General features: G+C 71.7%; 56 protein-coding genes (1 of these 56 running past the window's edge). 10 read left to right on the top strand and 46 right to left on the bottom strand.

The window, feature by feature from the left end; translation table 11 throughout:
• The 5 genes from ACGFYY_RS27180 to rpsB all read right to left on the bottom strand — a co-directional run.
• On the bottom strand, positions 1–23 hold the 5' end (the start) of the coding sequence (locus ACGFYY_RS27180) for a phosphatidate cytidylyltransferase (protein ID WP_033222938.1). Its footprint begins 1054 nt before the window's first position; only the first 23 of its 1077 coding nucleotides appear in the window; the start codon lies at positions 21–23; its stop codon lies off the left edge, out of view.
• The gene (gene frr / locus ACGFYY_RS27175) at positions 23–580 is read right to left on the bottom strand and encodes a ribosome recycling factor (RefSeq protein WP_030016386.1); all 558 of its coding nucleotides are present in this window, start codon (positions 578–580) and stop codon (positions 23–25) included. The genes ACGFYY_RS27180 and frr overlap by 1 nt, the downstream gene beginning before the upstream one ends.
• Positions 581–668: 88 nt before the next feature.
• Positions 669–1448, bottom strand: a complete 780-nt coding sequence (pyrH, locus tag ACGFYY_RS27170) for a UMP kinase (protein ID WP_229876761.1) — start codon at positions 1446–1448, stop codon at positions 669–671.
• A gap of 162 nt (positions 1449–1610) precedes the next feature.
• Positions 1611–2447, bottom strand: coding sequence for a translation elongation factor Ts (gene tsf, locus ACGFYY_RS27165; protein WP_030767128.1), 837 nt, complete (start codon positions 2445–2447; stop codon positions 1611–1613).
• Positions 2448–2582: 135 nt separating this feature from the next.
• Positions 2583–3464 carry a 30S ribosomal protein S2 gene (gene rpsB, locus ACGFYY_RS27160; protein ID WP_202199507.1) on the bottom strand — a complete coding sequence of 294 codons (882 nt, stop codon included), beginning with the start codon at positions 3462–3464 and terminating at the stop codon, positions 2583–2585.
• Positions 3465–3712: 248 nt separating this feature from the next.
• Between rpsB and ACGFYY_RS27155 the strand changes: the two genes are divergently transcribed.
• Entirely contained in the window at positions 3713–4177 is a 465-nt protein-coding gene (locus ACGFYY_RS27155; RefSeq protein ID WP_393713213.1) for a M23 family metallopeptidase, read from the top strand.
• Positions 4178–4258: 81 nt separating this feature from the next.
• On the opposite strand, the gene ACGFYY_RS27150 is transcribed toward ACGFYY_RS27155, so the two are convergent.
• From ACGFYY_RS27150 to proS, 18 genes are all read right to left on the bottom strand, one after another.
• Positions 4259–4816, bottom strand: coding sequence for a TetR/AcrR family transcriptional regulator (locus ACGFYY_RS27150; protein ID WP_393713330.1), 558 nt, complete (start codon positions 4814–4816; stop codon positions 4259–4261).
• A 52-nt stretch (positions 4817–4868) separates the two neighbouring features.
• Entirely contained in the window at positions 4869–5705 is an 837-nt protein-coding gene (whiG, locus tag ACGFYY_RS27145) for an RNA polymerase sigma factor WhiG (RefSeq protein WP_030718525.1), read from the bottom strand.
• Positions 5706–5914: 209 nt separating this feature from the next.
• The gene (gene dprA, locus ACGFYY_RS27140) at positions 5915–7090 is read right to left on the bottom strand and encodes a DNA-processing protein DprA (protein ID WP_393713210.1); all 1176 of its coding nucleotides are present in this window, start codon (positions 7088–7090) and stop codon (positions 5915–5917) included.
• Complete coding sequence (locus tag ACGFYY_RS27135) at positions 7087–8721, bottom strand: YifB family Mg chelatase-like AAA ATPase (RefSeq protein WP_393713208.1); 1635 nt, start codon at positions 8719–8721, stop codon at positions 7087–7089. Before ACGFYY_RS27135 ends, dprA begins: the two co-directional genes overlap by 4 nt.
• Entirely contained in the window at positions 8721–9092 is a 372-nt protein-coding gene (locus ACGFYY_RS27130; RefSeq protein WP_365264648.1) for a YraN family protein, read from the bottom strand. Before ACGFYY_RS27130 ends, ACGFYY_RS27135 begins: the two co-directional genes overlap by 1 nt.
• A 123-nt stretch (positions 9093–9215) precedes the next feature.
• Entirely contained in the window at positions 9216–9524 is a 309-nt protein-coding gene (locus tag ACGFYY_RS27125) for a DUF2469 domain-containing protein (protein ID WP_005311352.1), read from the bottom strand.
• Between the two features lie 55 nt (positions 9525–9579).
• Complete coding sequence (locus ACGFYY_RS27120; protein WP_365264646.1) at positions 9580–10086, bottom strand: NUDIX hydrolase; 507 nt, start codon at positions 10084–10086, stop codon at positions 9580–9582.
• A complete protein-coding gene (gene lepB / locus ACGFYY_RS27115; RefSeq protein WP_393713205.1) occupies positions 10076–10858 on the bottom strand; it encodes a signal peptidase I in 783 nt (260 codons plus the stop codon). The genes ACGFYY_RS27120 and lepB (ACGFYY_RS27115) overlap by 11 nt, the downstream gene beginning before the upstream one ends.
• A gap of 45 nt (positions 10859–10903) precedes the next feature.
• Complete coding sequence (gene lepB, locus ACGFYY_RS27110; RefSeq protein ID WP_393713203.1) at positions 10904–11800, bottom strand: signal peptidase I; 897 nt, start codon at positions 11798–11800, stop codon at positions 10904–10906.
• Positions 11801–11913: 113 nt separating this feature from the next.
• Positions 11914–12789, bottom strand: coding sequence for a signal peptidase I (lepB, locus tag ACGFYY_RS27105; RefSeq protein ID WP_393713328.1), 876 nt, complete (start codon positions 12787–12789; stop codon positions 11914–11916).
• On the bottom strand, positions 12782–13519 hold the full coding sequence (lepB, locus tag ACGFYY_RS27100) for a signal peptidase I (RefSeq protein WP_393713202.1): 738 nt from the start codon (positions 13517–13519) through the stop codon (positions 12782–12784). The genes lepB (ACGFYY_RS27105) and lepB (ACGFYY_RS27100) overlap by 8 nt, the downstream gene beginning before the upstream one ends.
• Before the next feature lie 44 nt (positions 13520–13563).
• The gene (gene rplS, locus ACGFYY_RS27095; RefSeq protein ID WP_030011886.1) at positions 13564–13914 is read right to left on the bottom strand and encodes a 50S ribosomal protein L19; all 351 of its coding nucleotides are present in this window, start codon (positions 13912–13914) and stop codon (positions 13564–13566) included.
• A gap of 133 nt (positions 13915–14047) precedes the next feature.
• Positions 14048–14869: a tRNA (guanosine(37)-N1)-methyltransferase TrmD gene (gene trmD, locus ACGFYY_RS27090; protein ID WP_393713201.1), complete on the bottom strand. Its 822-nt coding sequence runs from the start codon at positions 14867–14869 to the stop codon at positions 14048–14050.
• Complete coding sequence (gene rimM / locus ACGFYY_RS27085; protein ID WP_393713199.1) at positions 14869–15456, bottom strand: ribosome maturation factor RimM; 588 nt, start codon at positions 15454–15456, stop codon at positions 14869–14871. Before rimM ends, trmD begins: the two co-directional genes overlap by 1 nt.
• Before the next feature lie 126 nt (positions 15457–15582).
• A complete protein-coding gene (locus tag ACGFYY_RS27080; RefSeq protein WP_030011889.1) occupies positions 15583–15822 on the bottom strand; it encodes an RNA-binding protein in 240 nt (79 codons plus the stop codon).
• Positions 15823–15824: 2 nt separating this feature from the next.
• Entirely contained in the window at positions 15825–16265 is a 441-nt protein-coding gene (gene rpsP / locus ACGFYY_RS27075; protein WP_030718491.1) for a 30S ribosomal protein S16, read from the bottom strand.
• A 304-nt stretch (positions 16266–16569) separates the two neighbouring features.
• Positions 16570–17166, bottom strand: a complete 597-nt coding sequence (locus ACGFYY_RS27070; protein WP_030012572.1) for a hypothetical protein — start codon at positions 17164–17166, stop codon at positions 16570–16572.
• Positions 17167–17401: 235 nt separating this feature from the next.
• On the bottom strand, positions 17402–18814 hold the full coding sequence (gene proS, locus ACGFYY_RS27065) for a proline--tRNA ligase (RefSeq protein WP_030718486.1): 1413 nt from the start codon (positions 18812–18814) through the stop codon (positions 17402–17404).
• A 131-nt stretch (positions 18815–18945) separates the two neighbouring features.
• Between proS and ACGFYY_RS27060 the strand changes: the two genes are divergently transcribed.
• Complete coding sequence (locus ACGFYY_RS27060; protein WP_393713195.1) at positions 18946–19668, top strand: SAM-dependent methyltransferase; 723 nt, start codon at positions 18946–18948, stop codon at positions 19666–19668.
• A gap of 16 nt (positions 19669–19684) precedes the next feature.
• Here ACGFYY_RS27060 and ftsH read toward each other — a convergent pair whose 3' ends face one another.
• The 6 genes from ftsH to ACGFYY_RS27030 form a co-directional block, all read right to left on the bottom strand.
• On the bottom strand, positions 19685–21622 hold the full coding sequence (ftsH, locus tag ACGFYY_RS27055) for an ATP-dependent zinc metalloprotease FtsH (protein WP_393713193.1): 1938 nt from the start codon (positions 21620–21622) through the stop codon (positions 19685–19687).
• Between the two features lie 129 nt (positions 21623–21751).
• Entirely contained in the window at positions 21752–23323 is a 1572-nt protein-coding gene (ffh, locus tag ACGFYY_RS27050) for a signal recognition particle protein (RefSeq protein WP_033222910.1), read from the bottom strand.
• 168 nt (positions 23324–23491) lie between these two features.
• A complete protein-coding gene (locus ACGFYY_RS27045) occupies positions 23492–25918 on the bottom strand; it encodes a [protein-PII] uridylyltransferase (RefSeq protein WP_393713190.1) in 2427 nt (808 codons plus the stop codon).
• Positions 25919–25935: 17 nt separating this feature from the next.
• Positions 25936–26274 (bottom strand): P-II family nitrogen regulator, encoded by a 339-nt coding sequence (locus ACGFYY_RS27040; protein WP_030009357.1) that lies wholly within the window; start codon positions 26272–26274, stop codon positions 25936–25938.
• Positions 26271–27614, bottom strand: a complete 1344-nt coding sequence (locus ACGFYY_RS27035; protein WP_393713187.1) for an ammonium transporter — start codon at positions 27612–27614, stop codon at positions 26271–26273. The genes ACGFYY_RS27040 and ACGFYY_RS27035 overlap by 4 nt, the downstream gene beginning before the upstream one ends.
• A 310-nt stretch (positions 27615–27924) precedes the next feature.
• Positions 27925–29415, bottom strand: coding sequence for a hypothetical protein (locus tag ACGFYY_RS27030; RefSeq protein WP_393713185.1), 1491 nt, complete (start codon positions 29413–29415; stop codon positions 27925–27927).
• 419 nt (positions 29416–29834) lie between these two features.
• Here ACGFYY_RS27030 and ACGFYY_RS27025 point away from each other — a divergent pair, with 419 nt between their 5' ends.
• Positions 29835–30503 carry a bifunctional DNA primase/polymerase gene (locus ACGFYY_RS27025; RefSeq protein WP_365264621.1) on the top strand — a complete coding sequence of 223 codons (669 nt, stop codon included), beginning with the start codon at positions 29835–29837 and terminating at the stop codon, positions 30501–30503.
• Between the two features lie 80 nt (positions 30504–30583).
• On the opposite strand, the gene ftsY is transcribed toward ACGFYY_RS27025, so the two are convergent.
• Positions 30584–31795: a signal recognition particle-docking protein FtsY gene (gene ftsY / locus ACGFYY_RS27020; protein WP_365264619.1), complete on the bottom strand. Its 1212-nt coding sequence runs from the start codon at positions 31793–31795 to the stop codon at positions 30584–30586.
• A 142-nt stretch (positions 31796–31937) separates the two neighbouring features.
• Between ftsY and ACGFYY_RS27015 the strand changes: the two genes are divergently transcribed.
• Both ACGFYY_RS27015 and ACGFYY_RS27010 read left to right on the top strand, forming a co-directional pair.
• On the top strand, positions 31938–33392 hold the full coding sequence (locus tag ACGFYY_RS27015) for a purine-cytosine permease family protein (protein ID WP_393713182.1): 1455 nt from the start codon (positions 31938–31940) through the stop codon (positions 33390–33392).
• A gap of 63 nt (positions 33393–33455) precedes the next feature.
• The gene (locus ACGFYY_RS27010) at positions 33456–34442 is read left to right on the top strand and encodes an LLM class flavin-dependent oxidoreductase (protein WP_393713180.1); all 987 of its coding nucleotides are present in this window, start codon (positions 33456–33458) and stop codon (positions 34440–34442) included.
• 41 nt (positions 34443–34483) lie between these two features.
• On the opposite strand, the gene ACGFYY_RS27005 is transcribed toward ACGFYY_RS27010, so the two are convergent.
• The 4 genes from ACGFYY_RS27005 to ACGFYY_RS26990 form a co-directional block, all read right to left on the bottom strand.
• The gene (locus tag ACGFYY_RS27005) at positions 34484–35914 is read right to left on the bottom strand and encodes a sugar porter family MFS transporter (protein WP_393713178.1); all 1431 of its coding nucleotides are present in this window, start codon (positions 35912–35914) and stop codon (positions 34484–34486) included.
• Between the two features lie 217 nt (positions 35915–36131).
• Positions 36132–39914 (bottom strand): AAA family ATPase, encoded by a 3783-nt coding sequence (locus ACGFYY_RS27000; RefSeq protein WP_393713176.1) that lies wholly within the window; start codon positions 39912–39914, stop codon positions 36132–36134.
• Between the two features lie 232 nt (positions 39915–40146).
• Positions 40147–40365, bottom strand: a complete 219-nt coding sequence (locus ACGFYY_RS26995) for a hypothetical protein (protein ID WP_030012524.1) — start codon at positions 40363–40365, stop codon at positions 40147–40149.
• A gap of 348 nt (positions 40366–40713) precedes the next feature.
• Complete coding sequence (locus ACGFYY_RS26990; protein ID WP_365277807.1) at positions 40714–40995, bottom strand: acylphosphatase; 282 nt, start codon at positions 40993–40995, stop codon at positions 40714–40716.
• Between the two features lie 136 nt (positions 40996–41131).
• Between ACGFYY_RS26990 and ACGFYY_RS26985 the strand changes: the two genes are divergently transcribed.
• A complete protein-coding gene (locus ACGFYY_RS26985) occupies positions 41132–42088 on the top strand; it encodes a CAP domain-containing protein (protein WP_393713173.1) in 957 nt (318 codons plus the stop codon).
• Positions 42089–42105: 17 nt separating this feature from the next.
• Here ACGFYY_RS26985 and ACGFYY_RS26980 read toward each other — a convergent pair whose 3' ends face one another.
• Positions 42106–42717, bottom strand: a complete 612-nt coding sequence (locus ACGFYY_RS26980) for a flavodoxin family protein (protein WP_030773542.1) — start codon at positions 42715–42717, stop codon at positions 42106–42108.
• 127 nt (positions 42718–42844) lie between these two features.
• Here ACGFYY_RS26980 and ACGFYY_RS26975 point away from each other — a divergent pair, with 127 nt between their 5' ends.
• The gene (locus tag ACGFYY_RS26975) at positions 42845–43249 is read left to right on the top strand and encodes a helix-turn-helix domain-containing protein (RefSeq protein ID WP_365277798.1); all 405 of its coding nucleotides are present in this window, start codon (positions 42845–42847) and stop codon (positions 43247–43249) included.
• Here the strand turns inward: ACGFYY_RS26975 and mutM are convergent.
• The 9 genes from mutM to ACGFYY_RS26930 all read right to left on the bottom strand — a co-directional run bounded on the left by mutM (position 43222) and on the right by ACGFYY_RS26930 (position 52230).
• A complete protein-coding gene (gene mutM, locus ACGFYY_RS26970) occupies positions 43222–44115 on the bottom strand; it encodes a bifunctional DNA-formamidopyrimidine glycosylase/DNA-(apurinic or apyrimidinic site) lyase (protein ID WP_365277795.1) in 894 nt (297 codons plus the stop codon). The two genes, ACGFYY_RS26975 and mutM, sit on opposite strands and share 28 nt — an antisense overlap.
• 113 nt (positions 44116–44228) lie before the next feature.
• Positions 44229–45077: a ribonuclease III gene (gene rnc / locus ACGFYY_RS26965; protein WP_365277792.1), complete on the bottom strand. Its 849-nt coding sequence runs from the start codon at positions 45075–45077 to the stop codon at positions 44229–44231.
• A gap of 19 nt (positions 45078–45096) precedes the next feature.
• Positions 45097–45270, bottom strand: a complete 174-nt coding sequence (rpmF, locus tag ACGFYY_RS26960) for a 50S ribosomal protein L32 (protein WP_003965982.1) — start codon at positions 45268–45270, stop codon at positions 45097–45099.
• Between the two features lie 2 nt (positions 45271–45272).
• Complete coding sequence (locus ACGFYY_RS26955) at positions 45273–45929, bottom strand: YceD family protein (protein ID WP_393713169.1); 657 nt, start codon at positions 45927–45929, stop codon at positions 45273–45275.
• Between the two features lie 123 nt (positions 45930–46052).
• Positions 46053–47090, bottom strand: coding sequence for a DivIVA domain-containing protein (locus tag ACGFYY_RS26950; protein ID WP_393713167.1), 1038 nt, complete (start codon positions 47088–47090; stop codon positions 46053–46055).
• Between the two features lie 103 nt (positions 47091–47193).
• Positions 47194–47673, bottom strand: coding sequence for a pantetheine-phosphate adenylyltransferase (gene coaD / locus ACGFYY_RS26945; RefSeq protein WP_365277816.1), 480 nt, complete (start codon positions 47671–47673; stop codon positions 47194–47196).
• 14 nt (positions 47674–47687) lie between these two features.
• Positions 47688–48266 carry a 16S rRNA (guanine(966)-N(2))-methyltransferase RsmD gene (rsmD, locus tag ACGFYY_RS26940; RefSeq protein WP_365277783.1) on the bottom strand — a complete coding sequence of 193 codons (579 nt, stop codon included), beginning with the start codon at positions 48264–48266 and terminating at the stop codon, positions 47688–47690.
• A 74-nt stretch (positions 48267–48340) separates the two neighbouring features.
• Positions 48341–50533 (bottom strand): ATP-dependent DNA helicase RecG, encoded by a 2193-nt coding sequence (gene recG, locus ACGFYY_RS26935; protein ID WP_393713164.1) that lies wholly within the window; start codon positions 50531–50533, stop codon positions 48341–48343.
• A gap of 26 nt (positions 50534–50559) precedes the next feature.
• Positions 50560–52230 carry a DAK2 domain-containing protein gene (locus tag ACGFYY_RS26930; RefSeq protein ID WP_393713162.1) on the bottom strand — a complete coding sequence of 557 codons (1671 nt, stop codon included), beginning with the start codon at positions 52228–52230 and terminating at the stop codon, positions 50560–50562.
• A 241-nt stretch (positions 52231–52471) separates the two neighbouring features.
• Here ACGFYY_RS26930 and rpmB point away from each other — a divergent pair, with 241 nt between their 5' ends.
• Positions 52472–52657, top strand: coding sequence for a 50S ribosomal protein L28 (rpmB, locus tag ACGFYY_RS26925; RefSeq protein WP_365277774.1), 186 nt, complete (start codon positions 52472–52474; stop codon positions 52655–52657).
• Positions 52658–52802: 145 nt separating this feature from the next.
• On the opposite strand, the gene thiD is transcribed toward rpmB, so the two are convergent.
• Together thiD and ACGFYY_RS26915 are read right to left on the bottom strand one after the other, a co-directional pair.
• On the bottom strand, positions 52803–53603 hold the full coding sequence (gene thiD / locus ACGFYY_RS26920) for a bifunctional hydroxymethylpyrimidine kinase/phosphomethylpyrimidine kinase (protein ID WP_365277771.1): 801 nt from the start codon (positions 53601–53603) through the stop codon (positions 52803–52805).
• On the bottom strand, positions 53600–54583 hold the full coding sequence (locus ACGFYY_RS26915) for a thiamine-phosphate kinase (protein ID WP_033222867.1): 984 nt from the start codon (positions 54581–54583) through the stop codon (positions 53600–53602). The genes thiD and ACGFYY_RS26915 overlap by 4 nt, the downstream gene beginning before the upstream one ends.
• Before the next feature lie 245 nt (positions 54584–54828).
• Here ACGFYY_RS26915 and ACGFYY_RS26910 point away from each other — a divergent pair, with 245 nt between their 5' ends.
• Positions 54829–55062 (top strand): Lrp/AsnC family transcriptional regulator, encoded by a 234-nt coding sequence (locus tag ACGFYY_RS26910; RefSeq protein ID WP_030011290.1) that lies wholly within the window; start codon positions 54829–54831, stop codon positions 55060–55062.
• 23 nt (positions 55063–55085) lie between these two features.
• Positions 55086–55595, top strand: coding sequence for a DUF3515 domain-containing protein (locus tag ACGFYY_RS26905; protein ID WP_365277813.1), 510 nt, complete (start codon positions 55086–55088; stop codon positions 55593–55595).
• Positions 55596–55748 lie beyond the last annotated feature (153 nt).

The following is a 55748-nucleotide window of genomic DNA, read 5'->3' as shown; positions in this document are numbered from 1 at the left end:
GGCTGCCAGGAAGAGTCGTTCATCAGACTTCGAGGAGCTCGGCTTCCTTGTGCTTCAGGAGCTCGTCCACCTGCGCGACGTACTTCGCGGTGGTGTCGTCGAGCTCCTTCTCCGCGCGGCGCACCTCGTCCTCGCCGGCCTCCTTGTCCTTGACCAGCTTGTCGAGGGCGTCCTTGGCCTTGCGACGGACGGCGCGGAGCGAGATCTTCGAGTCCTCGGCCTTGGTGCGCGCGACCTTGATGTACTCCTTGCGGCGGTCCTGCGTCAGCTCGGGGAAGGTCACCCGGATGATGCTGCCGTCGTTGCTCGGGTTGACACCGAGGTCGGAGTCGCGGATGGCCTGCTCGATGTTGCGCAGGGCGCTCTTGTCGAACGGGGTCACGATCGCCATGCGCGGCTCGGGCACCGAGAAGGAGGCGAGCTGGTTGATGGGCGTGATGGCGCCGTAGTACTCCGCCACGATCTTGTTGAACATCGCCGGGTGCGCACGGCCGGTGCGAATCGCGGCGAAGTCTTCCTTGGCGACGACGACGGCCTTTTCCATCTTCTCCTCGGCCTCGAGGAGGATCTCTTCGGTCACCACGTGCTCCTGCATGTCAGATTTGGATGGTTCAGGCGGGCGGGGCCGACGAGCCGGCCTACGGCTCGCTCGGTCCGGCAGCGGACTGCTAGGCCCGGGTTTCCTGGTCGCTCACGAGCGTGCCGATCTTCTCACCCTTGACGGCGCGGGCGATATTGCCCTCGGCGAGGAGTTCGAAAACGAGGATCGGCAGCTTGTTGTCGCGGCAGAGCGTGATCGCGGTGGCGTCGGCGACCTTGAGGTCGCGGGAGAGGACCTCGCTGTACTCCAGCGCGTCGAACTTCACCGCGTCCGGGTTCTTCTTCGGGTCGGAGTCGTAGACCCCGTCGACACCGTTCTTGCCCATGAGCAGGGCCTCGGCGTCGATCTCCAGGGCGCGCTGGGCGGCCGTGGTGTCGGTGGAGAAGTAGGGCATGCCCATGCCGGCGCCGAAGATGACGACGCGGCCCTTCTCCAGGTGCCGCACGGCACGCAGCGGGATGTACGGCTCCGCGACCTGGCCCATCGTGATGGCGGTCTGGACGCGGGAGTCGATGCCCTCCTTCTCCAGGAAGTCCTGGAGCGCGAGGCAGTTCATGACGGTACCGAGCATGCCCATGTAGTCGGACCGGGCCCGGTCCATGCCGCGCTGCTGGAGTTCGGCGCCGCGGAAGAAGTTGCCGCCGCCGATCACGACGGCGATCTCCGCGCCGTCGCGGACCACCGCGGCGATCTCACGCGCGATGGCGTGGACGACGTCGGGGTCGACGCCCAGTCCTCCGCCACCGGAGAAGGCCTCGCCCGACAGCTTCAGCATGAAGCGGCGGCCCTTCTCGTCCTGGTCGCTCTTGTCGTCGGATGCGGTGTGGGGGTCCACGCCCTGATTCATGGAGATCTCCTCGTGCACATACGAAGAAGGCCATTGCCGGTGGGTCCTTGCGGTTCCCTCTACGGCAATGGCCTCCTCGTCAGATCTGCGGTCGTCTCGCGCGAGCGCGGATGACTGCTTCAGACCCTACCGGGGTCCGGTGTCCGTCGCGTACGGACGGACTCAGATGCCGACCTTGATGCGCGAGAAGCGCACCAGGGTGACGCCGGCCTCGTCCAGAACCTTCTGGACCGACTTCTTGTTGTCCAGGGCGTACGCCTGGCCAAGGAGGGTGTTCTCCTTGAAGAAGCCGTTGACGCGACCTTCGACGATCTTCGCGATGGCAGCCTCGGGCTTGCCCTCGGCGCGGGTGACCTCTTCGGCCACGCGACGCTCGGACTCGACCTTCTCGGCCGGAACGTCCTCGGCGGACAGCCACTGCGGGGAGAACGCGGCGATGTGCTGCGCGATGCCGCGGGCGACCTCGGCGTTCTCCTTGTCCAGCTCGACCAGGACGCCGATCTGGAACGGCAGGTCGGGCATGGTGCGGTGCATGTACGCGGAGACGTAACCGCCGGTGAACTGCGCGAAGCGGTCCAGGACGATCTTCTCGCCGAGGTTGGCGTTGGCCTCGTCCACGAACGCCTGGACGGTCTTGCCGGGCTCGATCTCGGACGCGAGCAGCGCCTCGATGTCGGCCGGGGAGGTCGCGGCGATGTGCGCGGCGATCTCGTTGGTGACCGCCTGGAACTTGTCGCCCTTGGCGACGAAGTCCGTCTCGCACTTCAGCTCGACGAGGACACCGGAGGTGTTGTCGTCGGAGATGAGGGAGGCGACGGCACCGTTCTCGGCAGAACGGCCCTCGCGCTTGGCGACGCCCTTCTGACCCTTGATGCGGAGGGCCTCGATGGCCTTGTCGACGTCGCCGTCGGACTCGACCAGCGCGTTCTTGCAGTCCATCATGCCGACGCCGGTGAGCTCGCGGAGCTTCTTGACGTCAGCGGCGGTGTAGTTCGCCATGAGTCTGTGATTCTCTCTCGAAGTCGTAGATCTACGGGTGAACGGCGGAGGCGCCGCGCCCCAGGCGCGGCTCCCCCGCCGTCATCGTCCGTGCTGTGAGTGCCCGGCGCGTGAACGCCGGGCGCTCTCAGTGGGTCAGGCCTGCTCGGCGTCGGCGGCCGGGGCCTCGACAGCCTCGGCGGCCGGGGCCTCGACGACAGCCTCGGCAGCCGGGGCGGCCTCGGTCTCGTCGGCCTTCTTCTCGCCCTCGAGCAGGTCGCGCTCCCACTCGGCGAGCGGCTCGGCGGCGGCCTTCTCGCCCGGCTTCGAGTCGCCGGTCGCAGCGCCGGAGCGGGCGATGAGGCCCTCGGCGACGGCGTCGGCGATCACGCGGGTGAGCAGGGTGACGGAACGGATCGCGTCGTCGTTGCCCGGGATCTTGTAGTCGACCTCGTCGGGGTCACAGTTGGTGTCGAGGATCGCGACGACCGGGATGTGGAGCTTGCGCGCCTCACCGACGGCGATGTGCTCCTTCTTGGTGTCGACGATCCAGACGGCGCTGGGAACCTTCGACATCTCGCGGATACCACCGAGGGTCTTCTCCAGCTTGGTCTTCTCGCGGGAGAGGACCAGGAGCTCCTTCTTGGTGAGACCCGAGGCGGCGACGTCCTCGAAGTCGATCGCCTCAAGCTCCTTCAGACGCTGAAGGCGCTTGTAGACGGTGGAGAAGTTGGTGAGCATGCCACCCAGCCACCGCTGGTTGACGTACGGCATACCAACGCGCGTCGCCTGCTCGGCGATGGCCTCCTGGGCCTGCTTCTTGGTACCGACGAACATGATGGAGCCACCGTGCGCGACGGTCTCCTTCACGAACTCGTAGGCGCGGTCGATGTACGACAGCGACTGCAGCAGGTCGATGATGTAGATGCCGTTGCGCTCCGTGAAGATGAAGCGCTTCATCTTCGGGTTCCAACGGCGGGTCTGGTGACCGAAGTGGACGCCGCTTTCCAGCAGCTCCCGCATCGTGACGACGGCCATGGCCATCTCCTTGGTTTCTCGGTTTGGTTCCTGACGCCCCACCGCGTCCTGCCCCATGAGGGACCGAGAGACGCTGTCACCTGGCTGTTTCAGCCTGGCGCCGGGGCGTGCGAAGTCGACCCGGTGACCCGGATCGCCACAAGAAGTGTACGGGACCCGGCGGTATGCCGGGTGACGCCGTTGTCCACAGTGCCCCGGCCGTCCACAGGCCCGGACGCCCGTCCGGGCCCCGCGGGACCCTGGGGTCCATGACGACCTTGCTGCTCAGCCTGCTCCTCGCCCTGGCCCAGTCGGCCCTTCCCGGGGTCCGCCCGTTGCCCGCCCCCCTGTCGGTGGCCCGCTGGTGGGACCCACCGCCGACCCCCTACGCGGCCGGTCACCGCGGTGTGGACCTGTCGGCGCCGGTGGGCACGGAAGTCCGGGCGGTCGCGGCCGGCCGGGTCCACCACGCCGGGCCCGTCGCCGGGCGCGGCGTGCTCTCGCTGGCACTGCCGAACGGGTTGCGCACCACCTACGAGCCGGTCCGGCCCCTGGTCACGGAGGGCGAGGAGGTCACGGCCGGCCAGGTGGTGGCGGTTCTGACGGAGGGCTCGCACTGTCCGGCGCCCTGCCTGCACTGGGGCCTGCTGGCCGGCGAGGTGTACCTCGACCCGCTCACCCTGCTTCCCCGCCCGACCCCGAGGCTGCTCCCGGCGGATCCCACCGGCGGCTGATCCGTGGGGCGGGGGCGGGGCGGCGGTGTCGGGGCGCGGGGTTTCGGGGCGCCGGGTCCGAGACGCGGGCCCGCGTGGGCCTCAGCCCCGGACACCCCGCAGGGCCATGGCCACGGCGGCCTCCGTCACGACGGTGGGATCCTCCGCCGCACCGAGCTCGATCCGCCGCACGGCCGCGTCCACGACGCCTTGGAGCAGCATCGCGGCCAGCCTCGGCTCCGCGTGCCCCAAGGCGCTCAGGGCCTCGACGATCATCGCGATGAGCCCGCCGTGCGCCGCACGGATCTTCTCCCGCGCGCCCGCGTCCAGCTCGCTGGCCGAGATGGCCACCACCGCGCGGTGCCGCCGGTCGCCCACGAGCCCCAACTGGCTGCGCACGTAGGCCTCGATCTTCGCCTCCGGCGCCTGCGCCCGCTCCATCGCCGCTTCGATCTCGGCGGCCCACACGGGGAAGTCCACGGCGCACAGCTCTTCGACCACGGCGGCGCGGGAGCGGAAGTACTCGTACACGGAGGACCGGGCGAGCCCGGTCCGCTCCGCGAGGGCGGGGAAGGTCAGCGCCTCCGTCCCGCCTTCGGACAGCAGGGATCGCGCGGCGTCCAAGAGGGCGCCGCGCTGCATCGACCGGTGCTCGGCCACGGAGGCCGCTCGAATCCTGGGCACACGTCCACTCTACGGAGGTAGCGCAAGCTCACCTCCCCACATCTGCCAACTTCGCGCGCAGTTGCAGGACGGACTTGGTGTGGATCTGGCTGACCCGGCTCTCGGTGACGCCGAGGACGTTGCCGATCTCGGCCAGCGTGAGTCCCTCGTAGTAGTAGAGGGTCACCACGGTCTTCTCCCGCTCGGGCAGCGTGTTGATGGCCCGCGCCAGCAGGCGCCGCAGCTCACGGTCCTCGGCCACCGCCACCGGGTTGTCGGCGGCGGTGTCCTCCAGCGTGTCCATCAGTGAGAGGCGGTCGCCGCCCTCGCCGCCGACGTGCAGCAGCTCCTCCAGGGCGACCACGTTGGCCAGCGACAACTGGCTGAAGACGGTGTGGAGGTCCTCCACGCCGATCCCCATCTCCCCGGCGACCTCGCTCTCCGTCGGGGTGCGCCGTAGTTGGGCCTCCAGCGTGGCGTAGGCCCGTTCCACCGCGCGCGCCTTCTGCCGGACCGAGCGCGGGATCCAGTCCAGCGCCCGCAGCTCGTCGATCATCGCGCCCCGGATCCGGGTGATCGCGTACGTCTCGAACTTGATCGACCGCTCGATGTCGAACTTCTCGATGGCGTCGATCAGCCCGAAGACCCCGGAGGAGACGAAGTCGGCCTGCTCCACGTTGGGCGGCAGGCCCACGCTGACGCGGCCGGCCACGTACTTCACCAGGGGCGAGTAGTGCAGGATCAGCTGCTCCCGCAGCCGCTCGTCACCCGACTCCTTGTACGAGCGCCACAGCACCTCCAGGGACGAGGGCGCGGTGGACCGCACGCTGCCTCGGGCAGCGGGGGGCACCGCAGCGCGGTCGGACCCTGAGGTGTGCTGGGGCATGCTTCGCCTTTGCCGGAGCCGGATTCCTTGGGAGCGTAGCGTGACGGGATTGTCGCGGTGCGCGAAGAGTACGGGATGGCGCGGGGGCCGGGAGGCGCCCGGACTCGCGCGGGCGACCCGGGACCGGCGCCTGGCGCTCGGTCCCGGCGACCACCACCGGGAAGACCGCGTCTCTCATCGCTTTCACTCTTTCACCGGAACTCCCCAGGTCAACGACCGCCTCGCCGGGAGCCGCCGGTTTGTGTGCCTCCTCCAGCCGTTTGTCTGCTCAACTGCCAGCCGTCGCCCTGCCGTTCGACGAACCCCAGAGAGTGAAGTTCGTACAGTCTGCCGATGACTTCATCGGTGCCGGTGCCGGAGGCAAGTGCCAGCTCGGCCACGTCCGCCGGGCGGCCGGCGGGCAGCGCTTCGAGCACCCGGGCGGTGTCCGGGTCCAGCAGGTCCCGGGCGAGCACCGGGCCGCGCCGCTCGGGCGCCAGCTCGCCCATGGCTCCGACCAGCTCGATCACCTCGGCCGCGTCGGTGACGAGCGCGGCCTCGCCGCGCAGCAGTTCGTGCACCCCGGCGGAGAGACCGCTGGTGGCGGGCCCGGGGATGCCCATCGTGAACCGGCCCAGGCGCTGCGCGCGGCGGGCCGTGACCAGGGAGCCGCTGCGGTGCGCGGCCTCCACGACGACCGTGCCGCGGGTGAGGGCGGCGATGACCCGGTTGCGCAGGACGAACCGGCTGGGGGTCGGGTGGCTGCCCGGTGGCAGCTCCCCGAGGATCAGCCCCTGCCCGGCGATCCGGCCGAGCAGCCCGGCGTGTCCGCGCGGGTAGGCGACGTCCACCCCGCAGGCGAGCACCGCAGCGGTCGCGCCGCCCGAGGCGAGGGCCCCTCGGTGGGCCGCGCCGTCGATCCCGAACGCGGCGCCGGACACCACGACCCAGCCCCGCTCGGCGAGTCCGGCGGCCAGGGTCTGGGCCATGTGCGCGCCGTACGGGGTGCAGGCGCGGGCCCCGACCACGGAGACCGAACGCAGCGCCCAGGTACGGAGGTTCGGCCGGCCCCGTAGCCACAGGCCGACGGGCCTCTCGTCGCCCAGGTCGTCGAGCTGGGTCGGCCACTGCGCCGATCCCGGGAAGACGAACCGGCCTCCCGCCTCGGCGGCGTCCGCGAGGTCCCGCCCGGGGTCGGCCAGCGCGGCCCGTCGGCGGTACCCGGCGAGCCGCTCGGGCCCCACTCCTGACGGGGTGCCCGGCTCCGCCCCGGGGTCGGTCAGCAGCCGTATCAGGCCCACCGCGCCGAACTCCCGCAGCCACCGCCCGCCGTGCGCGTCCCCGGGCTCCAGCACCCGGGTGAGCGCCGCCCGCGCCAGCAGTTCCTCGTCTCCGGACGCGCTCATGTCCCGGCTCCCGGCAGCGACATCGCCCCGCGGGCGATGCCGGTCCGCAGCTCCAGCGCCACGGCCACGTCCAGCGCCTCGGGCCGGTCCCGTTCCCGCAGGTCGGCCACGGTCCAGGCGACCCGCAGCACCCGGTCCAGGCCGCGCGCGGTGAGCAGGCCCCGTTCCAGGTCGCGCTCGGCGGGGGCCAGCGCGCCGGGTCCGGCCTGCCACCGGGTCCGCAGTTCCTGCCCGGGCACCTCGGAGTTGAGCCGCCACGGTGTGTCGGCGAGTCTGGCAGCGGCGCGCTCCCGGGCCTGTCGCACCCGGTCGGCGACCGCCGCGGTGGATTCCCCGCGGCCGCCCCGCCCCATCAGGTCGCCGCGGGTCACGGGCTCGACCTCCACGCGCAGGTCCACCCGGTCGAGCAACGGCCCGGACAGCCGCGCCTGGTAACGCCGGATCACCGAGGGCGGACATTCGCACCCGGCGCCGTGCAGGGTGTGGCGCCCGCACGGGCACGGGTTGGCGGCGAGCACCATCAGGAACCTGGCGGGCAGCCTTACCACCCCCGCGGTGCGGGCGATGACCACGTGCCCCGATTCGAGGGGTTGCCGCAGCGCGTCCAGTGCCCGGCTGTGGAACTCCGCGGCCTCGTCGAGGAAGAGCACGCCCCGGTGGGCCAGGGAGACCGCCCCGGGCCTGGGGATCCCCGTCCCCCCACCCACCAGGGACTGCATGGTCGCCGAATGGTGCGGTGCGCAGTACGGCGGCCTGGCGACCAGGGGTTCACCGGGCGGGAGGATTCCCGCGACCGAGTGGACGGCCGTGACCTCCAGGGAGTCCTGACGGGTGAGCGGCGGCAGCAGCCAGGGCAGCCGCTCGGCCAGCATGGTCTTGCCCGCCCCGGGCGGTCCGCTGAGGAAGAGGTGGTGTCCGCCGGCGGCCGCCACCTCCAGGGCGCGGCGCGCCGTGTGCTGCCCCGCGACATCCGCGAGGTCGGGGAAGTCGGCGCCCTCCTCCCGGCCGGGCCGGCTCCGGGCGAGGCCCGTGCCCAGTCCCGCCCCGGGGACGAGGAGCCCGGCGAGCATCGGGTCCGGCCGGCCGGAGGGCCCGCAGGGTTCCTCCTCGGGGACCTCACCGCCGGTCAGGACGGCGATCAACTGGCGCAGGCTGCGTACGCCGAGGACGGAGACCTCGGGGACGAGCGCGGCCTCGGCCGCGCACTGCTGCGGCACCACCACCTGCCGGTGGCCGGCCTCGGCCGCGGCGAGGACCGCGGGCAGGATCCCGCGGACCGGGCGCACCCGGCCGTCCAGACCCAACTCGCCGATCAGGACCAGGTCGGCGATGGCACCCGGGTCGACCACCTCGGCCGCGCCGAGCACGGCCGCCGCGACGGCCAGGTCGAAGCCGGCGCCGGACTTCGGTACGGAGGCCGGGCTGAGCCCGACCGTGAGTTTCTTCTGCGGCCAGGCCGCCCCTGAGTTGACCACGGCGGCCCGCACCCGGTCCCGGCTCTCGACCAGGGTTTTGTCCGGCAGCCCCACCAGGGTGAAGGCGGCCACGCCGGGCTCCAGGTCGGCCTGTACCTCGACGACCACGCCGTCGACGCCGACCAGCGCCACCGAGCAGGCTCGCGCGAAGCCCATCAGGCCACCCCCCGCACGTGTTCGACGAGGGGGGCGCCGCGCCGTGGCAGCAGCACCCCGACGAGGTCGATGCGTACCCCGCCCGGGGGCGGTCCGCCGTGGTCGGCGAGCCAGCGCCCGGCGAGCGTGCGTAAGCGCTCGGCCTTGGCGGGCCGCACGGCGGCCATGGGATGCTCGAACTCACCCGCCCGGCGGGTCTTGACCTCGCAGACGACGAGGGCGTCCCCGTCCCGGGCGACGATGTCGATCTCGCCGCCGCGACACCGCCAGTTCCGTGCGATGACGGTCATCCCGGCTTCGGTCAGCCGCCGGGCCGCGAGGTCCTCGCCGTACCGCCCCAATGCCTGCTGTGCCACGCCCTTCGCGTTCATCCGGCACCACCTCCGGCACCGACGGTCCCGCACTCCCACCCACCTTGTGGATCTTGGTGGACGGTCCGGCCGTTGTGGAGAACCGCCTCACCCGTGCGGGTGAGGCGGTCCGGCCGACGGCTCTCAGCTGCCGGGCAGTTCGAGGTCGCTCTTGTTGAGCTCCTCGATGTTCACGTCCTTGAAGGTCAGTACCCGGACCTGCTTCACGAAGCGGGCCGGCCGGTACATGTCCCAGACCCAGGCGTCGGCCATGGAGACCTCGAAGAACACCTCTCCCTGAACCGAATGCACCTGCATCTCGTAGTCGTTCGTGAGGTAGAAACGGCGTTCCGTCTCGATCACATACTTGAACAGCCCGACGACGTCGCGGTACTCCCGATAGAGCTTCAGCTCCATCTCGGTCTCGTACTTTTCGAGGTCCTCGGCACTCATGGCATGTTCCCCTTCAGCCGTGCGTCCCCCTATTGTGCGCCAGGCCCCCGCGCCCCTAAACGATTTCCGGGGCCAGGACCACCGGCTCACCCGGAGGACCGTCGTCGAGCAGCGTACGGAGCAGCTCGGCGAGTCTGGTCGGGTACACCGTCTCATGGGCCGCCAGAAGTTCCTCGGAGGTCCACCACCTCGCTCCGGTGACGCTGCGCCGTTCCAGCTCGGTGAAGCCGCTCATCTCGGTCTCGGTCCGGGTCGTCCGGGCCAGGAAGTACCACTCGTCCTGTTCCCAGCGGCGCCCGTCGAAGGGGAAGGAGCAGTAGCGGTGCCACAGCACCGGCCCCAGCTCCACCTCGGTGATCCCGGTCTCCTCCGCCAGCTCGCGCAGGGCGGCCTGCTCCCGGCTCTCGGTCCCCTCCAGTCCGCCGCCGGGGGTGAACCACCAGTCGTCGGTCGGGTCGGCCGGTTCGAAGCCGTGCAGCAGCAGGATCCGGTCCTCCGGGTCCAGCAGGATCACCCGTGACACCTTGCGGCGGCCGTGCCCGGCCGCCGGGTCAGCGGACACCGGCCGGCTCCCGCCGTCGTCCGCGCGCGAGGACCCGGGCCACCGGCCCGTGGACACCTCCGGCGGCCACCAGGACGGCTCCGGCGAGCACCGCCATGACCTGCAGCCTCAGCGGCCCGGGCCGCGAGATCCCGCCGGGCAGGGCCTCGTACGTGGCCGGCCGCTCCAGCATCGTCATGTCGGGCCAGGCCAGGGCGTCGACGCGGGCGCTGACGTCCGACCGGGACACGGTGCCCTGCCCGGCCTCCTGCAGATGGGCCCGGGAGTCCAGGGACGAGGCCCGCCGGTCGCCCAGCAGGAAGAGGTTGCCCTCGGGGACCGCCACCTCGAAGGGGGTCCCCGAGGGCGCGGTCTGTCCGGGTGGCATCTCCAGGCCCGTTTCCGGCTTGCTGGTGTCGGCGTAGGGCTCGTCCAGCGGGACGCCGTTGACCGTGAGCTCGCCGGCCGCGCCGCAGCACTTCACGACGTCGCCGCCGACGCCGACGACCCGCTTGACCATGGGAGAGTCGCTCCACTGGGAATCGGTGAAGATGACCACGTCCCCGCGGCGCACCTCGGCGCCGTCGATGCGCTCCGCCAGCACCCGGTCCCCGGGTCGCACCGTGGGCATCATCGAGTCGGTGGGGACCGTGTAGGGCCGGTAGACGACCGCCCCCCACACGAAGCCGCCCAGGAAGAGCGCAAAGCCGATGGCCACGGCGATACCCGACAGCACATTGCCGAGACCGCCGCGGCCATCCTTGCCACCACGTATTGCTTCTGTTCCGCCCATTGCAGCGCCCCCACACACTTCGGGATCGTCGACCTGGGCGGCACCCTACCCGTCGGTACGGCCGCTGGCCGGCTTCCGCCTGCGCCACATGACCAGCGGGACGGCTCCCGCGAGCCCCAGCGCGGCCGGGCCGAGCCCGACCGGGGCCAGCCCGGCGGCCCCGAGACCGAGCGCGGTCGCCGCGGCCTGGTTGCCGATGCCCGGCTGGTCGAAGGTGTCCGGGACCGGCAGGGTGGACCAGCGGGTGACCGGCCACGCGACCACCACGGCCCGCCCGACGACCTTGTCCACCGGAACGAAGCCCTTGGTGGAGTCCTGCTGGTGGTAGCGGGAGTCCTCGGAGTTCTGCCGGTGGTCGCCCATGACCCAGACCTTGCCCTTGGGCACGGTGATCGGGCCGAACGGGAGGTCGTCGCACGGGGTGTTGCCGGGGTAGATGTACGGCTCGTCCAGCTCCTTGCCGTTGACGACGACCGGTCCCCCCTTCTTGCACTCGACCGTGTCCCCGCCGATCGCGATGACCCGCTTGATCAGGTCCTTCTCGGAGGCGTCCGGCATCAGGCCGATCTTGCTGAGCACCTGCTGGAAGATGTTCGGCTCGGGGGTGGGCTGCCCGGACAGCCAGTCCGCGGGGTCGTGGAAGACGACGACCTCACCGCGCTCCGGCTCGGAGCCGAACCACGGGGTCAGCTTGTCCACCAGGACCCGGTCGCCCATCTGCAGGGTGTTCTGCATCGAGGCGGACGGGATCGAGAAGGCCTGGAGCAGGAACGTCTTGATCAGCAGGGCCAGCAGCAGGGCGATACCGATGAGGAGCGGGATCTCCTTCCAGAAGGATCGCTGCGCGTGCTCCTGAGCGCCGTCCTCCTCGGTCTCGGGCCTGACGGCGTCGTCCGGCCGCTCCTCGCCTTCGTCGCGTCCGGACCGTGCGCCTACCGCCACGTCCCCCACATCCACTCCTCACTCGCGAATTGCCGCCCGCGCCGAATCGGGTACGGGCCCTCCCCTCCCTTAACGAGCGGGAGTTCCCTAAGGCGCGGGAGACCGAGGACACACTATGCGAACGGCGCGCCCCGACGGCGCCGTCGGCGACCGCGCCCCTCGCGCCGTGCCTGATCGGGCACCATCCGGAAGGTCGCCGGCTGCTCCAGCCGGGTCCAGTGCCCCTGGGGCCAGGCGATCACGACGGCCTCCCCGACCACGCCACTCACGGGGATCGTGCCCTGGAAGCCCTCGTCGAGGTGGAAGCGGGAATCGGAGGAGTTCGCCCGATGATCACCCATCACGAAGAGTCGGCCCGCCGGAACCTGTACCTCGAACGGGATGTCCGAAGGCGTGTTGCCCGGGTTCACGTACGGCTCATCGAGGGGCGATCCGTTGACGGTGACCCGGCCCCGGCTGTCGCAGCATTTGACGGTGTCCCCGCCGACGCCGATGACCCGCTTGATCAGATCCTGCTCGTCGGCAGAGGGCAGCAGGCCGATGAAGGTCAGCGCCTGCTTGATCTGCTTGACCACGATCGGATCCTTGGGCGGCCGGGCCGCCTCGCCCTTGAGCCAGCCGCCGGGGTCCTTGAACACGACGATGTCGCCGCGCTCGATCTCGGAACCGAACCACGGCGTCAACTTGTCCACCAGGACCCGGTCGCCGATCCGGATCGTCTGCTCCATCGAGCCCGACGGGATGAAGAAGGCCTGCACCAGGAAGGTCTTGAGGAGCAGGGCGATGCACAGTGCCACGACCACCAGCAGCGGCACCTCGCCGGCGCGGCGCGTGCGGCGGCGCCGGCGCACCTTGCGGGCCGTCCGGCGCCGCTCGGCCCGGCCGCCCTCCACCCGGCCGAGCGAGATCACGGGCGGTGGGGGCTCCGGCTCGGGCTCGGGCTCGAAATCCCAGTCCCGTTCGCCCTTCCGCCGCCCGCGGCTACCCATGGCCACCGCCGACGGAATCCCAGCGCGAGAGCGGCCAGCCGATCCAGTCGGCCCGCCCGATCACCTTGTCCACCGGCACCATCCCCCCGCCCGGCTCGCCCAGGTGGTCCCGGGAGTCCCGGGACTGGGAACGATGATCACCCATGACCCACAGGGTCCCAAGAGGTACGACGATCCGGAAGGGCACCACCGAGGGCGCGTCTCCGGGATGGAGGTACGGCTCCGCCAGCGGCACGCCGTTGACCGCGACCCGGCCGCCGGCGTCGCAGCACACCACGTCGTCACCTCCGACCCCCACGACCCGCTTCACGAAGTCGGTGTCGGAGGGCTCGGCCAGCCCGAGCGCCGAGGCCGCGCCGTGCAGCACGGTGCCGACCGGATTGCCGTCGGGACGTTCGCGCACGAAGGAGCCCGTGCCGTCGAAGACCACCACGTCCCCACGGCGCGGCTGTTCGCCGAACCGGTACGCCAACTTGTTGACCAGCACCCGGTCCCCGACCTGGAGCGTCGGCTCCATCGAGCGGCTCGGGATCAGGAAGGGCTGGACCACGAAGTTGCTGAACAGCAGCAGGAGGACGGTGCAGAGCACGCCGAGCACCCCGGCGCGCCGCCAGGTCAGGGGTCGCCCGCCGGCCCTTCGGCCAGGCCGGGAGAACGCAAAACGCGGCCGCCCGTCCCCCTCTACGGGGGACGAGTGGCCGCGCTGCGTGTGAGGTGCTTCGGTGTCCATCAAGGGCGAGCCTATCCGGCCGCCTCCGGACTCCGGGAGTTACCTCAGCGGTCGCGCTTCTCCTTGATCTTCGCGGCCTTGCCGCGGAGCTCACGGAGGTAGTACAGCTTGGCACGGCGAACGTCACCGCGGGTGACGAGCTCGATCTTCTCGAAGATCGGGGAGTGGACCGGGAAGGTACGCTCCACGCCGACGCTGAAGGAGACCTTGCGCACGGTGAAGGTCTCGGAGACACCGGCACCCTGGCGGCGGATGACTACGCCCTTGAACTGCTGGATACGGGAGCGGTTGCCCTCGATCACGCGGACGTGCACGTTGATCGTGTCACCCGGGCGGAAGGCCGGGACGTCCGAGCGGAGCGTGGCGGCGTTGACGCCGTCGAGCAGGTGAGACATGTTCTTCGTCTGCTTTCTTCGCATGACGCCACAGGTCGCCAGTGCGGGTTTCCGTAGAGAATTCGGGAGCTGCGGGACCCGGCGGACGACGGTCCCCCTGTGGCAGGGGCGCCCGCGAGCACACAGCAGCCGCCTATTCTTCCACGGCCTCGGCCCTGCGCCAAAATCGACCGTCGGCGGAGGGCCGCCAGCCCAGGACGGAGAGGATCTCCCGGTCCTTCTTGTCGAAACCGGCGGCCTCACAGCGCTCGATCAGGTCGGGGCGGTTCTGCGCGGTCCGACGGAACGCCTCGTCCCGGCGCCAGCGGGCGATCTTCCCGTGGTGCCCGCTGAGCAGCACCTCGGGGATGTCCCGGCCGCGCCACACCGGGGGCTTGGTGTAGACGGGCCCCTCCAGCAGGTTGGCCATCTCGCCCGGCGCGAAGGAGTCGTCGCGGTGCGACTCGGCATTGCCGAGGACTCCGGGCAGCAGTCGGGCCACGGCCTCGGTGACCACCAGTACGGCGGCCTCGCCGCCCGCCAGTACGTAGTCGCCGATGGAGACCTCGTACACCGGCATGCGCGTGGCGTACTCGTCCATGACGCGGCGGTCGATGCCCTCGTACCGGGCCGGCGTGAAGACCAGCCAGGGCCGCTCGGAGAGTTCGACGGCCAGTTCCTGGGTGAAGGGCCGGCCGCTGGGGGTGGGGACGACCATGACGGGCCCGTGCGCGCCCGCCTCGTAGCCGTCGGCCAGCGCGGAGTCCAGGGCCTCGCCCCACGGCTCGGTCTTCATGACCATGCCGGGACCGCCGCCGTACGGGGTGTCGTCCACCGTGTTGTGCCGGTCGTACGTCCACTCCCGCAGGTCGTGCACGTGTACGTCGAGCTGCCCGCGGGCACGCGCCTTGCCGACGAGGGAGACGTTCAGCGGCTCCAGGTATTCGGGGAAGATCGTGACGACGTCGAGACGCATCAGGCGTCGCCCTCGGAGTCCGTGGCGTCCTCGGCGGCCTCGGCGGCCTCGTCCCGGGTCGAGACGACGACGGCGTCACGCTCGTCGATCAGCCCCGGCGGCGGGGTGATGACGCACCGCTGCTCCTCCAGGTCGATCTCGGCGACGATGTCCTCCACGAAGGGGATCATCACCTCGGTGCCGTCCGGCCGCTCGACGATGAAGAGGTCCTGCGAGGGCAGGTGGGAGATCTCGGTGATCCGGCCGATCTCGGTGCCGTCCTCCAGCACCACGTCCAGGTCCATCAGCTGGTGGTCGTAGTACTCGTCGGGCTCCTCCGGGAGCTCCGTCGGGTCCACCTCGGCGATCAGGAGGATGTTGCGCAGCGCCTCGGCTCCGGTGCGGTCCTTGACGCCCGCGAAGCGGAGCAGCAGCCGCCCGCTGTGCACGCGGCCCGTCTCGATCGTCAGCGGTCCCGCCGTCGCGGGCTCCGTCTTGAGCACGGCGCCGGGACTCAGTCGCAGCTCCGGCTCGTCGGTGCGCACCTCGACGGTGACCTCACCCTTGATGCCGTGGGCGCGGCCGATCCGCGCGACTACCAACTCCACTGTGCTCTTCCCTTACTGCGGCGTGGTTGCTCACATCAATGGTCGCTCTCCGCCCGGGGGCAGAAACGACACGGGCCGGGGCGGGCAACCAACGCCCTCCCCGGCCCGTGCCGGTGAATCAACTGCTCAGCGGACCTGGTCCACGTCGACGAGGTCGACGCGGATCCCCCGGCCGCCGATGGCGCCCACGACGGTACGCAGGGCACGTGCGGTGCGGCCGTTACGGCCGATCACCTTGCCGAGGTCATCGGGGTGAACCCGGACCTCGAGCACCTGCCCGCGGCGCAGGTTGCGCGAGGCGACCTGCACTTCGTCGGGGTTGTCCACAATGCCCTTCACGAGGTGCTCAAGAGCCTCCTCGAGCATGCTCAGGCCTCGGTCGACTCGGCGGTGGCCTCAGCCTCGTCCGCCTTCTTGTCGGCCTTCTTCGCCTTCTGCGTGATGGCCTCGCCCTTGCCCTCGCCGATGCCCTCGAGGGCCTTGGCGAACTCGTCGAAGGAGCGACGCTTGCTCTCCTTCGTGGCCGGCTGCAGGAGCGGCGCGGGGGCGGGGAGACCCTTGTGGGCCTGCCAGTCACCGGTCAGCTTCAGGATGGCGAGCACAGCCTCGGTGGGCTGGGCGCCGACGGACAGCCAGTACTGCGCACGCTCGGCGTTGACCTCGATGCGCGACGGGTTGTAGGTCGGGTGGTAGATACCGATCTCTTCGATCGCGCGACCGTCCCGGCGGGTGCGGGCGTCGGCGACGACGATGCGGTAGTGCGGCTGGCGAATCTTGCCGAGGCGCTTGAGCTTGATCTTGACTGCCACTGGAGTGGTGTCTCCTGAACTTGACGTGGTTGGGCACATGAGATGCCACGTGGGGTTGCGGTACTCGGGTGCCCGATGGACGCGTCAGCCGGAGGAGAGAGGGGTCCTATGCGACTGTCGAGTACAGCTAGCCATTGTGCCATACGCCTGCGGCGCGCTCAGCCGGGAGGGCAGGACCGGTGCCCGCCGGGGGTACGGCGGTAGGGGCCCGGAAGTGCGCCGCGGCGGCCGCCCCGGTGGGGGTGATGGCCCGGCGCCCGGTTCGCCGTGGGGCGGGTGGCCCCGGCGGCGACGGGGACGGCGGTCAGGAGGCCGCCGCGATGGCCACGTCGGGGATCCGGAAGGGCTTCATGCAGCCGCCGCACACGATCGGCGCCTGGGCCAGCACGGAGGGGACGACCCGTACGTTGCGCCCGCAGTCGCAGACCGCCTTGACGCGCACGCCGCCGCCGGAGGAGCCGTGCCGGGCGGCCGGGCCGCGGAAGCTGCGCTTGGTGTCGGCCGCGGTCGCGGCCGTGTGCGCCTTCAGCGCGCGCTGGAGCCGCTCGATGGTGGGCCGGTAGCGCCGCTTCGCCTCCGGGTTGAGCGTGACCAAGGAGAAGCCGCTGCTCGCGTGTGGCTCCTCGGAGTGGTCCAGCCCCATCTCCTCGGCGATCGCGAGGAATCTGCGGTTGTGGTAGCGGCCGGCGCGCGAGGTGTCACGGACACCGCGGGCGGCGGCGATGCCGTGGACTGCCTCGTGCAGCAGTCGCTCGAAGGAGAGTTCGGCGCCGCAGGCGGACGAGGACTCTCCGATCAGGGACTCGGGCGCGGCAAGGTCAGGCAGCTCGGGGTGGTACCGCTGAATATCGGCCCACGCCTGCGCCAGCTCTGCGGCGAGAACAGGTGGTGTCGTGCTCACGTCGTGACAACGAGCCGAGGTGCCCGGGTGTTCCGATTCCGGGCCATTCCAAATTTTTTGCACGTACCAGTCAGTTCACACTCATGCGTCCTGACGAGGACGGGTGCGCCGATCTCAGGAGGAGTCGGTACGTAACGTCGACCAAACCGTCCGGATGGCCCCGGTCGGCCGACATGAACCGACCCCGGCGCGCGGCACGAGCCGCACGCCGGGGCACACGAGCCGGTCGGCCCGATCAGTACGAACGCGCGACGATCGCGAGCGTACCGGGGGCGTCGTCCGCCTCCGGGACCGACCCGTCCTCGGCGATCAGGCAGCGCACGGAGACCGCCTGCTCGGCCAGCTTCGCCTCGCCCTCGGGGCCGAGGTCCGCCCACGGGATCCGCGCCCAGCCACCGGCGACGGCGGCCTCGGCGGCCTCCCCGATGGTCGCGACGTCGGAGGTACGGGCCAGCCGGCGCTCGCGGGACTCGCGCAGCAGCTGCGCCTGGTCCTCGTCCAGCACCTTGGGCAGCAGGTCGGCGAGGGCGTCGATCTGCACGGGGGTCTTGCCGCCCGGGATCCGGCGGGCCAGCATCGCGGTGCCGGCCTCCAGGTCGCGGGGGCCGATCTCGATGCGGACCGGTACGCCCTTGAGCTCCCAGTCCACGGCACGGCGACCGAAGGGGGTGTCGACGCGGTCGTCGACCTGCACCCGCAGGCCCGCGGCCTTCAGCTGGGCACCCAGCTCGCGGACCTTGGCCACGGCCTCGTCGCCCTTGATCGCCATGACGACGACCTGGACGTGTGCGAGACGCGGCGGGACCCGCAGGCCGTTGTCGTCGCCGTGGGACATGATCAGGCCGCCGACCATGCGGGTCGAGACGCCCCACGAGGTCTGCCAGACAAGCTCCTGCTTGCCTTCCTTCGACAGGTACTGGGTGTTGAAGGCCTTGGCGAAGTTGGTGCCGAGCTCGTGGCTCGTACCCAGCTGCAGGGCCTTGCCGTCGCCCATCATGCCCTCGAGGGTGAGGGTGTTGATGGCGCCGGCGAAGCGCTCCTTGGCGGTCTTGCGGCCGAGCACGACGTCGATGCCGAGCACGTTCGTCATGAAGTCGCCGTAGACGTCCGTGTGGATGCGGGCGGCGTAGTCGCGGGCGTCCTCGTAGGTGGCGTGGGCGGTGTGGCCCTCCTGCCAGAGGAACTCGCTCGTACGGAGGAACACGCGCGGGCGCATCTCCCAGCGGACCACGTTGGCCCACTGGTTGATGAGCAGGGGCAGGTCGCGGTAGCTCTGGACCCACTTGGAGAAGTAGTCGTTGATGATCGTCTCGGAGGTGGGCCGGACGACGACCGGCTCTTCCAGCTCCTTGCCGCCGCCGTGCGTGACGACCGCGAGCTCGGGGGCGAAGCCCTCGACGTGCTCGGCTTCCTTCGTCAGGTACGACTGCGGGATGAACAGCGGGAAGTACGCGTTCTGGGCGCCCGCGTCCTTGATGCGCGCGTCCATCTCCTGCTGCATCCGCTCCCACAGGCCGTAGCCGTACGGTCGGATGACCATGGTGCCTCGGACCGGACCGTTGTCGGCCAGCTCGGCCTTGTTGATCAGATCCTGGTACCAGCGGGGGAAATCCTCCGCCTGCGGGGTGAGAACGGGTGCCTTTGCCATGCCGCGAATCGTACGGCGCGCGGCACACGATGCGTGAATCGGGTGCCGCGCTCCTCTGGACGCGGGAGCGAATGGGGAGTTCTCTGGCAACGGGGGCAAGGGGGCGAGACGGAATCAGGAGCGCTCTTTCGATGACACCGACGCCGACGGCGACACTCGCCGCCCGGGACTGGGCGGAGATCCAGGAACGGATGCTCGTACCGCTGTACGAGGCGGTCTTCGACAGGCTGGAGGTCGGGCCGGGCGACCGCCTGCTCGGCCTGGACTGCGGGGCCGGCCTGCCCCTGCTGCTGGCGGCCGGGCGGGGAGCCGTGGCCACGGGCGTGGAGGCGGATCCGGCCCGGCGGGCCCTGGCCCGTGAACGGCTGCTGGAGGTCCTGGCGGCGCCACCGGAGCCGCCGCGTCCCTACGACGCCCTGCTCGCCTTCTCCCCGTCCCCCGCGGCGCTGGCGGCGGCCCTGCCCGCGGTCCGCCGCGGCGGGGCGGTGGTGCTGGCCGACTGGGGCCCCGCGGAGCGCTGCACGGTGCCCTCGGTCCTCGGCGGCGGACCCGCTCCGCAGGACCTGGACGCGCTGGTGGAGCGGGCGGGGCTTCGGCCGGACGGTTCGGGACGGGTGTTCTGCCCGTTCGGGTACGCGGATGTGGACAGCGCGGTACGCGGGCTGCTGTCGACCGGGCTCTACCCCGGTGCGGACACCGGCCCCACCGGAACGGACGGCCCCGCGTCCTTCGAGCCGGTCGATTCGGCGTCGGCGGAGAAGGAGCTGGCCGAGGCGCTTCACCCGTTCGAGCGACCGGACGGCGCCGTGTGGCTGCCGAACATCTTCCGGTACGTGATCGCCCGGGCGGCCTGACGGCCGCCGCCGGTCCTCAGTCGGTGCCGTGCCCCTTCGTCAGCCGCGCGATGCCGGCGGCGGCGTAGGCGGCCGGTTCGTCCAGGGTCTCCGCGGCGAGGAGCGCCTCCGCCAGGGCGTCCAGCTGCGGCCGGTGATCGCGCAGCAGACGGCACGCCTCCACGTAGCACTCGTCGACGATGCGCCGCATCTCGTGGTCGACCGCGTCGAGGGTGGCGGGGGCGGCGGAGAGTCCGTAGGGGCCCTGTCCGTCGGAGGGGATCGCGGTCAGGCGGCCGATCCGTTCGCTCATGCCCCAGCGGCCGACCATGCCGCGGACGATGTTGGTCACCTGCTCCAGGTCGTTCTCGGCGCCGGTGGTGATCACCTCGTAGACCACGTGCTCGGCCGCCATGCCGCCGAGCGCGCCGATGATGCGGCCGCGGAGGTACGGCTCGGTGTACGCGTACCGGTCCGCGTCCGGGGTCGAGAGGGTGACGCCCAGCGCGCGCCCGCGCGGCACGATCGTGATCTTGCGGACCGGGTCGGCGCCCGGCTGGAGCATGCCCAGCAGGGCGTGGCCGCTCTCGTGGTAGGCGGTACGACGGCGCTCCTCCTCCGGCATGACCAGGGGGCGCTCGGCGCCCAGTTGGACCTTCTCCAGGGCGTCGGACAGGTCCGCCCGGGTGACCTGCGTCTGTCGGCGTTTGACGGCCAGCAGCGCGGCCTCGTTCGCCAGGTTGGCCAGGTCGGCTCCGGTCATGCCGGGGGTGGTGCGGGCCACGTGTCCCAGGTCGACGCCCTCGGCGAGCGGGATGTCGCGGGTGTGGATGCGCAGGATGGCCTCGCGGCCGACCCGGTCGGGCGGGGAGACGACCACCATGCGGTCGAACCGGCCGGGGCGGGTGAGCGCCGGGTCCAGCACGTCCGCGCGGTTGGTGGCCGCGAGGACGATCACGCCCTCCGAGCCGGAGAAGCCGTCCATCTCGGTGAGGATCTGGTTGAGGGTCTGTTCGCGTTCGTCATGGCCGCCCATGGCGTTGCCGCCGCCGCGGGCCCGTCCGATGGTGTCGATCTCGTCGATGAAGATGATGGCGGGGGCCACCTTGCGCGCCTCGGTGAACAGTTCGCGCACCCGGGAGGCGCCGACCCCGACGATCATCTCGATGAACTCGGAGGCGGAGGCGGAGAAGAAGGGGACCCCGGCCTCGCCCGCGACCGCCCGCGCCAGCAGGGTCTTGCCGGTGCCGGGCGGGCCGGAGAGCAGGACTCCGCCGGGCATCCGGGCACCCATCCTCCGGTACTCCTGCGGGTTCTTGAGGAAGTCGACGACGTCGTTGAGCTCCCCCTCGACCTCGTCGATCCCGGCCACGTCCTCGAAGGTGGTGCGGCGGGCGCCCGTCTCCAGCTCCACCGGCCTGGGCGGGGCCTTGCGACCCAGCGCGCCCATGCCGCCCGCCCCGGATCCCATCCGGCGGGCGATGACCACCCACAGGAGGACCAGCAGCAGCATCGGGGCGAGGGAGAGGAGCAGGTTGGCGAGGAAGCTGCGCTGCACGACGACCGGGGAGGCGGTGACGGTGACGTTCTGCTTGGTGAGGTCGGCCCACAGCGCGTCGTCGGCGAAGGCCGGGCGCTGGGTGACGAATTGGGTGTAGTCGCCCTTGTCGCCGTCGGGCAGCGGTTGTTTCGTCTTGAGCTCGCCCTGGATGGCGTCGCCCTTGGAGTAGATCTTCGCGACGTTGCCGGCGGCGACCTGCTTGCTGAACTCGGTGTACGAGATCGTCGGCCCGTCCCCCTCGTTGAAGAAGGAGAGCACCAGGTTGGCCAGCAGGTAGACGATCAGCGCGGTGAGGATCAGCCCCCGCCAGCCGCCGGGCATCCGCCGCTTCGGCGGAGCGGCGGGCGGTGCGCCTTCCGAGCGCCACGGCGTGTCGGCCCTGTCGCGGGGAGGTACGGGGGTGGGGCTGGGCACGGGGCGCCTCCTTCTGCCATCCTCCCGGCCGACCATAAGGGATGAATCGGACGCTCGCCCCAGCGGGAAACAGCAGGGCCCCGACCGTGCGAACACGGCCGGGGCCCTCCTCACCCACCTGCGCGGGTGCTACTTCATGAACTTCTTGAACTCGTCCGGCAGATCGAAGTCCCCGCCGTTCTGGCCACCCGCCGGAAGGCCGAAGGGGTTGCCGCCGGCCGCGGGCTCGATCGCCTGCGGGCCCTGCTCACGGCGGGCCGCGGCCGCGGCCTCCTCTTCCTTGCGCTTCATCGGGTTGCCGCTCTTGCGCTTGCCCTTGGCCTGCTTGACCTGCTTCTTCTGCCGGCCGGGGCCGCCGCCCATCCCGGGGATTCCGGGCATGCCCGGCATGCCGCCGCCCTGGGCCATGCGGGACATCATCTTGCGGGCGTCGAAGAACCGCTCGACCAGCGACTTGACCGCGCTGACCTCGGCACCGGAGCCCTTGGCGATACGGGCCCGGCGCGAGCCGTTGATGATCGTCGGGTCCTGGCGCTCGCCCGGGGTCATCGACTTGATGATCGCGGCCATCCGGTCGACGTCACGCTCGTCGATGTTGTTGATCTGGTCCTTGATCTGCCCCATGCCGGGCAGCATGCCGAGCAGCTTGGAGATGGAGCCCATCTTGCGGACCTGCTCCATCTGGGCCAGGAAGTCGTCGAGCGTGAACTCCTTGGGGCCCTTGGCGAGCTTGGCCGCCATCTTCTCGGCCTCGGCCTGCGAGAAGGTCTTCTCGGCCTGCTCGATGAGGGTGAGCATGTCACCCATGTCGAGGATCCGGCCCGCCATGCGGTCGGGGTGGAACGCGTCGAACTCGTCGAGCTTCTCGCCGTTCGAGGCGAACATGATCTGCTTGCCGGTGACGTGCGCGATGGAGAGCGCGGCACCGCCTCGGGCGTCACCGTCGAGCTTGGAGAGCACGACGCCGTCGAAGCCGACGCCGTCGCGGAAGGCCTCCGCGGTGTTGACCGCGTCCTGGCCGATCATGGCGTCGACGACGAAGAGGATCTCGTCGGGGCTGACGGCGTCGCGGATGTCCGCGGCCTGCTGCATCAGCTCGGAGTCGATGCCGAGGCGGCCGGCGGTGTCGACGATGACGATGTCGAACTGCTTGGTCCGCGCGTACTCGACGGAGTCCTTCGCGACCTGGACCGGGTCGCCGACGCCGTTGCCGGGCTGGGGCGCGTACACGGCCACGCCGGCGCGCTCGGCGACGACGCTCAGCTGGTTGACGGCGTTGGGGCGCTGGAGGTCGCACGCGACCAACAGCGGGGCGTGGCCCTGCCCCTTCAGCCAGAGGCCGAGCTTTCCGGCGAGGGTGGTCTTACCGGCACCCTGGAGACCGGCCAGCATGATCACGGTGGGGGCGGTCTTGGCGAACCGCAGCCGCCGGGTCTCGCCGCCGAGGATCGTGACGAGCTCGTCGTTGACGATCTTCAGGACCTGCTGGCCCGGGTTCAGGGCCTTGCTGACCTCTTCACCGCGCGCGCGTTCCTTGACGTTCGCGATGAAGGAGCGGACGACCGGGAGGGCGACGTCGGCCTCGAGGAGCGCGATACGGATTTCCCGGGCCGCGGAGTCGATGTCAGCCTCGGACAGCCGGCCTTTGCCGCGCAGGCCCTTGAAGGTATTCGCCAAGCGGTCGGAGAGCGTATCGAACACGGTGGTCGCGATTCCTCGGGTCGGGGGCGTTGTGGTCGTCCCCCAGGGTATCCGCCCCTTCCCCCGTCCGGGGACCTGCCCGGCATCGGTGCTCCGGCCGCCGCCGGCGCGGCCCGCCGCCGGCCCGGTACGGGCCGGGCGGCGGGCCGGGCCCGTACCGGGCGCTCCCTACGACAGGGCGGCCGCCACCGCCGTGGCCAAGGCGGTCGCGTCGGCGGGGTCCAGGGGCTTGCCCTCGGGGGTGGTCACGTACAGCGTGTCCACCGCGTTCGCGCCCAGGGTGGAGACGTGCGCGCTACGGACCCGGACGCCCCGGGACTCCAGCGCCCGGCCGATCCGGTGCAGCAGGCCCACGGCGTCCGGCGCGCGCACCTCCAGGACCGTGGCCAGGGCGGAGACGTCCGGGACCACCGTGACCCGGGGCGGCGGCGGGACCACCCCGCGCCGGCGCGGGTAGGCCGCCTCGCGGTCGGCCAGCTTCGCCGGGACGTCCAGCGAGCCGTCCAGGGCGCGGACCAGGTCGGTACGGAGCCGGGCGGCCTGCGGCAGCGCGCCGTACTCCGCGGCCACCCGCCAGCTCAGTACCAGCACCTCGCCCAGCCGGTCCGGGAGCTCCGTCGAGCGCAGGTCGGCCGCCCGGACGGTGAGCCGGTGCAGGGCCAGCACGCCGGCCACCGCCGGCAGGACCCCCGGCTGGTCGGGGACGGCGACGACGAGGTCCACGCCGACCGCGTCCTCCTCCTGGCGGGCCTGGAGCGCCAGGACCGGTTCGCCGGTGCGCAGGGCCTCCACCGCCAGGCGTTCCTGTTCGGTGGTCGGGATCTCCGGTTCCCCGGCCGCCGGGGCCGTGCCGCGCAGTACGGCGGCGACCCGCGCGACGAGGTCCGCCACGAGCGATCCGCGCCAGGCGCTCCACGCGGCGGGCCCGGTGGCCAGGGCGTCCGCCTCGGTCAGGGCGTGGAGGATCTCCAGCGTGCCCACCGAGCCCACGGCCTCGGCGACCGCGCTCACCGTGGCCGGGTCGTCCAGGTCGCGCCGGGTGGCGGTGTCGATCAGCAGCAGGTGGTGCCGTACGAGCGCCCCGAGGACGGCGACGTCGTGCGGGTCGAAGCCGACGCGGGCGGCGACGTCGCGGGCGATGGTCTCCCCGGCCACCGAGTGGTCGCCCGGCCAGCCCTTGCCGATGTCGTGCAGGAGGGCGGCCATCAGCAGCAGGTCGGGGCGGCCGACCCGGCGGGTGAGGGCGGAGGCCCGTACCGCCGTCTCGATCAGGTGCCGGTCCACGGTCCAGGTGTGCACGGGGTTGCGCTGGGGGCGGCAGCGCACCCGCTCCCAGTCCGGGAGCAGCCGGGTGATCAGGCCCTCGGCCTCCAGGGCCTCCCACACGGCCACCGTCGGCTCCCCCGCCCCCAGCAGGGTGAGCAGCTGTTCGCGGGCCTCGGCCGGCCAGGGCACGGGGAGCGGTTTGCCCTGCGCCGCGAGCCTGCGTACGGCGTGCAGGGAGACGGGCAGACCCGCCTGCGCGGCGGCCGCGCCGAACCGCAGGGCGAGGACGGGATCGCGGTCGGGGCGTGCGGCCAGGGCCAGTACGGCCTCGCCGTCGGACTCGACCACGCCTTCGGCCAGGGGCGCCCGCGGGGGCACCCGGTCGCCGCGGCCGCCCAGCAGTCCGCGGAGCCGGGGCCGGGCGGAGCGGGCCCGCAGGACGCGGCCGACCTCCCGCCAGGTCACGTCGCCGGCGTACGCGACGACGCGCGCGGCCTCGTACACCTCGCGCAGCAGCGCGTCCGCGTCGAGCAGCCCGAGCCGCGCCGCGACCTGGTCCTGTTCCTGGAGCGAGAGCCGGTCGGTGGCCCGGCCGGTGACCAGGTGCAGGGCGTCCCGGGTGTCGAGGAGCCGCCGCCGGGCCTCGGCGAGGCCCTCGCGCGGTGCGTCGGCCAGCCAGGACGCGGCGACCGCTCGCAGCGCGGTGGCGTCGCGCAGGCCCCCGCGGGCCTCCTTGAGGTCGGGTTCGAGCAGGAAGCGCAGTTCCCCGGCCCGCTCGGCCCGCTCACGGCACAGGGCGTGCAGTTCCGGAAGCCGTCCGGCCGCCTGGTTGCGCCAGTCGGCCAGTACGGAGGTGCGCAGGCCGGCGAGGAGTCCGGCGTCACCGGCGACGGTGCGGGCGTCCAGCAGGCCGAGGTGCACCTTGAGGTCCTCGGCGGCGGTGCGGCGGGCCTCGGCGGGGGTCCGGACCGAGTGGTCCAGGGCGAGGCCGAGGTCCCATACGGGGTACCAGAGGCGGTCGGCGAGCGCGCTCAGCGCGCGCGGCTCGGCCTTGCCGTCGTGCAGCAGCACCAGGTCGAGGTCGCTGCGTGGGGAGAGTTCGGCGCGCCCGTACCCGCCGACGGCCACCAGCGTGGCACCGCGGACGCCCGTCTCCCGTACGGCGGTCGTGAACAGGGTGTTCAGCCATTGGTCGGTCAGCCCGGCCAGGGCGGAACGGCGCGAAGGCCCGGACCGCGACTCCTCCTGGAGGAGTCGCAGCCGGGCCGCGGCGTATCCGCTGGGTCCCGAGTCGGCCGTGTGGTCCGTGTTCTCTTCGACGCTCGTCACCCAGGGGCTCCTGTCAGCTAGAGCGCGTCAGCGCCGCGCTCGCCGGTGCGGACCCGTACGACCGAGTCCACGGGGACGCTCCACACCTTGCCGTCACCGATCTTGCCGGTGGCCGCCGCGCTGACGATCACCCGGATCAGTTCCTCGGCGTCGGAGTCGTCGACCAGTACCTCGATGCGGATCTTGGGGACGAGGTCGACCTGGTACTCGGCACCGCGGTAGACCTCGGTGTGGCCGCGCTGGCGGCCGTAGCCGCTGGCCTCGGTGACCGTGAGTCCCTGCACTCCGAAGGCCTGGAGGGCTTCCTTGATCTCGTCCAGCTTGTGCGGCTTGACGATCGCGGTGATCAGCTTCATGCGTCAACCTTCTTGCTCGCGGCGGAGGGGGCGGGGGCAGCGGTGCTCCGCGAGGCGGCTCCGCCGCCGGCTCCGCTGAAGTCGTAGGCCGTCTCGGCGTGCTCGACCTGGTCGATGCCGGCGACCTCGTCGTCCTCGGACACCCGCATCCCGATCGTCTTGTCGAGGAGGAAGGCGAGCAGCGCCGATGCCACCAGAGAGTAGGCGAGGACGGCGAAGACGCCGATGGCCTGCTTGCCGAGCTGTTCCAGACCGCCGCCGTAGAAGAGGCCTGCCACGTCGGACTGGACCCCGCCGGTGGCGAAGAGGCCGACGAGCAGGGAGCCGACGACGCCTCCGACGAGGTGGACGCCGATCACGTCGAGGGAGTCGTCGTAGCCGAACTTGTACTTCAGGCCGACGGCCATGGCGCAGAGCAGACCGGCGATGGCGCCGACGGCGATCGCGCCGAGCGGGCTGACCGCACCGCCCGCGGGGGTGATGGCGACCAGGCCGGCGACCGCGCCGGAGGCGGCGCCCAGCGTGGTGAAGGAGCCGTGGCGCAGCTTCTCGTAACCGAGCCAGGCGAGCATGGCGGCGGCGGTGGCGACCTGGGTGTTGACGAACATGACCGCGCCGACGCCGTCGTCGTTGCCGAGCCAGGAGCCCGCGTTGAAGCCGAACCAGCCGAACCACAGGAGACCGGCGCCGAGCATCACGAGCGGGAGGCTGTGCGGGCGCATCGGGTCCTTCTTGAAGCCGACGCGCTTGCCGATGACGAGGATCACGCCGAGGGCGGCGGCGCCGGCGTTGATGTGGACGGCGGTACCGCCCGCGAAGTCGATGACGCCGAGCTCGAAGAGCCAGCCGCCGGCGCCCCAGACCCAGTGGGCGACGGGGAAGTAGACGACGGTGACCCACAGGGCGGTGAACAGGATCCAGGCGCCGAACTTCACGCGGTCGGCCAGCGCACCGCTGATCAGGGCCGGGGTGATCACGGCGAACATGAGCTGGAAGACGGCGAAGACGTAGACCGGGATGGTGTAGCCGTCCCACAGCTCGGTGATCCCGATGCCGCTGAGGCCGACGTAGTCGGAGTTCCAGCCGATGAGGGAGCCGGAGTCGGTGCCGAAGGCGAGGCTGAAGCCGTAGAGGACCCACAGGATCGTGACGATCCCGAGGCTGATGAAGCTCATCATCAGCATGTTGAGGCTGCTCTTGACGCGGACCATGCCCCCGTAGAAGAAGGCGAGTCCCGGGGTCATCAGCATGACCAGGGCGGAGCAGATGAGCATGAACCCGGTGTTCGCGGCAGACAGCGTCGGGGCGTCTGCCGCGAGGGTCGTGATGGCTGATGCCATCGGCGTCTCCTCGTCGTCGGTACGTTCGCGTGCGGGCGATCGTGAAAACCTGAGCGGCGTAAAAGGGGTCCGGCCTGGTCGGGGAGGCCGGCCGGTTAATGACCCTGAGATTCGCGCAGGCCGGTTTCCGGCGGCGCCGCTCGGTGTTTCGCGCCCGTGACGAAGAGGGCGGGCGTGTTACGCGTCAATGAACAGGTGGATCACGAGAGCCGGCCGCGGCAGTGACCCGGATGTCCTGGCTGGGGGAGCCTGATCGGGCTTCACGGGGTGACTGCCGCGGCCGGGGCCTTGGGGGCGGCCGCGTGGGCCGTCAGACGGCCTCCGCGGCTTCGGGGAGCCGGGAGGCGAGGTGGTCGGTGAGTCGGACCACCTCGGCGACGTCGCCGTACGCACGGGCGGCGGTGTCCACGGTCTTGCGCAGGCGGGTGTTCACCCGTTCGGACCGCACCTTTCCCGCCACGTCGAGGGCCCGGTCCACGAGGGCCGCGGCCTGCTCGGGCTCGCGCTGGAGCAGGTGGACGGTGGCCATGCCGATGAGGTTGAGGGCGTAGGAACGCTGGTGCTCCTCGTCCTTCTCGAAGAGCTCGACGGCCCGCTCCATGACGGGCTCGGCGAGGGAGGCGTACATGGGGCTGCGGCCGGCCACGTAGGCCAGGTCCCGGTACGAGTGGGAGTTCTCGCCGTTCAGCTCGGCCTCGGAGAAGAAGCGGATCCAGTCCGGTTCGGGCTCGCCCGCGAAACCGACGTCGGAGAAGGTGTCCTCGGCCATCCGCACGGCCCGCTTGCAGCGGCTGGGCTGGCCCATGTTGGCGTAGGCGCGGGCCTCCATCGCATACAGCATGGCCTGGGTGCGCGGGCCGGCGCAGTCGCGGCTGCCGTACTGCGCGAGGTGGACCAGTTCCAGCGCGTCCTCGGGACGCCCCAGGTGGATCATCTGGCGGCTCATGCCGGAGAGGATGTACGAGCCGAGGGGCTTGTCGCCGGCCTCCTTGGCGGCGTGCAGCGCGAGCACGAAGTACTTCTGCGCGGTGGGGTGCAGACCGATGTCGTAGCTCATCCAGCCGGCCAGTTCGGCCAGTTCGGCGGCGACCTTGAAGAGCCGCTTCATGACCGGGGCCGGGTGGTTCTCCTGGAGCAGGTCGGTGACCTCGTGGAGCTGGCCCACGACGGCCTTGCGGCGCAGTCCGCCGCCGCACTGGGCGTCCCACTGGCGGAACATGACGGTGGTGGCGTCGAGGAGGTCGAGCTCCGGTTCGGAGAGCCGGGGCGGGCGGTGGCCGCCGAGGGCCCCCGTCGGCCCCGCCCCGCGCGGTCCCGGGTCGGCGGCCGGGGCCGGGACGAGCCAGCGCTGCATGGGCTCGATGAGGGCGGGGCCGGCGGAGAGGGCGAGCGAGGGCCCGAGGAAGCCGCGGCGCGCCAGCATCAGGTCGCTGCGGGAGAACTCGCCGAGGAGTTCGACGGTCTGCGGGCCCGCCCAGGGCAGGTCGACCCCGGAGACGGACGGGGTCTGGTGGGCGGTGCGCAGGCCGAGCTGCTCGATGGCGACGACGGAGCCGAAGCGCTCGGAGAACAGTTCGGACAGGATGCGCGGGACGGGCTCGCGGGGCTGTTCACCGTCGAGCCAGCGGCGCACCCGGGAGGTGTCCGTGCTGATGTGGTGGGCACCCATCTGGCGCGCCCGGCGGTTGACCTGCCGGGCGAGTTCACCTTTCGACCAGCCGCTGCGGACGAACCACGAGGTCAGCTGGTCGTTGCGCGCAGCAGCATCCTCGATCGTTCCGCTTGCGCCGTTGCCGCTCACTGGAACGCCCCCATCCGCTCAGCATCTTCCACACGAAACCTTGGCCGGGACGCCGTGCGCCGCCAGGGACCTTCACAGGTCCTTCACATATTGCCTCCGGCATACCCACGGATGGGTCACCTTCGGTTTCGTGTACCGAAAGTAATCCTACGATCACCCCTGCGGCGAGGCCGTTTCCAGAAACGCCACCATTCGCCACCCCTTCGAATGAACTAGCCAACGGCCAGGCGCGATTCACTTGACACGAGGTGAAAACGGATCGGTTGGACTGGAGTGCGTTCGGGGCGCGCGCGGCGAGGAGTGCGCCGGGCGGCGTCGGAGGACACCCCGCGGCGGGGCTGCCGGCAGAGGTCCCGCCGAGCTCGTCGCACCGGCTTCGTAACCACCGGCACGTCCGACCCGTTGGAGGGGGCATGGGCATGGGCTTCACGATCGGCGGCAGCCGCAGCACCAAGGAGTTCCGCTCCGTCACCCGGCGCCGCGGCCGGACCTCGGAGTGCACGGCGGTGGCGGAGTGCACCGGACTGTGGGGCTGGGACGTGGTCCCCGGCGCCCGCGCCGCGGCACCCGCCCGTGACTGCTCCTGCGGGGACACCTCGTGCCCCGAACCCGGGGCGCATCCGCTGGCGTTCGCCCCGACGGTCCCGGCCGGAGCCACCCTGGACGAGGTCACCGCGGCCTGGAGCGAGTACCCGGGCGCCGCCGTGCTGCTGCCCGTGGGCCGCTTCTTCGACGTCATCGAGGTCTCCGAGGAGGCAGGGCGGCGCGCGCTGGTGCGGCTGGAGCGGATGGGCCTGCCGCTCGGCCCGGTCATCGTCACGGCCGACGGCCGGGCGCAGTTCTTCGTGGCCCCGGGGGCGGCGGCCGAACTGCCGCAGCTGCTGTACCGGATGGGCTGGGACGACGCCGATCTCGACCTGCGCGCCCTGGGCCACGGCGCCTTCGTGACCGCCCCGCCCTCCGACCGCGCCGGCTTCGGCCAGGTCGGCTGGCTACGGCCGCCCGCGCTCGACTCCGCCGGCGGGCCGCCGCAGGCCAGGCTGCTGCTGGGGACCCTCGCCTACATCTGCCACCGCCTGCGCCGGTAGCCGCGTACCGGAGGCGCACACGACGATGCCCCCGCGTTCCGGCCGGAACGCGGGGGCACGGGTGTCCGTGAGGGCCGTTCTCAGTCGCCGATCAGGGCGTCCACGAACGCCTCCGGCACGAAGGGCGCCAGGTCGTCCGGACCCTCACCGAGGCCGATGAGCTTGACCGGGACGCCCAGTTCGCGCTGGACGGCGACGACGATGCCGCCCTTGGCGGTGCCGTCGAGCTTGGTCAGCACGATGCCGGTGATGTCCACGACCTCGGCGAAGACGCGGGCCTGGGTCAGGCCGTTCTGCCCGGTGGTGGCGTCCAGGACCAGCAGGATCTCGTCCAGCGGGCCGTGCTTCTCCACGACCCGCTTGACCTTGCCGAGCTCGTCCATCAGGCCGGTCTTGGTGTGCAGGCGCCCGGCGGTGTCGATGAGCACCACGTCGGCACCCTCGACGATGCCCTCCTTGACCGCGTCGTAGGCGATCGAGGCCGGGTCGCCGCCCTCGGGGCCGCGTACGGTACGGGCGCCGACGCGTTCGCCCCAGGTCTGGAGCTGGTCGGCGGCGGCGGCACGGAAGGTGTCGGCCGCACCGAGCACCACGCTGCGGCCGTCGGCGACGAGCACCCGGGCCAGCTTGCCGGTGGTGGTGGTCTTACCGGTGCCGTTGACACCGACGACCATGATCACGCCGGGGGTGTCCTCGCCGCTCTCCGTCTTCACGACGCGGTCGAGGTCGGTGCCGACGAGCGTCAGCAGCTCCTCCTTGAGCAGGGCGCGCAGGTCCGCCGGGGTCCGGGTGCCGAGCACCTTGACCCGCTCGCGGAGCCGGTCGACGAGCTCCTGGGTCGGCACGACACCGACGTCGGCGACGAGGAGGGTCTCCTCGATCTCCTCCCAGGTGTCCTCGTCGAGGTGCTCCCGGGAGAGCAGCGTGAGCAGCCCCTTGCCGAGGGAGTTCTGCGACCGGGCGAGACGGGCACGCAGCCGGACCAGGCGCCCGGCGGTGGGCTCGGGCACCTCGATCTCGGGCGCGGCCGGGGCCTCCGGCTCGATCACCGGCGCCGGGGCGGGGGCCTCGGCCTCCGGGAGCCCGACCTCCTCGATCGTGCGGCGCGGCTCTTCCGCCGTCTCTACGGCGTCCTCCCCCACCTGCGGCTCGGCAGGCGGGGCAGTGATGGTCGGCGTGCTCGGCGGTGCCGGCGGCGGCAGCTGCTTCTTCTTGCGGCTGCTGACCACGAGCCCGCTGATCACACCGACCGCGACCAGGGCGATGACTACAGCAAGGATGAGGATGTCCATAACCCCCCCAGTATCGGCCACGGCCACGCCGGAGCCGGGAACCCGGGCGTACGGCCAGGACGTAAGCCTCCGTTTGTGCTTTTAGCGGGACATCCAGGATGATGAACGACTTCCCCTCATAACCTCCCGACGGAGCACCCGCATGCCTGCCGACACCGCCGACGGCGCAGCCGACACCGCGATCGAGACCCGCGGCCTGGAACCCGTCCCGGACGGTGAGCGCACCGGCCGGGTCCGCGAGCTCGTCCCCACCTGGGTCGCCGCCAACATCAGCGTGCTGTTGCTGACCATGGGTGCGGGGCTGGTGATCTTCAACAAGCTCAACATCTGGCAGGTGCTCGTCGTCGCGGTCGCCGCGCCGGTCGTCTCGTACGGGCTCGTCGGCCTGATATCCATCGCGGGCAAGCGGGGCGGCGCCCCCGGCATGGCCCTCTCGCGGGCGGTGTTCGGGCAGCGCGGCAACCTCTTCCCGGGCGCCCTGATCTGGGTGGCCCGTTGGGGCTGGGAGACCATCAACGCGGTCAGCGGCGCCTACGCCGTGCTGACCGTGCTCGACCTGTTGTTCGGGGTCCGCAGCAGCACCCCGCTCGTCGTCGTCACCCTGCTGTTCTTCGTGGGCTGCACCTTCGTGGTCTCCGGTCTGGGCATCAACGCGCTGCGCGCCTGCTCCACCTGGTCCACGTACCTCTTCGGCGCCTTCAGCCTGCTCGTCCTCGGGTACCTGCTCTTCACCACCGACTGGTCCGCCGTGTTCGGCAAGCCGGCCGGCTCCAGCGCGATGATGATCGCGGGCATCGGCACGATCGCGGCCGGCGGGATCAGCTGGGTGCCCTCGGGCCCCGACTTCACCCGCTACCTGCCGCGCACCGCCTCCTCGAAGGGCATGGTCGGCGCGACGATCGGCGGCGCCGGCGTGGTCGTGCTCCCGATGGTGTTGATGGGTGCGGTCATGGCCGTCGGCACCCCGGACCTGGCCTCGGCCCAGGACCCGGTGTCCTTCATCGGTGAGCTGCTCCCGACCTGGATCGCGGTCCCGTACCTGCTCATCGCGGTCGTCGGCATGCTGCTGATCAACTCGATGTCGATGTACTCGGCCGGCTTCACCGCGCAGACGCTGGGAATCAAGGTCCCGCGCGCCGCCGCGGTGAGCGTCAACGCGGTCATCAGCCTGGTCTTCGGCTTCCTGCTGATGGTGGTCGCGACCAGCTTCTTCGGCTCGTTCATCTCCTTCCTGACCCTGCTCGCCGTGGCCTTCTCCGCCTGGATCGGCGTCTTCGGCGTGGACATGCTGCGCCGACCGACCTACGACGGCCCCGCGCTGCTCGACACCACGCGGACCAGCGCCTACTGGTACAAGGGCGGCTTCGCCTGGCAGGCGATGACCGCGTGGGTCCTCGCCCTCGTGGTGGGCCTGCTGTTCACCGAGGTCGACTGGTTCGCCGGACCGCTCTCCGCCAGCTGGATCGGGGAGAACGGTCTGGGCTGGGTGGCGGGCATCCTCACCTCGGCGGCGCTGTACGCCGTCCTGCCGCGCACGGCGCCGGTGGAGCCGGTCGCGGCCGGGGAGCGCGAGCCCGCCCGATCCCTGTCCAACTGACGCCTGGTCAGCTAACGTCCCCCTTCGCCCGCCCACCCACATCCGGCGAAGGGGGACTTCTCCATGCCCATCACCGTGGCCCGGTTCAATCTCGTCGACCCCGACGGCACCCCCCAGTCCCTCTCCGCCCGCTACAGGGCCGCGCTGGAGATGGCCCGGTACGCGGACGACCGCGGGATCGACACCGTCCAGACCGAGGAGCACCACGGCACCGCCAACAACTGGCTGCCCTCCCCCTTCGCCTTCGCGGGCGCGGTCTTCGGCGCGACCCGCCGGATCGCCGTCACCGTCTCGGCGATCATCGGCCCGCTGTACGACCCGCTGAAGGTCGCCGAGGACATCGCCGTCCTCGACCTGCTGAGCGGTGGCCGGCTGGTGACGGTCGCGGGCATCGGCTACCGGCCCGAGGAGTACGAGCAGCACGGCGTGGAGTGGGGTCGGCGCGGCCGGCTCCAGGACGAGCTGCTGGAGACGCTGCTGAAGGCGTGGACCGGTGAGCCGTTCGAGTTCCGCGGCCGCACGGTACGGGTCACCCCGACACCGTTCACCCGGCCGCACCCGCTGCTGCTGGTCGGCGGCAGCTCCGAGGCGGCGGCCCGCCGCGCCGCCCGCCTGGGGCTCCCCTTCTTCCCCAGCGCGCACCTGCCGGAACTGGAGGCGTACTACACCGCGCGGCTGGCGGAGTACGGCACGGAGGGCTTCTGCATGATGCCGGCGGCCGAGACCCCGCTCCTGCACATCGCGGAGGACCCGGACCGGGTCTGGGCCGAGTACGGCGAGCACTTCCTGCACGAGGCGGGCATGTACGCGTCCTGGCAGTCCAAGGACATCCGCAGCGCCGTACGGTCGGCCGCGCGCTCGGTGACGGAGCTGCGCGCGGAGGGGGTGTACCGGATCCTCACCCCGGACGAGGCGGTCGCGTACGGCCGGGCCGCGGGCGAGGCGGGGAACCTGGTCCTGCACCCGCTGTGCGGGGGGATGCCGTTGGACGAGGGCTGGCGCAGCCTGCACCTGCTGTGCGAACAGGTACTGCCCCGGCTCAAGGACTGAGCCGGGGCAGTATCGAGGAGAAGGGGCGTTGGCGGGGGTGGTTACCCCATCTCCTCCAGCGCCTTGCCCTTGGTCTCCGGCACCCATTTGAGGATGAAGGGGATCGAGAGCAGGGCGAAGAACGTGTAGATCATGTAGGCGCCCGAGAGGTTCCAGTCGGACAGCGACGGGAACGTGACGGTGATGACCCAGTTGGCGATCCACTGGGCCGAGGCGGCCACACCGAGGGCGGCGGCGCGGATGCGACCGGGGAACATCTCGCCCAGCAGCACCCAGACCACCACGCCCCAGGAGAGGGCGAAGAAGAGGACGAAGAGGTTGGCCGCGACCAGGGCGGTGATGCCCTGGGCGTGCGGCAGCGAGATGTCGTCGCCGGTTCCGGTCTTGTACGAGAACGCCCAGGCCGCCGTGCCGAGCGACAGCGCCATGCCCACGGAGCCGATGAGGGCGAGCGGCTTGCGGCCGAGCCGGTCCACGAAGATCATCGCGATGACCGTACCGATGATGTTCACGACCGAGGTCTCGAAGGAGTACAGGAACGAGGAGCTCGCGTCGATGCCGACCGACTGCCACAGCGAGGAGCTGTAGTAGAAGATCACGTTGATGCCGACCAGCTGCTGGAAGACCGAGAGGCCGATGCCGATCCAGACGATGGGCAGGAAGCCGAAGCGGCCGCCGAGCAGGTCCTTGAAGGTGGACTTCACCTCGGAGCGCATCGAGTGGTCGATCTCGCGGATGCGGGCGTCGGCGTCGATGCCGGAGCCCTCGACCTCGCGCAGGACCTCCTTGGCCTTCTCCGTGCGGCCGACCGAGACGAGGAAGCGCGGGGACTCCGGGATGACGAAGGACAGCAGGCCGTAGAGCACGGCCGGGACGACCATCACGCCGAGCATCCACTGCCAGGCTTCGAGCCCGCCGATCTCACCGCGCTGGTCGCCATCGGCGAGGTTGAGGATGCCCCAGTTGACCAGCTGCGACACGGCGATGCCGATGACGATGGCCGCCTGCTGGAAGGAGGCCAGCCGGCCGCGGTAGGCGGGCGGCGAGACCTCGGCGATGTAGGCGGGGCCGATGACGGAGGCCATGCCGATGCCGAAGCCTCCGATGACGCGCCACATGGCGAGGTCCCAGAGGGCGAACGGCAGGGCCGAACCGATGGCGCTCGCGGTGAACAGGATCGAGGCGATCTGCATGCAGCGGATTCGGCCGATCCGGTCGGCGAGGCGGCCCGCGGTGGCGGCGCCGATGGCGCAGCCGATCAGCGCCGCGGCGATCACCTGGGCGAGCGCCGCCGAGCCGACGTCGAAGCGGTCGCGGATGGCCTCCACCGCGCCGTTGATGACGGAGCTGTCGTAGCCGAAGAGGAAACCGCCCATGGCAGCGGCCGCGGTGATGAAGATGACGTGGCCGAGGTGGTCGGGCTGAGCCGGGTTTCCACCGCCTGACGCGGGTGCGTTCGCTGTGCTGGTCAAGGTGCGCTCCTGGGCCCGGCGGCGACGGCGGGCTGTGTGGGGGATTCGTCGTTGCGCGTGTTCCTCTAGTGGCGCACAGCAAACTGCGCACCACCACCTGAACGTCCACACGCCAGAGCAGAGCCTATGACTTCACTTTCTGAAGTCAAGACCCGATGAGTGACCGGTCCTCCCCGCCACTGTTGGCACATTGTCTTCAATACATGAACAGCTCGACCTAGCGGAGGCGTTGGCTGATCACCTTGGAGACCCCGTCGCCCTGCATCGAGACGCCGTAGAGCGCGTCCGCGACCTCCATCGTCCGCTTCTGGTGCGTGATGACGATCAGCTGCGAGCTCTCCTGGAGCTCCTCCATGATCCGGATCAGCCGCTGCAGATTGGTGTCGTCGAGCGCCGCCTCGACCTCGTCCATCACGTAGAAGGGGCTGGGGCGCGCCTTGAAGATGGACACCAGCATCGCCACGGCGGTCAGCGAGCGCTCGCCGCCCGACAGCAGCGACAGCCGCTTGACCTTCTTGCCCGGCGGACGGGCCTCCACATCGATGCCGGTCGTCAGCATGTTGTCGGGGTCGGTGAGGATCAGCCGGCCCTCGCCGCCGGGGAACAGGCGCGAGAACACGCCCTCGAACTCCCGGGCCGTGTCCCGGTAGGCCTCGGTGAAGACCTGCTCGACGCGCTGGTCGACCTCTTTCACGACGTGAAGGAGATCGGCCCTCGTCTTACGGAGATCCTCCAACTGCTCGCTCAGGAACTGGTGGCGCTCCTCCAGCGCGGCGAACTCCTCCAGAGCGAGCGGGTTGACCTTGCCGAGCTGCTGGTAGGCGCGCTCGGCCACCTTGAGCCGCTTCTCCTGTTGGGCCCGGACGAAGGGACCGGGCCGGTTGCGCGGGTCCTGCGGGTCCTCCGGCAGCACCTCGCCGTCGGCGGGCGGGGACGGGGGTACCGGCTGGTCAGGGCCGTACTCGGCGACCAGCCCGGCGGCCTCCATGCCGAACTCCTCCAGCGAGCGGGCCTCCAGGGCCTCGATGCGCAGCCGCTGCTCGGCGCCGAGCACCTCGCCGCGGTGGACGGAGTCGGTGAGCTTGTCCAGCTCCCCCTTCAGTTCCCGGCCGCGGTTGCGCGCCTCGGCGAAGTCCCGCTCGCGCAGGCCCTTCGCCCGTTCGGCCGCCACCCGCTCCTCGTCGGCCCGGCCGAGCGACACCTCCACGTGCGCGAGGAGCTGCCGGGCGCCGTCGGCCACCGCCCGGGCCACCTCCGCCTCATGGCGCAGCCGCGCCCGGCGCCGCTCGGCGCGGGCCCGCGCCTCGCGTTCCGCACGGGCCCCGCGGTCCAGCGAGTCCGCCCGTCCGGCCAGCCCCTTGACCCGCTCCTCCAGGGTCCTCAGCTGCAGCCGGGCCTCCATCTCGGTCTGCCGGGCGTTGGCGCCGTCGGCCGCGAGCCGATCCCGCCGGGAGCCGTCCGGCTCCTCGTCCATCGGCATCTCCTCGGCGGTCGCGAGCCGCTCCGCGCACTCCTCCACCTCGGCCAGCGCCTGCTCCAGGGCGTCCTGGGCCCTGGCCGCGGCGGCGGCGCTGCGTTCGGCCTCGCCTTCGGCGCCCTTCGCCTGCCCGCCGAGCCGCCCGAGTTGCTGGGCGACCCCGGCCCGGGCCTGCTCGGCTGCGCGCCGCCGCTCGGCGAGCTCCTCGACCAGGGCGGCCGCGTCCTGCCGGTGGTTCTGCGCGGCCGTCCGGGCCTCGGCGAGTTCCGCGCACCGCACGCCCAGCCGGTCGAGCTCGGCCGCGGCCTCGTCGACGGCGGCCTGCACCTCGATCAGGCTGGGCGCCCCGGCGGAACCGCCGTGCGCGAGGTGCGCCCCGAGCACATCTCCTTCGAGGGTCACGGCCACCGCGTCGGGCCGCTCCGCGACCAGCGCCTCGGCCGCGTCCAGGGTCGCGACCACGACGTGGTCCCGCAGCACCCATGCCACGGCCCGCCGCACCTCCGCGTCCCCGCCGACGAGTCCGGCGACCGGCACGGGCGCACCCGTGGGTCCGCCGTCCACGGCCGGCTCCAGGCCCGGGGCCGGGCTCGGCACGGAGGTACCCACGCTCGCCGCCGCCGGCTGCGGGGCGGGCGCAGGAAGATCTCCGTCCCGGGAGGGGGCCGGGTGGGGGAACGCACCGCCGGGGTCCGCTCCCCCGGTGACCGTTCCCCCGGCGACCGTTTGCGCGGCGCGCGTTCGCCCGGAGTCCGTTCCTTGTGCCCCGTCCGCCGGTCCGGCCGAGGCCTGGCCCGGGAAGGTCGGCGCCGCCGGGGCGATCAGCAGGGTGGCGCGGCCCGCGTCCGCCTCGCGCAGGTGGCGGATCGCGTCGGCCGCCGCCCCGGGAGAGGCCACCGCCAGGGCGTCCGCGGCCGAGCCCAGTGCGGCGGCCACGGCCACCTCGTACCCGGGGGTCACCGACAGCCGCTGCGCCGCCGGTCCCAGCAGCCCGGCCAGCCGCTCCCCCGCTTCGAGCAGTGCGCCCGTACCGTCCTTGCGGCGCAGCCCCAGCGCCAGCGCGTCGCGCCGCGCGGAGACCGCCGCCCGGGAGCGCTCCGCCTCGGACAGGTCCTCACGGGCGGCGGACAGTTCCGCCTCCGCCCGCGCCAGCCCGTCCCGCGCACTCTCGTGGTCCGTGTCGGCCGACGGGTCGTCGAGGCCGCCGACCTCCTCCGCCAAGGCCTCGTACTCCTGCTGCGCGGCGGCCGCCCGGGACCGGGCCGCGTCCCGCGCCGCGACGAGCCGGTCGATCTCGGCCTGCGCCGCCCCCGCGCGGGAGCGGGCCGCGCCGAGCCGTCCGGTCAGCCGTGCCAGCCCCTCGCGCCGGTCGGCGATGGCCCGCGCGGCGTCCCGCAGCCGACGTTCCTCCTCGGCCAGCTCCTGCTCCAGCTCAGCCCGGTGCTCGGCGGTGTCCTCCAGCGCCCGCGAGGCCGCCTCCAGAGCCGCCGTCAGTTCCGCCTCCTGCTCGCGGATCCGGGTGGCCTCCCGCTCCATCTCCTCGGGATCACGGCCGCGCCGCTCCTCCTCGGGCGGAGCCGAAGCGCTCTTGACCCGCGCGTCGGCCAAGGAGGCGGTCCCCCGGACGCGTTCGGCGAGCTGCGACAGCTCGTACCAGGTCTGCTGCGCCCGTTGCAGCCGCGGGGCGAGTTCCCGTACCGCCTCCTCCAGCTCCGCCTCGCGCCGCACGGCGCCCGCGAGCTGGGCCTCGGCGGCCTCCTTGCGCTCCTTGAGCGCCGCCTCGTCCGCGATCTCCGCGTCGAGGGCGCGCCGCAGCACGACCAGGTCGTCGGCGAGCAGTCGCAGCCGCGCGTCGCGCAGGTCCGCCTGGATGACGGCCGCCCGCCGGGCGACGGCCGCCTGCCGTCCCAGGGGCTTGAGCTGGCGCCGTAGCTCGTCGCCCAGGTCCTGCACGCGCGCGAGATTGGCCTGCATCGCGTCCAGCTTCCGCAGCGCCTTCTCCTTGCGCTTGCGGTGCTTGAGTACGCCGGCCGCCTCCTCGATGAAGGCGCGGCGGCCCATGGGATCGGCGTGCAGTACGGAGTCCAGCCGGCCCTGTCCGACGATGACGTGCATCTCGCGGCCGATGCCCGAGTCGGAGAGCAGCTCCTGGATGTCGAGCAGGCGGCAGGTGTCCCCGTTGATCTGGTACTCGCTGCTGCCGCCGCGGAACATGATCCGGGTGATGGTGACTTCGGCGTAATCGATGGGCAGCGCGCCGTCGGAGTTGTCGATCGTCAGGGACACCTCGGCGCGCCCGAGCGGCGGACGCCCCGTGGTCCCGGCGAAGATGACGTCTTCCATCTTCCCGCCGCGCAGGGACTTGGCCCCCTGTTCACCCATGACCCAGGACAGCGCGTCCACCACATTGGACTTGCCGGATCCGTTAGGGCCCACCACACAGGTGATGCCGGGCTCGAAGCGCAGGGTGGTGGCGGACGCGAAGGATTTGAAGCCACGCAGGGTCAGGGACTTGAGGTGCACGCCGCCGGACTCTACCTTTCGCGTTCGGTTTCACCCATGAAGGTGCTGGGCACAACTGACGCCAATGGGATCAGGCCCCCCACCTGGCCCTGTGGCCCCCGGCGCGGCCGTCGGGGGCGGGGACGGTGGGAGGGCGCGGAGGAGCGGCGGAGGACGAGGAAAGAAAGAAGGGACGCCGAAGCGTCCCTTGCAGATCATGCGGGCTGGAGTCGAGCGTCGGGTGAAGCGCGGGTCAGGTGAGCGCAGGCTCCGCCTGGGGTACGTCGATGTCGATGCTGCCGAGCAGCGAGTCTCCGTCGTGCTGAGCGGCGGCCGCGTTCAGCGCGTCATTTTCGGACTGAATCCGTACGAGCTCGGACTCGAGGTCCTGGACGCGCTGCTGAAGCCGTCGCATCTCGGCGAGGAGTCGCGGGTCGGAACCGCCGACGTAACCGAGAAGCGCCTTTGCCATGATGGATGGTCCTCCACACTGAGTGACCGACCGAAGCGGTGTGGGTCGTGAGGGAATCGCACCCGCGGATGTCCGGCAGCGACTGACAGTCACTGCGCTTACTACTGCCAACACTGCCAAACAGCTCAGGTGCGCGGGGCTTCCAGCGTCTCACCAAAAAGTTTGACGGTCAACACGATCACGCCCCGTATCCGCGGGCGCCCCGGTCCCCGCAAGGGGTGTGGAGATCATCCTCAACTTCGAGCCTTCCACGGATCGCCCTCGTCGGCAACGCGTCGACGACGAATGCGCAGTTCCGACCGGGTGCGGACGGTCAGAGATGTGATGAGTGCATGATCAGTCGATCGGTCATCGCATCCCGAATCCGTCGTAGCCACCGCGCGGTGTGCCCCAGATCTCTGTCACTCCGTCCACCCGCCCGGGCGTGTCGGAGGAGCGCAACCAATCGAGGAGCCGGTGGCAATTCTCACGTTGACCTTCGGCGACCACCTGCACTCGCCCGTCGTCGAGGTTGAGCGCGAAGCCGACGACCCCGCCGATCCCCAAGGCGTTCTCCCTGGTGAACCAGCGGAAGCCCACTCCCTGCACACGGCCGCGCACCCAGGCGGTCAGACGGACATCTTCATTCATGCGTGAACGCTAACCGGGCCGGCACTTTCGGGACACATCGCCCCCCTGGCCCCATGGCGTACAGTCGCGCACCAATGAACTCACCCATTTGGGTGGGTAAGGGATGATCTTGAACCGGCAAGGAAGGCACGCTCCGATGGGCCGTCACCGTCTCCCCGCCGCGCCGCACAGCGGTGGCAAGCGCGGCACCGCCCTGCGCACCGGCCTGCTGGGGGTCTCGGTGGCCGTCGCCCTCGGCACCGCGGCCGTCACCACCGGCATGGTGCCGGTCGCCGACTCCTTCCCCTATGTGGGGGTCAGCGGCACGGACTCCCCCACCCCGGCGGCCAAGGCCAAAGCCTCGACCGGCCCCGACGCGGCGCTGCCGCAGCAGAACGGCCTGGTGAACCTGTCCGGCCGCGCCTCCGCCGGTACCGGCTCGGGCAGCGCGTCCCCGAAGCCGTCGGCCTCGGCGGCCCCGTCGGCATCCGCCTCCCCCAGCGCCTCGGCGTCCCCGAGCCCCTCGGCCTCCCCGAGCGCCTCCGCCTCGCCGTCCGCCGCACCTTCCACCTCGGTCGCGCCGGCTCCGTCCACCAAGGCCCCGTCTCCCAAGGCCCCCCGGGCGACCTCCGCCGCACCGGTCGCACCGGTCGTCCCCGCACCGGCCACGAGCCAGGCCCCCACGCCGACCCCCTCGAAGTCGGCCACCCCCGCACCCCGCCCGCCCCTGGACGGCCACTCCGCGGAGGAGGCCGCCGTCGTCGAGCTGGTGAACCAGGAGCGCGCACTGGCCGGGTGCGGCCCGGTCCGCGCCAACCCGCCGCTCGCGACCCTGGCCGGAGCCTTCAGCCTGGACATGGCCACCCGCGGCTTCTTCAGCCACGAGGACCCCGAGGGCAACACTCCCTGGGACCGCGCCACCAAGGCCGGGATCTCAGGCCTCGGCGGCGAGAACATAGCCCGCGGCCAGGGTGACGCCGAGGCCGTGATGAAGGCGTGGATGAACAGCCCGGACCACAAGGCGAACATCCTGAACTGCGAGTTCCGCACCGTGGGTGTCGGCGTCCACGTCGCGGCCGGCGGCCCCTGGTGGACCCAGGACTTCGGTTTCTGAGCCGAGTCCGCGTGGGCTCAGACCGCGGCGGCGGCCAGGGCCGCGCGGCCCGCGATGACGATGCGGGTCTGCTCGGTGACGCGGCGGCCCAGGTGCTCGGCGGTCGCGATGTCAGCCTTGTGGACCGCGTCCGCACCCTCGTCGGAGTTGGACTGGGCGGCGGCGCCGGCGAAGAAGCCGAGACGGTTCAGGTCGTTCTCGGAGGCGGTGCTGGAGTTCCAGCCCGGCTTCAGGCCCAGGTTGATCCAGCTCATGCCGTGCTGCGCGGCCAGGATCTGGAAGAACTGCAGGGTGTGCAGCTTGTCGCCGCTCTTGGACGCGGAGTTCGTGAAGCCGGCCGCCACCTTGTCCTGCCAGGCGTCGCCGAACCAGCGCTTCGAGGAGGCCTCGGCGAAGACGTGGAAGGCGCCGGAGGCGGTGCCCATGTACGTCGGGGATCCGAAGACGATCGCGTCGGACGCGTCGAGCAGCTCCCACTGGGCGTCGTCGATCTCGTCGACCTTGATCAGGTGAACGGTCGCCCCGGCGTCCACGGCGCCGCTGCGCACCGCCTCCGCGACGACGGCGGTGTGGCCGTAGCCGGAGTGGTAGGCGATCGAGACGACGGGGGTGTGCGTGATTGCGGACAAGGCTGATCTCTCCCTCGGGAAAACTCTCGTCGCGGCACGGGACGTGGTGCGACGAGAGAAAGAGAATCACTAACTTTTAGAAAGCGCAACCCTCGGGTTAGCGCTACCGGAGAGTACGCTGGTGGGCATGGAGACCCCTGCCTGTACCGAAGCGGCCGACATCGGACAACCGTTCGACGTGTTCGCGCGCGCCTGCCCGTCCCGGGAAACCCTCGAGCACGTCACCGGCCGCTGGGGCAGCCTCACCGTGGGCGCCCTGCGCGAAGGCCCGTGCCGCTTCAACGAACTGCGCCGCCGGGTGGACGGCGTGAGCGAGAAGATGCTCTCCCAGACCCTGCACGCGCTGGAGCGCGACGGCATAGTCAACCGCGAGGCGCAGCCCACGAACCCGCCGCGCGTCGACTACGAACTGACCCCGCTCGGCGTCGAGGTCGCGGACCGACTGCTCGCGCTCATCCACTGCCTGGAAGGCAACATGCCGGCGGTGCTGGGTGCTCGTGAGTCCTACGACGCCACGCGCGGCGGTCGCTGACAGCGCGGGCAGAAGTAGCTCGACCGGTTCATCCACGGTCGGCGTCGTATCGGCGTGCCGCAACGCCGACAGGGTTCGTCCTCGCGCCCGTAGGCGTCGAGCGAACGATCGAAGTAGCCCGACTCCCCGTTCACGTTGACGTAGAGGCTGTCGAAGCTGGTGCCGCCGACGGCGAGGGCGGCGTTCATGACGTCCCGGGCGTGGCCCAGGAGTTCCGCGCTCCGGGGGCGCGTGAGACCCGCGGTGGGGCGCTCGTAGTGCAGCTTGGCGCGCCACAGCGCCTCGTCCGCGTAGATGTTGCCCACCCCGCTGATCAGGGACTGGTCGAGCAGCGCCCGCTTGACGGTGGTCCGCTTGGCACGCAGCGCGAGGTGGTAGGCGCCCTCGTCGAAGAGCGGGTCCAGGGGGTCGCGCGCGATGTGCGCGATCACGTCGGGCAGCCCGTCGGTGCTGTCGGCGGCCACCTCGTGCAGCGAGAGACCACCGAAGGTCCGCTGGTCCACGAAGCGCAGTTCCGTCCCGGCGGCGCCCGCGGCGGAGCCGCTGTCGGAATCGGTGAAGCGCACCCGGATCCGCAGGTGCTTCTCGTCCGGGGCGTCCGCGGGCTGCACCAGCAACTGCCCGCTCATCCCGAGGTGCCCGAGAATCGACAGGTCCCGGCCCGCCAGCGGCAGCCACAGGTACTTCCCGCGCCGCTGCGGCACCCCGAGGGTCTCCCCGCGCAGCCGCGCCGCGAAGTCCGCCCCGCCGCCCGGATGCCGCCGAACGGCCCGCGGGTGCAGGATCTCGACGGCCTCGACGGTCCGCCCGGCCACCCAGCGCTCCAGCCCCCGCCGCACGACTTCGACTTCGGGCAACTCGGGCACGGGGCACCTCCGGGGAGTGGAACTGACGCTCCCGGCGAGCGTACCGGCCGGCCGGAAACGGAACCGCCCGCCCCTGCGAGGCAGGGGCGGGCGGGTACATCCCGAAGGAAGGGTCAGGCGTCCGACGCCGAGTCGGCGGGCGTCGGCACCCCGCCGTTCTCGGTCCCGGCCGAAGCCGGAACCTCGGCCGGAGCGGTGGTCGCGGCGGCTGCCGCGGCCGCGGTCCGCTCGTCCGCGGCGGCGCGGATCCCGCGCCATGCGGACTCCGCGGCCTGCTGTTCCGCTTCCTTCTTGCTGCGGCCGGTGCCGGTGCCGTACGAGACACCACCGACGCGAGCGGCAGCGGTGAAGGTCTTCTCGTGGTCCGGACCGGTCTCGGAGACCAGGTACTCGGGCACGCCAAGGCCTTCGGCCGCCGTGAGTTCCTGGAGACTGGTCTTCCAGTCCAGGCCGGCCCCGAGGTTCGAGGACTTCTCGATGAGCGGGTCGAAGAGCCGGTGGACCAGCTCCGAGGCCGCGTCGAGGCCCTGATCGAGGTAGACCGCGCCGATCACCGCTTCAAGGGTGTCGGCGAGGATGGAGGCCTTGTCCCGGCCACCCGTGCCCTCTTCGCCCCGGCCGAGCCGGATGAAGGAGCCGAGTTCGAGGCCGCGCCCGACCTCCGCCAATGCGCGCGAGTTGACCACCGCGGCCCGAAGCTTGGCCAGCTGGCCTTCGGGGAGATCCGGGTGGGTCGTGTACAGCGTGTCCGTGACCACCAGGCCCAGCACGGAGTCCCCGAGGAACTCCAGCCGTTCGTTGGTGGGCAGACCGCCGTTCTCGTACGCGTACGAGCGGTGGGTCAGTGCACGCACCAGAAGGGCGGACTCGAGTTGATACCCGAGCCGCCCTTCCAGAAGCTTGTGGGACGAGGCCGCGTTGTTACTGTCTGCCTGCTTCTCAGCGTTGGACAGCTCAGACATTGCGCCTCTCACCAGCCGCTCAGACCTCGAGGACCTGGCGCTTGTTGTAGGTGCCGCAGCTCGGGCACGCAATGTGCTGGAGCTTCGGCTCCTGGCAACGCTCGCACGAAACCAGGGTGGGGACCGCAGCCTTCCACTGCGACCGGCGGTGGCGCGTGTTGCTGCGCGACATCTTCCGCTTCGGAACAGCCACGGCTACTTCTCCTGCTTCTCGGCGGCGCCCTGAACTCCGTCAGAGGCAGTGCCGCTCATGTTGTCCTTCTCGTCGTCCTGATCGGTCACGACGAGTCCCTGCAATGCCGCCCAACGGATGTCGACGGCGTCATGGTGGTGGTCCGGGTCGTCGTTCAGGCTGAGCCCGCAATCGGGGCACAGTCCGAGACAGTCCTCCCGGCACACCGGCTGCATGGGCAGTGCGAGCACCACCACATCCCGCAGCACGGGTTCGAGGTCGAACAAGCCGTCCTCGAGGAAGAGCGTGTCCTCGTCGTCCTCGGCGTCGTCGGCCGGTTCCGCCTTGGAGCGGCTCCGGTCGTCGGCGTCAGGGTACGAGAACATCTCCTGGAAGTCCGCCTTGAGCTCGCGCTCGACGGTCTCCAGACACCTTACGCACTCCCCTACGGCCGACGCACGGGCGGTGCCTGTGACAAGCACCCCTTCCATGACCGACTCCAGGCGGAGGTTGAGCTTCACCGGGGCGCCTTCCGGCACTCCGATGACGCCGGCGAGACCGAAGTCCGCCGGTGCCGCGATCTCACGGGACAGCCGCTGCATGGCACCAGGACGCCGACCCAGCTCGTGCGTGTCGAACACGAGGGGGTTGCGGTGGTCGAGGCGGGTGTTCAGGGCCATTCCTGCTTTCACAGATCGCTGAAGATCAAAAATTCCGCCGCGCTAGGGCAGCATGGATCGCGGTGCATACGCGCGACCGAACAGCCAGGATACCCGGAGCGGCGCCCAGCGCCCAATCCGGTCCTAGCGCCCCTGTTCGTACTGCCGCAGCTGGTCCAGGTTGATCATGCTCGTGTCGAAGAGGCTCGTCTCGTCGAGCGAGGGCTGCCGGTCCTGCGGCTGCTGCGGCTGCTGCTGGTACGCGGCGTAGGGGTCGGGCTGCTGCTGGTAGGCCCCGTACGGGTCCGGCTGCTGCTGGTAACCGCCGTACGGGTCCTGGTAGGCGTACGCGTCCTGCTGCTGGGCGGCGGGCTGCGCGGGCTGCTGGTAGCCGTACGTGTCGTACACGGGCTCCGCCTGCGCCGGGATCGGCGCCTGCCCGTGCGGCGGCTCCGGCTCGGCCAGGCCCGCCAGGAAGTCCGAGTCGCTCGCCGAACGGGACGGCTGCCCGCCCACGGCGTCCTGGGCGGCCATGTGGACACCGAGGTCGTCCGTCGGGACCCGGCCCAGAAGCTTCTGGCGACCGCGGCCCACGGCCTCCAGGGTCTTGGAGAGCACCGCCTCGAAGGTCGCCAGCTTGGTGTCCACGTAGGCGTCCGCCTGCTGGCGCTGCGTCTCGGGGTCGTGGCTGCGCTCGGGCGCGTCCATGTCGGGGTAGCCGTGCTCGTCCAGACCCGGTCCGCGACCCAGGAGCTTCTCCCGACCCCGGTCCACCGAACCGATGGTCTTGGTCAGCACGACCTCGAAGTTCGCGAGCTTGCTGTCGACGTAGTCGTCGGCCTCGGCCCGGATCTCCTCCGCCTCCCGGCGGGCCTCGTCCAGGATCCGGTCCGCCTCGGCCTGGGAGCGCCGCGCGATCTCGGTGTCGGAGATCAGCGAACCGCGCTGGTTGTGCGCCGCGTCGATGATCCGCTCCGCCTCGCGACGGGCTTCCTCGACCACCTGCTCCCGGCCGCCGATGAGCTCCTGAGCCTGCGCGAGCGAGCCGGGCAGTGCCTGGCGCACCTCTTCGAGCTGCTCCAGCAGCTCGGCGCGGTTGATCACGCAGGAGGCCGACATGGGCATGGACCGGGCGCCGCCGACGGCCGCGACGATCTCGTCGAGCTTCTTCTGCACGTCCATGGGGGCTCGCACTCTCTCGGCCTCAGGCGGTTCCTGAGACGGACGGGACGACTGTAAGGCCACGGGGTGGGCCCCCGACACCGCCTGACGTCCTGTCGGTCGGTCAGCGGTCGCGCAGCCGCTCCTGGAGCGCCGTGTGGACGTGCGCCGGCAGCAGGTGGGCGACGTCGCCGCCCCAGGCGGCGACCTCCTTGACCAGCGAGGAGGACAGGAAGCTGTAGCTGGGGATGGTCGGGACGAACAGCGTCTCGACGCCCGACATGCCCATGTTCATCTGGGCCATCTGGAGCTCGTAGTCGAAGTCGCTGACCGCGCGCAGGCCCTTGACGATGGCCGGGATGTCCCGCTGCTTGCAGAAGTCGACGAGCAGGCCGCGGAAGGCCTCGACCTGGATGTTGCCGTAGTCGGCCGTCGCCTCGCGGATCAGCTCCATCCGCTCCTCGACGGTGAACAGACCCTGCTTCGACTCGTTGATCCCCACGGCGACGTACACGACGTCGTACAGCCGGGAGGCACGTCCGATGATGTCGAGGTGTCCGTTGTGGATGGGGTCGAAGGACCCCGGACAGACGGCGCGGCGCAACTGAGCTCCCTCGTTCATGAGTCTTCGCCGGCAAGAGCGGCGCGGCCGTACCACAGGGTGCCCTCGCCGTACTTGCGGGACCGGAGCGGTTCGAAGCCCTCCGGCCACGGGAAGGCACCGCTCCTGGTGCTGCGCTCCACGGTGACGAGCGCATCGTCCGTGAGCCAGCCGTTGGACCGGAGTGTGAGGAGGATCTCCCGCAGGTCCGCACTGTCCACGACGTACGGCGGGTCCAGGAAGACGATGTCGTACGGGTCCCCGGCGGCCCTGGCCGCCACGATCTGCTCGGCCTTGCCGGCGCGGAACTCCGCGCCGGGCAGACCCAGCGTCCGGATGTTGTCCCGGATCGCCTTGGCGGCCTTGGCGTCGGCCTCGACGAGCAGGGTGTGGGTCGCACCCCGGGAGAGCGATTCCAGGCCGACGGCGCCGGAGCCGCCGTACAGGTCGAGCACCCGGGCCCCCTCGACGCCGTGCAGCGACTCCCAGGTGGAGAAGAGGCCCTCGCGCATCCGGTCCGAGGTGGGTCGGGTGCCGGTGCCGGGGGGCACGGCCAGCCGTCGCCCGCGGGCACTGCCGGCGATCACGCGGGTCATCTGGGGTCCTTCGGTACGGCGGTGGGTGGAGTGCCCCGGCGCTGCCGCGGCACTCCAACGATAGGTCGTACCGCTCAGCCCTTCTCCAGGTACTGCTCGCGCTCGGTGTCGAGCAGGGCGTCCAGCGCGGTCCGCAGGCCCGGCAGGCTCTCCAGCGCGGGGTCCTCGGCGACGACGCGGGTGGCCTCCTCCCGCGCCTCGGCGATGACCTCCTCGTCCTCGATGACCGCGAGCATGCGCAGCGAGGAGCGGACTCCGGACTGGGCCTGGCCGAGTACGTCGCCCTCGCGGCGCTGCTCCAGGTCGATCCGGGAGAGTTCGAAGCCGTCGAGGGTGGCGGCGACGGCGGCCAGCCGGGCCCGGGCCGGGCTCGCCTCGTGCATCTCGCTGACCAGCAGGCACAGACCGGGCGCGGAGCCTCGGCCGACGCGGCCGCGCAGCTGGTGGAGTTGGGAGACGCCGAAACGGTCCGCGTCCATGATCACCATGGCGGTGGAGTTGGGGACATTCACCCCGACCTCGATGACGGTCGTGGCGACCAGCACCTTGACCTCGCCGGCGGCGAAGCGGCGCATCACGTCGTCCTTGTCCGCGGGGTCCATCCGGCCGTGCAGGACCTCGACGCTCAGCCCGGCCAGCGGTCCGCGGGTGAGCTGCTCGGCGATCTCCACGACCGCGAGCGGCGGCCGCTTGTCGCCGTCGTCCCCGGCGGGCTTCTTCTTGGGATCGTCGTCCCCGTCGCCGATGCGGGGACAGACCACGTACGCCTGGTGGCCCTTCTCGACCTCCTCGCGGACCCGTTCCCAGGCCCGGGCGAGGAAGTGCGGCTTGTCCTTCGAGGGCACCACGTGGGTCGCGATCGGGGAGCGTCCGGCGGGCAGCTGGTCGAGGACGGAGGTCTCCAGGTCGCCGAAGACGGTCATGGCGACCGTGCGCGGGATCGGGGTGGCCGTCATGACCAGCAGGTGCGGGGGCTGCTTCCCCTTGGACCGCAGCGCGTCGCGCTGTTCCACCCCGAAACGGTGCTGTTCGTCCACGACCACCAGGCCGAGGTCGTGGAACTGCACCTTGTCCTCGATCAGCGCGTGCGTGCCGATCACGATCCCGGCCTCGCCGGTGACCAGGTCGAGCAGGGCCTGCCGGCGCGCGGGCATCCCCATGGAGCCGGTGAGCAGGACGACCTTGGTGCCCTGGTCGGAGCCGCCGAGCATGCCCCCTTCGGCGAGCTCGCCCATCATCTCGGTGATGGAGCGGTGGTGCTGCTGGGCGAGTACCTCGGTGGGCGCGAGCATCGCCGCCTGCCCGCCGCTGTCGACGACGGTCAGCATGGCGCGCAGGGCGACCATCGTCTTGCCGCTTCCGACCTCGCCCTGGAGGAGGCGGTGCATGGGGTGTTCGGTGGCCAGGTCGTCGAAGATCTCCTTCGAGACCTTCTGCTGGCCGTCGGTGAGGGTGAAGGGCAGCTTGGCGTCGAAGGCGTCGAGCAGGCCGCCGGGGGCGGGGCGGCGCGGGACGGCCGGGAGCTGGGAGTCGGCGTGCCGGCGGCGGGCCAGGGCGACCTGGAGGACGAAGGCCTCGTCCCACTTCAGCCGTTGCCGGGCGTCCTCGACGTCGGCCTTGGTCGCCGGCCGGTGGATCTTCAGCAGTGCCTCGGTGAGCGGGACCAGGCCGCAGCCCTCGCGCAGGGCGGGCGGCAGCGGGTCCACGGCCTCCTGGGCGCTGGGCAGCACGGCGTCCACGCACTTGGCGATCTTCCAGGACTCCAGCTTGGCGCAGGCCGGGTAGATCGGGATGAGCTGGTTGGCGAAGGCGGTGGCGGCGTCCCGGTCGGAGGCGTCCTGACCGAGCGGCTCGTAGGCGGGGTGGGAGAGCTGGAGCTTGCGGTTGAACATGCCGACCTTGCCCGCGAACATGGCGCGCGTCCCCGGCAGCAGGTCCTTGTGCGGCTTGTGGACACCGGCGCCGAAGAAGACCAGCTGGAGGCGGCCGCTGCCGTCGGTGATGGTCACCTCCAGGCGCTTGCCGCGGCCCCCGTTGAAGGTCAGGATCCGGGCGTCGGCGACCTGTGCGACGACGGTCACGTGCTCGTCGATCTGGTCGGCGAGCTCGGCCAGCGAGGTCAGCTCGCCGCGCTCGGCGTACCGCCGCGGGTAGTGGTGGAGCAGGTCCAGGGCCGTGTGCAGGCCGAGCTGCTCGGCCAGCACCTTGGCGGTGGCGGGACCGAGCGTCTTCTTGAGGTCTTCGTCGAGCGCGGGCACGTGTTCCATTGCACACCATGGCGCCGACAAGCCCGCTATTCCACCCCGACGAGGAGCGGTGCCGAGTACCGGCCGCCCCGGTAGGTGACGGTGTCCACGGCGAGGTGGCCCTGTTGGACGTAGGTCTCCAGGCGTTCGGCGACGGCGTCCGGCACGTCGGGTCCCAGGACCAGGGTGACGAGTTCGCCGCCGGAGCCCAGCATCCGGTCCAGGACGGCCTCGGCGGTCTCGGCCAGCCCCGAGCCGATCACCGCGACGTCCCCGTCGATGAGGCCGAGCACGTCGCCGGCCTGGCAGATGCCGGCCGAGGTGAAGGACTGCCGTTCGGCGACGGCCAGTTCCCCGTACCGGGTGGCTCCGGCCGCCGCCGTCATGGCGACCACGTCCTCGTCGAAGCTGCCCTCCGGGTCGTGCACGGCGAGGGCGGCCAGGCCCTGGACCGCGGAGCGGGTGGGGATCACGGCCACCCGTACGCCCTCGGCTCGGGCCTGTTCGGCCGCCGCGGCCGCGGCGGCGCGCAGTTCCGCGCCGCCCGGCAGCAGCACCACCTCGCGGGCGTGCGCACGGCGGACCGCGTCGAGCAGTTCGGCGACGGCCGGCGGTTCGCCGGGGCGGACGAGCACGGGGGTCGCCCCCGCCTCCCCGCACAGTCCGGCCAGGCCCTCGCCGGGGACCACGGCGACCACGGCCCGCTGGGCGCGCTCGCCCCGCGCGCGGCGGCGTTCGTCACCGAAGTGGGTGATCCGTATCCGGTACGGGCGTCCGGCGACGACTCCGGCCTCCACGGCGGCGCCGGGGTCGTCGACGTGGACGTGGACGTTCCACAGCCCGTCGCCGCCGACGACGACCAGCGAGTCGCCGAGGCCGTCGAGGCGTTCGCGCAGTTCGCCGACGGCCGCCTCGGTGGCCTCCAGCAGGTAGATCACCTCGTACGCGGGCCCGTCCTCCTCCTGTGCGCAGGGGTCCGGCGACTGCGGCACGGGCACCGCGCGGCCGCGTACCGGCTCGGCGACCGGCTCCTGGCCGGACAGCGCCTGCCACAGGGCACCGAAGACGACGACCAGCCCGCAGCCTCCGGCGTCGACCACCCCGGCCCGGCCCAGTGCGGCGAGCTGCCCGGGCGTCTCGGCCAGGGCCGCGCGGGCTCCGTCGTAGGCGGCGCGGGCCACGTCGACGGCGGTCCCGGCGGCTGCTCCGGCCGCCTCGCCGGCCCGGGCGGCGGCGTCGGCGACGGTGAGCATGGTGCCCTCCACCGGGTGTGCGACGGCCGCGTACGCCTCCTCGGCGGCCCGGGTGAGCGCGCGGGCCAGCAGCCCGCCGGGGCCCTGCCCGGCCCGCTCCCCCGGCGCGGCGGGCTCGTCGCCGAGTACGTCGGCCACTCCGCGCAGCAGTTGCGCCAGGATCGTCCCGGAGTTCCCGCGGGCCCCCACCAGGGCTCCGTGCGCCCAGGCCCGTACGGCCTCGGCCAGGGAGGTCGGCGCTGTGCCGTCGGTCACCTCGGGGAAGGCCTCGGCGAGGCCGCGGTCGGCCGATTCGGCGGTGAGGTAGAGGTTGGTGCCGGTGTCCGCGTCGGCGACCGGGTAGACGTTGATCGCGTCGATGTCCTCGCGGGCCCGGCCCAGTGCGGCCAGGGCCAGCGAGCTCCAGGTACGCACCGCTTCGGCGTCGAGCTCGTCGGCGGGATGCGGCTGAGGCTCGTGCGGCACCGGGCGTTCCTCCTTGTGCGGGCCAGGGTTCACCGCAGGGTAACGAAGGACCGCCCGGGCGTCGGGAGCGCGGGGCGGAGGCAGCGGCGGCCATGGTAGTTTTCTTGGACGGACGCAGTCGTTGTATGCTGCTCCGGTTGCCCGATGAGAGTCGGGCCATTCCCCCCGGCAAGCCACTTCAGACCTCTGAATCCGGTGCGCCGGTTTCACTGTAATTGCATCAGAAGTCTTGGAGTGACCTGTGGCTGCCAACTGCGACATTTGCGCCAAGGGGCCGAGCTTCGGCAACAACATCTCCTTCTCGCACCGCCGCACCTCGCGTCGCTGGAACCCGAACATCCAGCGTGTCCGTGCCGTGGTCAATGGGACGCCGAAGCGCCTCAACGCCTGCACCTCGTGCATCAAGGCCGGCAAGGTCTCGCGCTGACGCCTCCCGTCGTAGCGCAGCCCTTTCCGGTTGCCAAAAAGGCCGGTTCACCTTTGGTGAACCGGCCTTTTGCCTTGTCCGGGGGCCTGTCGGGCGGCCCGGCCGGAGGCCCGGCCGGAGGCCCGGCCGGGCTGTCGCGGCACGGTCAGCGCCACTGCCAGGCGTGATCCACCGGGCCGATGCCCCCGCCGAGCGCGAAGCCGGCGGCGATGGCGCCCGTGACGTACTCCTTGGCGGCCGTGACGGCCTCCGGGACGGTCAGTCCCTTGGCCAGGCCCGCCGCGATCGCGGAAGCGAGGGTGCAGCCGGTGCCGTGGGTGTGCCGGTTGTCGTGGCGGGGGGCGCGCAGCCACCGTTCCTCGGTGCCGTCGGTGAGCAGGTCCACCGCCTCGTGGCCGTGCGCCGCGAGGTGTCCGCCCTTGATCAGCGCCCACCGCGGGCCGTGGCCGAGGATCGCGTCGGCGGCCCGGCGCATGTCGTCCTCGGTCTCCACGACCACGCCCGTGAGCTGGGCCACCTCGTCCAGGTTGGGGGTGGCCACGGTGGCCCGGGGCAGCAGCTCCTTGCGTACGGCGTCCAGCGCCGAGGCGGCGAGCAGCGCGTCCCCGTGCTTGGAGACCCCGACGGGGTCCACGACGGCCGGGGCCCGGGTGTCCGCCAGCAGCGCGGCCACCGTCTCGACCAGTTCGGCGGAGGAGAGCATCCCGGTCTTCACGGCCCGGACGCCGATGTCGTCCACGACGGCCCGGTACTGGGCCGTGACGGCCTCGGCGGGCAGTTCCCAGACTCCCCGTACCCCGAGCGAGTTCTGGGCCGTCACGGCGGTCACCACGCTCATGCCGTGCACCCCGAGCGCCAGCATGGTCTTGAGGTCGGCCTGGATGCCCGCGCCGCCGCCGGAGTCGGATCCGGCGACGGTCAGGCACAGCGGCGGGGCGGTGTTCACAGCACGCCGTCCTGGGGGGCCGGGTCGGTCCCGAAGTGGTCCCAGCCGCCGGTGCTGGTCCAGGGCGCGCCGTCGACGGTCACCTGGGGCAGTGCGGAGCGGTTGAGCACCTCGCCGATGACCTTCCAGCGGGCGGGGAGCTTCACGTCGGGCGGGAAGGTCGCCACGATCGCGTGGTCCTCTCCCCCGGTGAGCACCCATTGCAGCGGGTCCACGCCGACGGCCTGCCCGATGTCGTGCATCTGGGTCGGGATGTCGACCGCCGCCGAGCGCAGGTCGATCCGTACCTTGCTGGCGTCGGCGATGTGCCCGAGGTCGGCGATCAGGCCGTCGCTGACGTCGGTCATGGCGGTGGCGCCGAGCCCGGCGGCCGCGGGGCCCGCGTGGTACGGCGGTTCGGGGCGCCGGTGCGCCTCGACGAAGGCCCGGGGGGAGCGGAAGCCGCGCGAGAGCACGGCGAAACCGGCCGCGGACCAGCCGAGCCAGCCGGTGACGGCGACGACGTCGCCGGGCTGGGCGCCGGAGCGTAGGACGGGCTCGTGGTTGCGCAGGTCGCCGAGGGCGGTGATGGCGACGGTGATGACGTCGCCGCGGACGACGTCCCCGCCGACGACGGCCGCGCCGGCGACCTGGCACTCGTCGCGGATCCCGTCCATCAGCTCGGTCGGCCAGGTGACCGGGAGTTCGGCGGGGACGACGAGGCCGAGCAGCAGCGCGGTCGGCACCGCGCCCATGGCGGCGATGTCGGCGAGGTTCTGCGCGGCGGCCTTGCGGCCGACGTCGTAAGCCGTGGACCAGTCGCGCCGGAAGTGCCGACCTTCCAGCAGGATGTCGGTGCTCGCCACGACCCGCCGGTCGGGGGCGGACACCACCGCGGCGTCGTCGCCAGGTCCGAGCCGGACCGCCGGGGTGGTGGTGAGCCGTGAGGTGAGCTCCCTGATCAGCCCGAACTCCCCCAGCTCGCCGACAGTGCCCTTCATCGCTGTGCCCCTTCTTGCCCAGTCCGCTTGCGGTCGCGAGCCGTCTCAGCTCTGGGTACCGTCAACAGATACGTCAACTTCTGCTCTCCGTACGCCCCGCTGTGCGTGGCGCCGGGCCCGCGGGTCTCCCCGCGGCGCACGGCGACGCGGTACCGTGGCGTCCCTTCTTCCCCCGGCCCGTTCAATCGTGTGGGGCCCACCCGAAGGTTAGGGGAAATGATCCTCGTGGCCGCCCTGGAGGTTCCGTGGTACAGGCGTACATCCTTATCCAGACCGAAGTGGGCAAGGCGTCGTTCGTCGCCGAGTCCATCGGCCAGATCCCGGGGGTGATCCAGGCCGAGGACGTGACGGGTCCGTACGACGTGATCGTGCGTGCCCAGGCCGACACCGTGGACGACCTCGGCCGTATGGTCGTCGCCAAGGTCCAGCAGGTGGAGGGGATCACCCGCACCTTGACCTGCCCGGTGGTCCATCTGTAGCCCCCGTCTACTCTTGGCCGGTGATGTCCCTCCACCACCGGCCCCTGCGTGTCCGCGCCCTGTCGGCCCTGCCCGCCTCGATGGCCCTCCTGGCCGTCGCGGCGTGCTCCCCGGGCGGATCCGAAGCCCGGGTGTCTCCTCCGCCCACGCCGCCCGACGCCGTCGCGCGGCTCTGTGCGGCACTGCACAAGGAGCTCCCGGAGACGGTGGCCGGCCTGGCGCGGACCCGTACCGAGCCGGAGTCCGATCTGACCGCCGCGTGGGGCGGTTCGGCGATCGTACTGCGGTGCGGTATCCCCAAGCCCCCCAAGATGCTCGATCCGAAGCAGGACGGCGTCCACGTGAACGGAGTGGCCTGGCTGCTGGAGAAGCTCGGCGACGGTTCCGGCGGGGGGTTCCGGTTCACCACCGGGATGCGGCTGGCCTACACCGAGGTCCAGGTCGACAAGGAGCATGCCACGGATGCGGGGATGCTCGTCGGTCTGTCCACGGCGATCGCCGCGACCGTGCCCGAGGGCATCTCCTCCTACTGAGTGCCGGGTACCCGCCACCGCGCGGCGGGTACCCGGCACACCGCCGCCCGCCCCCCCCCCCCCCGGGGGGGCGGGGGGGGGGGGGGGGGGGGGGGGGCGGGGGGGGGGGCCGCCCCGCGCGGGGGGGGGGGGCCGGGCGGCGCGGGACAGCGG

The organism is Streptomyces sp. NPDC048331 (assembly GCF_043201215.1).
Taxonomy (GTDB): Bacteria; Actinomycetota; Actinomycetes; order Streptomycetales; family Streptomycetaceae; genus Streptomyces.
Note: the sequence above shows the minus strand (reverse complement) of the source record. Positions and strands in the feature narration are given on the sequence as shown.

Coding starts and splice junctions, on each gene's coding strand:
- lepB (WP_393713205.1), bottom strand. CDS start 10,858: ATGGGCGGAACAGAAGCAATACGTGGTGGCAAGGATGGCCGCGGCGGT.
- dprA (WP_393713210.1), bottom strand. CDS start 7,090: ATGAGCGCGTCCGGAGACGAGGAACTGCTGGCGCGGGCGGCGCTCACC.
- ftsY (WP_365264619.1), bottom strand. CDS start 31,795: ATGGACATCCTCATCCTTGCTGTAGTCATCGCCCTGGTCGCGGTCGGT.
- ACGFYY_RS27080 (WP_030011889.1), bottom strand. CDS start 15,822: ATGCTCGAGGAGGCTCTTGAGCACCTCGTGAAGGGCATTGTGGACAAC.
- whiG (WP_030718525.1), bottom strand. CDS start 5,705: ATGCCCCAGCACACCTCAGGGTCCGACCGCGCTGCGGTGCCCCCCGCT.
- ACGFYY_RS26995 (WP_030012524.1), bottom strand. CDS start 40,365: ATGGCAAAGGCGCTTCTCGGTTACGTCGGCGGTTCCGACCCGCGACTC.
- ACGFYY_RS27010 (WP_393713180.1), top strand. CDS start 33,456: ATGCCCATCACCGTGGCCCGGTTCAATCTCGTCGACCCCGACGGCACC.
- tsf (WP_030767128.1), bottom strand. CDS start 2,447: ATGGCGAACTACACCGCCGCTGACGTCAAGAAGCTCCGCGAGCTCACC.
- lepB (WP_393713202.1), bottom strand. CDS start 13,519: ATGGACACCGAAGCACCTCACACGCAGCGCGGCCACTCGTCCCCCGTA.
- rnc (WP_365277792.1), bottom strand. CDS start 45,077: ATGTCTGAGCTGTCCAACGCTGAGAAGCAGGCAGACAGTAACAACGCG.
- ACGFYY_RS26955 (WP_393713169.1), bottom strand. CDS start 45,929: ATGGCCCTGAACACCCGCCTCGACCACCGCAACCCCCTCGTGTTCGAC.
- rplS (WP_030011886.1), bottom strand. CDS start 13,914: ATGTCTCACCTGCTCGACGGCGTCAACGCCGCCACGCTCCGCTCGGAC.
- lepB (WP_393713328.1), bottom strand. CDS start 12,789: ATGGGTAGCCGCGGGCGGCGGAAGGGCGAACGGGACTGGGATTTCGAG.
- ACGFYY_RS26990 (WP_365277807.1), bottom strand. CDS start 40,995: ATGAATGAAGATGTCCGTCTGACCGCCTGGGTGCGCGGCCGTGTGCAG.
- ACGFYY_RS27040 (WP_030009357.1), bottom strand. CDS start 26,274: ATGAAGCTGATCACCGCGATCGTCAAGCCGCACAAGCTGGACGAGATC.
- ACGFYY_RS27015 (WP_393713182.1), top strand. CDS start 31,938: ATGCCTGCCGACACCGCCGACGGCGCAGCCGACACCGCGATCGAGACC.
- ACGFYY_RS27135 (WP_393713208.1), bottom strand. CDS start 8,721: ATGGGCTTCGCGCGAGCCTGCTCGGTGGCGCTGGTCGGCGTCGACGGC.
- ACGFYY_RS27155 (WP_393713213.1), top strand. CDS start 3,713: ATGACGACCTTGCTGCTCAGCCTGCTCCTCGCCCTGGCCCAGTCGGCC.
- ACGFYY_RS26905 (WP_365277813.1), top strand. CDS start 55,086: ATGTCCCTCCACCACCGGCCCCTGCGTGTCCGCGCCCTGTCGGCCCTG.
- ACGFYY_RS27035 (WP_393713187.1), bottom strand. CDS start 27,614: ATGGCATCAGCCATCACGACCCTCGCGGCAGACGCCCCGACGCTGTCT.
- ACGFYY_RS27125 (WP_005311352.1), bottom strand. CDS start 9,524: ATGAGTGCCGAGGACCTCGAAAAGTACGAGACCGAGATGGAGCTGAAG.
- ACGFYY_RS26975 (WP_365277798.1), top strand. CDS start 42,845: ATGGAGACCCCTGCCTGTACCGAAGCGGCCGACATCGGACAACCGTTC.
- ACGFYY_RS27060 (WP_393713195.1), top strand. CDS start 18,946: ATGACACCGACGCCGACGGCGACACTCGCCGCCCGGGACTGGGCGGAG.
- proS (WP_030718486.1), bottom strand. CDS start 18,814: ATGGCAAAGGCACCCGTTCTCACCCCGCAGGCGGAGGATTTCCCCCGC.
- rpsB (WP_202199507.1), bottom strand. CDS start 3,464: ATGGCCGTCGTCACGATGCGGGAGCTGCTGGAAAGCGGCGTCCACTTC.
- ACGFYY_RS27130 (WP_365264648.1), bottom strand. CDS start 9,092: ATGAACGCGAAGGGCGTGGCACAGCAGGCATTGGGGCGGTACGGCGAG.
- ACGFYY_RS26985 (WP_393713173.1), top strand. CDS start 41,132: ATGGGCCGTCACCGTCTCCCCGCCGCGCCGCACAGCGGTGGCAAGCGC.
- trmD (WP_393713201.1), bottom strand. CDS start 14,869: ATGCGTCTCGACGTCGTCACGATCTTCCCCGAATACCTGGAGCCGCTG.
- ACGFYY_RS26950 (WP_393713167.1), bottom strand. CDS start 47,090: ATGGACGTGCAGAAGAAGCTCGACGAGATCGTCGCGGCCGTCGGCGGC.
- ACGFYY_RS27025 (WP_365264621.1), top strand. CDS start 29,835: ATGGGCTTCACGATCGGCGGCAGCCGCAGCACCAAGGAGTTCCGCTCC.
- rsmD (WP_365277783.1), bottom strand. CDS start 48,266: ATGACCCGCGTGATCGCCGGCAGTGCCCGCGGGCGACGGCTGGCCGTG.
- pyrH (WP_229876761.1), bottom strand. CDS start 1,448: ATGAATCAGGGCGTGGACCCCCACACCGCATCCGACGACAAGAGCGAC.
- ACGFYY_RS26915 (WP_033222867.1), bottom strand. CDS start 54,583: ATGAAGGGCACTGTCGGCGAGCTGGGGGAGTTCGGGCTGATCAGGGAG.
- recG (WP_393713164.1), bottom strand. CDS start 50,533: ATGGAACACGTGCCCGCGCTCGACGAAGACCTCAAGAAGACGCTCGGT.